General features: G+C 41.2%; 32 protein-coding genes (2 of these 32 running past the window's edge). 6 read left to right on the top strand and 26 right to left on the bottom strand.

From position 1 onward, the window contains the following. Positions 1 to 184: the start of an HU family DNA-binding protein gene (locus AB3G73_RS19460; protein ID WP_217723718.1), read on the bottom strand. 452 nt of this gene lie to the left of the window's left edge; 184 of the gene's 636 nt are visible here — the first part of the coding sequence; it begins with the start codon at positions 182 to 184; its stop codon lies beyond the left edge, outside the window. Positions 185 to 517: 333 nt separating this feature from the next. Between AB3G73_RS19460 and AB3G73_RS19455 the strand changes: the two genes are divergently transcribed. Beyond that, entirely contained in the window at positions 518 to 1861 is a 1344-nt protein-coding gene (locus tag AB3G73_RS19455; RefSeq protein WP_259022021.1) for a VapE domain-containing protein, read from the top strand. A 183-nt stretch (positions 1862 to 2044) separates the two neighbouring features. Here AB3G73_RS19455 and AB3G73_RS19450 read toward each other — a convergent pair whose 3' ends face one another. From AB3G73_RS19450 to AB3G73_RS19375, 16 genes are all read right to left on the bottom strand, one after another. Then, entirely contained in the window at positions 2045 to 3133 is a 1089-nt protein-coding gene (locus tag AB3G73_RS19450) for an acyltransferase (RefSeq protein ID WP_148364100.1), read from the bottom strand. 26 nt (positions 3134 to 3159) lie between these two features. Continuing rightward, the gene (locus AB3G73_RS19445) at positions 3160 to 5214 is read right to left on the bottom strand and encodes a glycoside hydrolase family 127 protein (RefSeq protein ID WP_258979254.1); all 2055 of its coding nucleotides are present in this window, start codon (positions 5212 to 5214) and stop codon (positions 3160 to 3162) included. A gap of 141 nt (positions 5215 to 5355) precedes the next feature. Continuing rightward, positions 5356 to 6486 (bottom strand): aldose epimerase family protein, encoded by a 1131-nt coding sequence (locus AB3G73_RS19440; RefSeq protein WP_008998073.1) that lies wholly within the window; start codon positions 6484 to 6486, stop codon positions 5356 to 5358. Between the two features lie 129 nt (positions 6487 to 6615). Continuing rightward, positions 6616 to 8034, bottom strand: a complete 1419-nt coding sequence (locus tag AB3G73_RS19435) for a glycoside hydrolase family 125 protein (protein ID WP_259023438.1) — start codon at positions 8032 to 8034, stop codon at positions 6616 to 6618. 47 nt (positions 8035 to 8081) lie between these two features. Then, a complete protein-coding gene (locus tag AB3G73_RS19430) occupies positions 8082 to 10373 on the bottom strand; it encodes a GH92 family glycosyl hydrolase (RefSeq protein ID WP_259022020.1) in 2292 nt (763 codons plus the stop codon). Positions 10374 to 10385: 12 nt separating this feature from the next. Then, positions 10386 to 12863 (bottom strand): DUF4965 domain-containing protein, encoded by a 2478-nt coding sequence (locus AB3G73_RS19425; protein WP_217723538.1) that lies wholly within the window; start codon positions 12861 to 12863, stop codon positions 10386 to 10388. Positions 12864 to 12894: 31 nt separating this feature from the next. Further along, positions 12895 to 15060 carry a hypothetical protein gene (locus AB3G73_RS19420; RefSeq protein ID WP_367745390.1) on the bottom strand — a complete coding sequence of 722 codons (2166 nt, stop codon included), beginning with the start codon at positions 15058 to 15060 and terminating at the stop codon, positions 12895 to 12897. Positions 15061 to 15088: 28 nt separating this feature from the next. Next, positions 15089 to 16348: a glycoside hydrolase family 76 protein gene (locus AB3G73_RS19415; RefSeq protein ID WP_259022018.1), complete on the bottom strand. Its 1260-nt coding sequence runs from the start codon at positions 16346 to 16348 to the stop codon at positions 15089 to 15091. Between the two features lie 231 nt (positions 16349 to 16579). Next, on the bottom strand, positions 16580 to 18046 hold the full coding sequence (locus tag AB3G73_RS19410) for a DUF4972 domain-containing protein (RefSeq protein WP_234132640.1): 1467 nt from the start codon (positions 18044 to 18046) through the stop codon (positions 16580 to 16582). Positions 18047 to 18068: 22 nt separating this feature from the next. Continuing rightward, complete coding sequence (locus tag AB3G73_RS19405) at positions 18069 to 19211, bottom strand: DUF4972 domain-containing protein (protein WP_148364108.1); 1143 nt, start codon at positions 19209 to 19211, stop codon at positions 18069 to 18071. A 25-nt stretch (positions 19212 to 19236) separates the two neighbouring features. Then, entirely contained in the window at positions 19237 to 20559 is a 1323-nt protein-coding gene (locus tag AB3G73_RS19400) for a glycoside hydrolase family 76 protein (RefSeq protein WP_195648863.1), read from the bottom strand. 23 nt (positions 20560 to 20582) lie between these two features. Continuing rightward, the gene (locus AB3G73_RS19395; RefSeq protein WP_195648864.1) at positions 20583 to 22502 is read right to left on the bottom strand and encodes a RagB/SusD family nutrient uptake outer membrane protein; all 1920 of its coding nucleotides are present in this window, start codon (positions 22500 to 22502) and stop codon (positions 20583 to 20585) included. An 11-nt stretch (positions 22503 to 22513) separates the two neighbouring features. Beyond that, positions 22514 to 25945: a TonB-dependent receptor gene (locus tag AB3G73_RS19390; protein WP_195648865.1), complete on the bottom strand. Its 3432-nt coding sequence runs from the start codon at positions 25943 to 25945 to the stop codon at positions 22514 to 22516. A 158-nt stretch (positions 25946 to 26103) separates the two neighbouring features. Next, a complete protein-coding gene (locus AB3G73_RS19385) occupies positions 26104 to 27306 on the bottom strand; it encodes a FecR family protein (RefSeq protein ID WP_148364112.1) in 1203 nt (400 codons plus the stop codon). A gap of 112 nt (positions 27307 to 27418) precedes the next feature. Next, positions 27419 to 27991: an RNA polymerase sigma factor gene (locus AB3G73_RS19380; RefSeq protein WP_148364113.1), complete on the bottom strand. Its 573-nt coding sequence runs from the start codon at positions 27989 to 27991 to the stop codon at positions 27419 to 27421. Positions 27992 to 28096: 105 nt separating this feature from the next. Beyond that, positions 28097 to 29086, bottom strand: a complete 990-nt coding sequence (locus AB3G73_RS19375; protein ID WP_297284764.1) for a glycoside hydrolase family 43 protein — start codon at positions 29084 to 29086, stop codon at positions 28097 to 28099. Positions 29087 to 29251: 165 nt separating this feature from the next. Here AB3G73_RS19375 and AB3G73_RS19370 point away from each other — a divergent pair, with 165 nt between their 5' ends. Beyond that, positions 29252 to 30355, top strand: a complete 1104-nt coding sequence (locus AB3G73_RS19370; protein ID WP_320980459.1) for a glycoside hydrolase family 43 protein — start codon at positions 29252 to 29254, stop codon at positions 30353 to 30355. A 2-nt stretch (positions 30356 to 30357) separates the two neighbouring features. On the opposite strand, the gene AB3G73_RS19365 is transcribed toward AB3G73_RS19370, so the two are convergent. From AB3G73_RS19365 to AB3G73_RS19325, 9 genes are all read right to left on the bottom strand, one after another. Then, on the bottom strand, positions 30358 to 33306 hold the full coding sequence (locus tag AB3G73_RS19365) for a glycosyl hydrolase 115 family protein (protein ID WP_367745389.1): 2949 nt from the start codon (positions 33304 to 33306) through the stop codon (positions 30358 to 30360). Between the two features lie 267 nt (positions 33307 to 33573). Continuing rightward, positions 33574 to 35625 (bottom strand): alpha-glucuronidase family glycosyl hydrolase, encoded by a 2052-nt coding sequence (locus AB3G73_RS19360; RefSeq protein ID WP_259011318.1) that lies wholly within the window; start codon positions 35623 to 35625, stop codon positions 33574 to 33576. Positions 35626 to 35662: 37 nt separating this feature from the next. Continuing rightward, positions 35663 to 36835, bottom strand: a complete 1173-nt coding sequence (locus AB3G73_RS19355; RefSeq protein ID WP_367745388.1) for a glycoside hydrolase family 76 protein — start codon at positions 36833 to 36835, stop codon at positions 35663 to 35665. A 27-nt stretch (positions 36836 to 36862) separates the two neighbouring features. Next, positions 36863 to 37780 (bottom strand): DUF1735 domain-containing protein, encoded by a 918-nt coding sequence (locus AB3G73_RS19350; protein ID WP_195648872.1) that lies wholly within the window; start codon positions 37778 to 37780, stop codon positions 36863 to 36865. A 22-nt stretch (positions 37781 to 37802) separates the two neighbouring features. Next, positions 37803 to 39596: a RagB/SusD family nutrient uptake outer membrane protein gene (locus tag AB3G73_RS19345; RefSeq protein ID WP_195648873.1), complete on the bottom strand. Its 1794-nt coding sequence runs from the start codon at positions 39594 to 39596 to the stop codon at positions 37803 to 37805. 13 nt (positions 39597 to 39609) lie between these two features. Then, on the bottom strand, positions 39610 to 42687 hold the full coding sequence (locus AB3G73_RS19340; protein ID WP_229128558.1) for a SusC/RagA family TonB-linked outer membrane protein: 3078 nt from the start codon (positions 42685 to 42687) through the stop codon (positions 39610 to 39612). 25 nt (positions 42688 to 42712) lie between these two features. Then, positions 42713 to 44590 carry a RagB/SusD family nutrient uptake outer membrane protein gene (locus tag AB3G73_RS19335; protein ID WP_195648874.1) on the bottom strand — a complete coding sequence of 626 codons (1878 nt, stop codon included), beginning with the start codon at positions 44588 to 44590 and terminating at the stop codon, positions 42713 to 42715. Positions 44591 to 44610: 20 nt separating this feature from the next. Then, the gene (locus tag AB3G73_RS19330) at positions 44611 to 47772 is read right to left on the bottom strand and encodes a TonB-dependent receptor (RefSeq protein ID WP_195648875.1); all 3162 of its coding nucleotides are present in this window, start codon (positions 47770 to 47772) and stop codon (positions 44611 to 44613) included. Positions 47773 to 47809: 37 nt separating this feature from the next. Continuing rightward, complete coding sequence (locus AB3G73_RS19325; protein WP_234132648.1) at positions 47810 to 49879, bottom strand: glycosyl hydrolase 115 family protein; 2070 nt, start codon at positions 49877 to 49879, stop codon at positions 47810 to 47812. Positions 49880 to 50203: 324 nt separating this feature from the next. Here AB3G73_RS19325 and AB3G73_RS19320 point away from each other — a divergent pair, with 324 nt between their 5' ends. The 4 genes from AB3G73_RS19320 to AB3G73_RS19305 all read left to right on the top strand — a co-directional run. After that, positions 50204 to 51832 (top strand): DUF6377 domain-containing protein, encoded by a 1629-nt coding sequence (locus AB3G73_RS19320; RefSeq protein WP_195648877.1) that lies wholly within the window; start codon positions 50204 to 50206, stop codon positions 51830 to 51832. Positions 51833 to 52051: 219 nt separating this feature from the next. Next, the gene (locus tag AB3G73_RS19315; RefSeq protein WP_367745385.1) at positions 52052 to 54766 is read left to right on the top strand and encodes a sugar-binding domain-containing protein; all 2715 of its coding nucleotides are present in this window, start codon (positions 52052 to 52054) and stop codon (positions 54764 to 54766) included. 11 nt (positions 54767 to 54777) lie between these two features. Next, positions 54778 to 56640, top strand: coding sequence for an FAD-dependent oxidoreductase (locus AB3G73_RS19310; protein WP_195648879.1), 1863 nt, complete (start codon positions 54778 to 54780; stop codon positions 56638 to 56640). A 71-nt stretch (positions 56641 to 56711) separates the two neighbouring features. Continuing rightward, on the top strand, positions 56712 to 57671 hold the 5' portion of the coding sequence (locus AB3G73_RS19305) for a glycoside hydrolase family 105 protein (protein WP_195648880.1). 141 nt of this gene lie beyond the right edge of the window; the window shows 960 of its 1101 coding nt (coding positions 1-960); the start codon lies at positions 56712 to 56714; its stop codon lies beyond the right edge, outside the window.

Genomic DNA, 57671 nt, shown 5'->3' with positions numbered 1-57671 from the left:
TTTGGGCAAGCATCTCGAACGCATTTTTTACATCACCTACGGAAAGCGAACTGCGCCCGTGAATCATCCGGCACAGTTTATCCGTTCCCACCTTACCATTCAAAAAAATGCGGGGATGCAAACCTTTCTCTTCCGAATCGTCGGACTCACCGGGATTCTCATACCAATCGTAAAGTATAGCCATTAGTCGTCAACGTTTTGATAGTGAATATATTTCATGTAAAAACTTTAAGTTTATCATCAAACCACTACCGTGGTTCATTTAAATCACAGCTGTTATCCAATTAGATCACTTTTGTCATTTGATTGAACCACGAAAGTGAATCATCAATAACTCTTCGTCAAAGATACGATAAAAAATAGAGAAAAGGACGATAAGAAGCCGACTTCTTCAGGTATGTAGAAATTAATATTTTTTCCGGAGAAATACTTGCAAACCGGTATCATCCTATAGTACATTCGCAGTATCAGCGCTGAACAACAAACCGATTTTAATCACTTAAAAATAGAAAAAATAATGAATACAATAACATTGATATGGAGACAGGTATTGAAGGAACTAAAATTGTTTCAAATGAAGGAAAACAAAGAAGATGCAGTTGAGAAAACAGACAAAGAGCTACAGAAAACGCTAAAATGTCATGAAGATAAATATACCGTTCCCCTGCCGGACACTGCACTGCCTACTGGAAGAGAGAAGGAGACAGAACGAAAACAACCGGTCCGATTAACCCAAGAGGTACGTACATTCCTGCAAAAACAGTATGATTTTCGTTACAACCTATTGACGGAAGAAACAGAATATCGTCCTGCCAACAAGCGTGCCGTTCCTTTCGAACCTGTAGGTAAGCGGGAACTGAACACTTTCTGCATGGAAGCACACGACCAAGGTATATCCTGCTGGGATAAAGACTTGAGCCGTTACATTTATTCCACTTGTATTCCTGAATACCATCCTTTCCGGCTTTACATGGAAGAACTGCCCGGCTGGGATGGGACAGACAGACTGGAGGCTTTGGCGCAGCGTGTCTCTGACAATCAGCTCTGGATAAAAAGCTTCCATACCTGGATGCTGGGACTCACCGCTCAATGGTTAGGCATGACGGGAATACATGCCAACAGTGTAGCCCCCATACTTGTCAGCAGCGAACAGGGGCGACAAAAATCCACATTTTGCAAGGCACTAATGCCGCCAGCATTGTCACGTTATTACATGGACAACCTGAAACTGTCTGCACAAGGAAAACCGGAAAGGTTACTTGCCGAAATGGGACTTCTGAACATGGATGAATTTGACAAGTACGGAACGCAGCAAATGCCATTATTGAAGAATCTGATGCAAATGGCAAACCTGAATATCTGCAAAGCATATCAAAAGAATTTCCGCAACCTACCGCGCATTGCTTCTTTCATCGGTACAAGCAACCGCTTTGACTTACTCACCGATCCCACCGGTAGCCGGCGATTCATCTGCATTGAAGCAGAACATCTGATTGATTGCGCAGACATAAAGCACGATCAAATCTATGCCCAATTGAAAGCTGAACTGCTCTCCGGCATCCGCTATTGGTTCACAAAAGAAGAGGAACGGGAGCTGCAACGCCACAACGCTGCTTTTTATCATCCGTGTCCGGCAGAAGAAGTCTTTCATGCCTGCTTCCGGATAGCTAAAGACGATGAAGAGGGAAGCGAACGTCTCTCGGCTTCGGACATATTTAGAAGACTGAAAAAGTATAACCCCGCCGCCATGCGAGGAAGTAATCCGGCTACGTTCGCGCAAGTTTTGCTTGCGGCAGGTGTCACCCGCAAACATACCAAATATGGAAATGTGTATTTGGTGAAACCGCTGAAAGCGGCATAAAGCTCCAAACAGAGAGAGGGTTCACCCGTAAGAAGTTGGATAGTAATGGTTTATAATAGAAGTGAAAGAGATGAAAAGAGAAAGAGGGCATTAAGAGAGAAATAAGCTGTAAATAGTAAGAATCTGAATAGAAAATCAGGAAAGACATGATTATCTATTCAGATTCTTACTATTTCCGGATATTTATCCTACTATCCATTTACTGCCTGGTATAAACGAAATAATCTTTGTCGTTACAAAGCAACAGATAAATGTAACCACTGCAATACATGGGATAGCGGAAACGGTGGGTAATCCCAATGTGTCCTTGAATACAGATACCCACAGTCCGAGCCAGAATATGTGCATAAGATACATACCATAGCTAAGTTTCGAAGTTTCTGTCACCAACTTGGGAGCTTGCGGACGTTTGATACATGTAAACATGAGGAATGTGCCCGTTGTGAGAAGCACACAGTTAATAGTACAGAAAGCCCATCCTATTTCTATTACAGGGGTGGAATGGAGTTCGCCGGGTATAGCCTGAACATAGAATGAATAAATAGTCCATACAGCACCGATCACCATTAAAATAGTTCCTATAATAAAACGTTTGGAACGGTTCCATGTAAGGTGTACACGAATGTAGTGTGCCAGAACGAGATAGCCCAGATAACCGGAGAAGTACCACAACATATGGTATTCATTCCAGAAACATTGTCCCCACACTTCACCGCACCAACGATTGAGATACGGCATACACGTTGACAATACGAATAGCCCAATGAAGAAACGTTCTTCTTTTGCCGTGGCTTTACGCAGCCATGGAGATATAATAGGGATAAACAGGTAAAGACTTATCAGGGGGTACATGAACCACAAGTGTCCGGCCAGTGTCGGAAAGTTCAGCAATATTCGCGACAAGTCTTTCACGGATGTTTCTCCGTCTATCTGTCCCCACAACATTGGCAGGGTGCTGTATAATATCATGAATATGAAAAACGGTGGCAGGATGCGAAGACAGCGCTGGCGATAGAATTGCCACATCGTCTGTTCCTCTTTCATCGGTGCAAGCAGGAAGGCAGAGACTATCATGAACAGGGGTACCGCCATACGTGAAAAACCGTCGTATACTGATACCCATAGCCGGTCTGCTTCATTCGCTAGAAAAGACTGCGGTCCTGCCATATCGGTGGATCCGGGAGCACCGTAGAAATTTTCACTAGCATGAACTAGGATGACGAGAAAACATGCAAACACACGGATGTAATCTAAAAAAACTATACGTTTCATTTATTCTAAGTTTTCTAGTTATTAATTTATTCTCTTGTATTCGGGAACGCAGATATTCTCAACCGTGCCGCACCCATGGGGATCAATGTTATTTCTTCTTTATCACCTTTCACTGCATCTTCTTCCGGCAATACGCCACACAATCCGGTTTCGTCTATCTTCCATTCAGTAACCAGGCGGCCGGTAGCTTTTACCTCTAAAGGTACACTGGCTACTGTGAAAGGATAATTATCGGCAGGCCAAGATTTACGGATTACCTTAAAGTTTTTCAAAGGCTCTGTCTTGTCCAGTACCAATGAATAGTTCCAGGGACTATCCGGATAGATTTCAGTAGTAGGCCATTTCTGGGGATCAGCGCCTTTCTGCCATTTAGAATCACCGATAGCAGTCTCGCGGCTGTCTTTCTCTACATATTTCTCTGCAATCTTGAGAGACAAAGTGAGGGGACCATAATCTACGCTTACGCTATTTTTATTAACCTGCCAGGTACGCATAGACAAAGACATCGGTAACATCAGTTCCACGCGATCTCCATTCGACCATTCCCGATGGATGCAAAGGTATTTTCCCGCTACGGGAGCTACATTTACCTTCTTACCATTCACGCGCACTTCTGCTCCTTTTGTCCATGAAGGAATGCGGAGATAGAACGGAAAAGTGACCTTTTCACCGGTAGAAACAGAGAAGGCAATGCTTTCCTCAAAAGGATAATTCGTCTCTTCGTGAAGAGTGATTTCCTTTCCGTCGCCCACCTTTACAGTAGCTTTGCAAGCTGCATAAATAGCAGTTGCCACTCCGTTGTCGGGAGTTGCCAATACCAGATGTTCGGTAAAGTAAGGCCAGCCCTGTGCATGATTGTGTTGGCAACAACGGCTGCTGAAAGGATTCATCGAAAGGAATGGGCCACGATTGTCAATGCCCGGATGATGATTCTTGGAATCACTGATGGCATGGTTCGGACAGGTGATATAGCGCAATGCTTTAAAGTCCGGCATCACGGCAGCAGGATAAGAGTTGAATGCTACTTCTTCACAGTGTTCAGCCCACATAGGGTCTCCCGTCATGCAAAGCATGATTTCATCGGAGGCCATCTGTTCAACCAGTCCGCAGGTTTCCACTCCCTGACGGGGATCGATGTATCCCAAACGGGCATTCTCATCCGCACCGAACATACCACCGGGCACTTGTCCGAAAGTACGGCGAATCAGATGATGAACATTATAAGAGGCTTTCAGCATCGCTGAATCTCCGGTCTGCATATAATAAGTGGCAGGTTCACGGAAACATTGGGCGATATTGACATTGTGCCAGTTGGGTAAAGAGGTAGATTTAGTCCAGTCGGCAGTGTTGCGATGAATCTTTTCAGCCAATTCTAACAAGAAAGCATCTCCGGTATGGTTGTAAAGCCAATAGATGCTGATGATATTATCACCACCGCGGCTTTTCTCCCAGTAATCTTCCAGAAGCTGGTCATCGGGAACAGTCATCTGCCATTTAAAGTAGTTCGTCATCAGGTCAATGACACGCTGATCTTGAGAATACTCGTAATAGGATTGCAGACACCAGAGCATAATCATTTGTGCCCAAAGTTCACGTTTTCCGTTACGTTCGTTGACAGGACCGAAGTAACCATCCGGCTGGCGACTGGCAAATACGCCTTCAATCCAGTACTTGGTTTCCTCAATCATCTTCGGGTCGTTCAGGATATATGCCAGATTGCCGTAGCCTTTGAGCCAATAGGGAACTTCTTCCCAACCATGGTCACCACCGGTTGTCAACCAAGCATTATTATCTTTCTCCAGCCAGGCACTGATCTCTCCCAAGTGTCCGGTCAGACCGTCACGCTGCAATTCGAGATACTTCTTCACCCAACCTTCAGGCTGAATACTGCCTACCGGCAACTTGATAAAATTCAATGGACGAAGCGGAGCGCGATACCCTGTGTAATTGGTATTGACAGACTGCATATCCGGCCGATCCACTACGGTCACTGTGCCACTGGTGGGAGCAGGTGCGCAAGCTGTAACCGCTATCCCAAACACTATCGATGCAAAAAAAACTTTAGTCTTGATTATCTTCATATCGTCTATTCTACTGATTCCAGAAACTCCTCATCATCCAACGAACCTTAATGGGATGCCAGTACATGACATTCGAAACACAGAACGGATAATCCCTAATCAGACAATCCGTTCTTCAAAAGCAGGAGCCTGTTTTATTGCCTACTTATCTACAGAGAATTTAAAAATACATTGACTTGTATATTTCTCACCCGGACGAAGTACAGCCGACGGCCATTCGGGTTTGTTCGGTGTATCCGGATATTTCTGTGTTTCAAGACATACGGAAGCACGTTGGTTGTAAGTGATACCTTTCTTTCCTGTCAGTGAGCCATCGAGGAAGTTTCCGGCATATACCTGAATACCCGGTTCGTTGGTATAAACATCGAGTACGATACCTGTCTTCGGTGATTTCAGAGAAGCGCATTTACGAGTTACGTCACCTTTTGTATTCAATACCCAGTTGTGGTCGTAGCCGTTGCCGTTTTTCAGTTGTACGAAATCATAGTCATTGATACGCTCGCCTACCGGAGTCGGAGTACGGAAGTCCATTGGAGTACCTTCTACTGTAACAATTTCACCCGTAGTCATAAAGGTGCTGTCCACCGGAGTGTAATAATCCGCATCAACTGTCAACAGATGACCGGCGTTATTGCCTGCGTCTCCCTCCAGGTTGAAATAAGAGTGATTGGTCATATTCACAATAGTCGGCTTGTCTGTTTCTGCCTCGTATTGAATGTCGATAGCGTTATCATCTGTGAGTTTCATTACCACTTTACAAGTGATATTTCCAGGAAAACCTTCTTCACCGTCTTCTGCCAAATAGGTCAGTTGCAGTTCCTGCGGATTGGGTTGAACAGCATCAAACACACGATACTGGAAGCCTTGCGGACCACCGTGCAGGCAATGGCCATAATTGTTACGAGGAAGCTGATATTCCACACCGTCCAATGTAAATTTACCCTGATTGATACGGTTGGCATAACGTCCGATAGTTGCACCGAAATCCGACGGTTTACTGATATAATCCTGAATAGAATCGAAACCGAGCACGACATCGCGCATCTGTCCGTCTTTATCGGGGACCATCACTGAAACAATACGTCCACCAAAGTTCGTGATACAAACTTCCATGTTGTTCTTGTTGCGCAAAGTAAACAAATCGGTTTTCTTTCCATCCACTTCCGTCTGGAAATTACTCTGCAATAAACCGGAATCCGTAGTCTTTTCGGCTTTCGGCGTACAAGATGCCATTAAAAGGGCGGCAACGGCCCATACACATAAATTTTTCATGATACAACTTGTTTTTAGATATTCATTTTCAGATGCAGACGACGCGGATAACGCGTTTTTTCTCATTTTACATCAGAGAAAGAGCCGCATCATCCGCGTTATCCACGTCTAATTTAGTATGTCAGCATATTATTGTATACTATTCAATAAATCTACCTTTCCTTCATTAATCAACTTCAAAATCAGCTCACCGAAAAGAGTATTCTGCCAAGCGAACCATGCACGGGTAAATTTCTTCGGATTATCCTTATGGAAAGATTCGTGCATAAAGCCTGTGCCGGCATCCGTATCCATCAGCATCTTGATACAGGTCTTGATTTCGGCATCATTCTGACTGGTAAAGGCTTTCATCATAATACTCATCGGCCATACCATGTCATAACCGATGTGCGGTCCGCCGATTCCTTCACCTGCCTTGCCTTTAAAGAAGTAAGGATTGTCTTCGCTCCATACAAAGCGACGGGTGTTCTGATAAATCGGATCGTTCACATTCACATCGCCCAGATAAGGCATTGCAAGCAGGCTCGGCACGTTAGCATCGTCCATCAGGTAATGATTTCCAAAGCCATCTACCTCGAAGGCATAGATTTTACCATATTTAGGATGATTATATACCGCGTATTTCTTCAAAGCTGTTTCTACTTCCTGCGCCAGGTCTTTACATTCTTTAGACAAGGCTGTTTTCTTATTTACTTTCTCCAGAATCTCGGCAGCCTTACGCAAAGAAGACACTGCAAAGAAATTGGAAGGAACCAGGAATTGAAGAGTGGTGGCATCGTCCGAAGGACGGAAGCTGGAAACAATCAAACCGACAGGTTTCACCGGTGCTCCAAGGCCGTCATTGCTCACAGTATCCAGTGCACGTTCTGTTTTACGCTGGAATTTATAAGGGCCTACTCCTTCTTTACGTTGCTGTTCCTTGAAGGTTTTTAGTACGTTAGCGATTGCCTGAATCCATTCTTCGTTGAATATGCTTGCATCTCCGGTAGTCTTCCAGTAGTGATAAGCCAGACGCAACGGATAACACAGGGAGTCGATTTCCCATTTACGTTCGTGCAATTCCGGTTTCATATCCGTAAGGTCGCTCATCCAGTGACCGTTAGGAATGGCACCGTCATTAAACGCATTTGCATACGGGTCGATATTGATACATTTAAACTGGCGGAGGATCACTCCTGCCAGCATTTCTTTCAGTTCGGGGTCCGAATTAGCCAGTTGCACATAAGGCCATACCTGTGCACCGGAGTCGCGCAGCCACATGGCATGAATATCCCCCGTATATACGAATGTATCCGGTTTGCCATCACTTCCCTTACGGAAATGTACGGTAGTATCCAGGGTATTCGGGAAACAGTTGGCAAACATCCATGCCAGCTTCTCATTCTTCAGAAGCTTCTGTACACGGAGAATCTCCTTTTCCACTGCATTCGAACGGAACAGGCGGTTGGATATCTCAGGACGGTTATCTTTCTGAATGGCATCTGCCAGACATACATGCATTTCCATCATACGGTTGGAGGCTTGTAGCTGGCCACCGCAGAGAAGCATACCCGCCAGCATACCTGCACTGATATATTTGATTTGTTTTTTCATGATTACTTCTTCTTTTTGAATTCATTAGAGAAAGAGTAAGGGAAATCGCTTTCTTTCGTACCACGTTGCTGATTGGGTTTGGCATCCATCTTGAAAGAAATGGTGGCACCATTCATCAGGTCCTGATGGGTCAGGTAGTTTTTGGTGTGTTCCTTGCCGTTCAGCGTCATTGATGAAATGTAGCGCTTGTCATCTCCGTTATTCGGGGCGGAAATGGTTACTGTCTTTCCGTTTTCCAGATGCAGTTTCATCTCTTTGAAGTAAGGAGTACCCAAGACATACTCATCTGTACCGGGGCATACCGGATAGAATCCCATTGCCGAGAATACATACCAGGCAGAAGTCTGGCCGTTGTCCTCATCACCGCAATAACCGTCGGGAGCAGGAGTATAGAGTTTATCCATTACTTCACGAATCCAGTGCTGCGCTTTCCAGGGTTGACCGGAATAGTTGTACATATAAAGCATGTGCTGGATCGGTTGGTTGCCATGTGCATAGTTGCCCATATTCATAATCTGCATTTCACGGATTTCATGGATAACGGCTCTGTAATAGCTCTCATCGAATATCGGAGGCAGAATAAATACAGAGTCCATCATCTGGTTGAAGCCATCTTTACCACCCATCAGGTCGATCAGACCTTGAGGATCGTGGAATACAGACCAGGTGTAATGCCAGCTATTACCTTCCGTGAAAGCATCTCCCCATTTCAACGGGTTGAACGGAGACTGGAAGGTGCCGTCTTCATTCTTGCCACGCATCAGTTTGTGTTCGGGGTCATACAGATTCTTATAGTTCATCGCTCTCTTTGCGAAGATTTCAATCTCTTTTTTCGGTTTCTTCAAGGCTTTGCCGAGTTGGTAGATACACCAGTCATCATAAGCATACTCCAGTGTGCGGGCTGCATTCTCGTTAATACCTACATTATAAGGTACGTAGCCCAACTTGTTATAATATTCATATCCCAGGCGTCCGGTAGAACCCACTTTCGGATGCACAGCATTCGCTCCGTGTTTCACGGCTTCCCACAACGTCTCAATATCGTATCCTTTCAATCCTTTCAGGTAAGCGTCGGCAACTATGGAAGCAGAGTTGTTTCCAACCATACAACCTCTATGACCGGGGCTCGCCCATTCCGGCAGGAATCCGCTTTCCTTGTAGGTGTTCACCAATCCTTCCTGCATCTTCGTATTCATGGATGGATACATCAGGTTGAGGAATGGGAAAAGACAACGGAATGTATCCCAGAAACCGGTGTCGGTAAACATATAGCCCGGAAGTACTTCACCGTTATAAGGGCTGTAGTGCATAACGTCTCCTTTGGCATCTATTTCATAGAAGCTTCTGGGGAACAATACCGAACGATACAAGCAGGAGTAGAATGTACGCAAATGGTCGATATCATCGTCTTTCACTTCGATACGTCCCAGAACGTCGTTCCATACCTTGCGGCCTTTCGCTGCAATCTGTTCAATGTTGTCCGTACCCAGCTCTTTCAGGTTCAGTTCAGCCTGTTCGGGGCTGATGAAAGAAGAAGCTACACGCACATTTACCTGTTCGCCCTTGCGGGTTTTGAAACCGATCAGTGCACCGGCATGATTGTCTGTCACTTCCAGTTTGTTGGTGTCAATCACACCACTGGCTACGGCAGCTGTATAAGTAAACGGTTTATCGAATACCAATACAAAGTAGTTTTTAAAGTTGGCAGGAACACCACCGCTGTTTTTAGTAGTATAGCCGATAATCTTGTTCTCCGAAGGGATCACTTTTACAAACGAGCCTTTATCGAAGGCGTCTACCACTACATAAGAGTGGTCGTTTTCGGGGAAAGTGAAACGGAAAGCGGCGGCTCTCTCTGTCGGAGCAATCTCCGTCACTACATCATGGTCGGCAAGATATACCTTATAGTAATAAGGGGTAGCCGTTTCAGCTTTGTGAGAGAACCAACTGGCACGCTGGTCCTGATTGAATACTGCTTCACCGGTGACCGGCATGATAGCAAATTGACCGTAATCATTGATCCAGGGACTTGGCTGATGGGTTTGTTTGAATCCCCTGATCTTGTCAGCGTCATACGTATAGGCCCATCCATCGCCCATTTTACCAGTCTGCGGAACCCAAAAGTTCATTCCCCAGGGTAACGCAATGGCGGGGTAAGTATTTCCGGTAGATAGTGCGTGCTTCGACTGCGTACCAACCAGCGGACTAACATAGTCCACTGGGCCGGTAATTGTTTTTGCAGTCATACTCCATGCACTAAGTAACGTAAAAGCGAATAGAGCTAGTTTCTTCATGGTATTCTTGTTTTATTTAATCAGTTTTCCTTCAAGCATCTTGATAAAATATCCACCTACAACGGAACGTGCCTGGAAGCCTCTCTGATTCGGTTCATCTGTAAATACCCAGTCGGACATCGGAACACGGTTAGGTGTCACGTTCATAAACAGATATACCGGTTCAATAAATTTCTCAAAGGTAGCTTTGTCGTCAGCCAATGTAGCTGTCCACATGATCCAGTCGGTTTTGGTGTATGTTTCACGGTTATCCAATGGAAGACCATATTTATTTTGCTTCGAAAGATAGTAAGCTATTTCCGTTTCTGCAACATTTTTAGGGAAGATTTGCAGATTCAACAGTTTATCCCACACTAAGTTATACTTCTGGCTCCATGTTCCCGGTTTGTCAAATGTCAGACGGTAGTGGTCGCCATCATCCGCCATTTTCACCCATTCGGCAGCCATATCTTTTGCTTTCTGTGTGTATTTCTCGGCTACTTCTTTCTTGCCCAGCATATCTGCCAGATAGCCATATGAAGCAACACCCATGATCGCTTTGATAGAAAGGTTGGCATTGTGTGCGAAGTGACCTGCAAAGTCATCGGTACAAAGTTGGTTGGCCGGATCAAGTCCGTGCTCTGCCAGATAATCCGTCCAAGTAGTCAGTGTTTCCCAATGTTTCTGTGCATATTCTGCATTGCCTTCCACCTTTGCAATAGCAGCAGCCAACACTACCATATTACCCGATTCTTCTACCGGCATATCACCGCCATAAGTCTGGCCGTTAGCTAATGGATAAGTACCTACATCATGTGCCGCAAACGGTTTCTCCCATTTTCCGCTTTCGCTATAATAGAAAATATGGTTCATGGTAGCTTTCACCAGTTCCGGGTTATAGTACAAAAGCAGCGGAGCTCCCGGATAAGTCAGGTCGACTGTTCCGATAGAACCATTACTGAAGTTTTCTTTAGAAAGGAATACCAGGTCACCGTTCGGAGCTTCTACCAATTTATGAGCAGCCAATGCCTGACGATAAGCCAATGCACAAAGTTCGGCATATTTACGTCCACCGGCTGCAATCGCTTCTTCCATCATTTTCTTGTCGAAAGCGGCACAGTTCTTCATCTGTGTCTTATATTCTTTCTCTGCTTTCCGGAATTGGGATACAATCGTTTCATTGCCCTGACGGTTCCAGTAAGGACGCAGGTTATCGCCAAAGTATTGGATAGAATAAATATCATCGTATCCGATCAATAGATGACCATCCGCTTTTTGTGTTTCGCCTAATGAGCGTACCAAAGCCAATTTATCATAACCATTCGTGGTAGGAGCTTCCAGTTTATTTGCTACAAAGTTTTTACGCAGTTCTCTGCCGTCACCGATTGCAGATGTGCTGTTTTCTTTTTCAGCAGCCAGATAGAAATGTCCCCAATCGATACGTACATCATCACCTTTCTTCTTCAGGATTTCCTGATTACGGCTTCCGGTACGAAGGAATAACAAGTCACCGTCAGTAAAGCTGTCGGCTACAGATTCCTGGTGAGGTTGGTCGATTGCCCATTGCGGAGATACTTCGAAATACAATTCAACCTGATGTTTCTTGCCGTCATTGGAAGCTACTTCATAAGAAATATAATTGACCGGACGTGACAGCAAATCCAGATTATCCATAAACATAGGAGCGGTAAATGTCAGTTTCAAATCTACCGGACCGCAAGTAAAGGTATAATAAGTCTGCATAGGCTGTACGTCTACAGATATTTGTTGTGCTGTTTGATGGAAAGAACGGTAACCGTCCAGTTCTACCAATAATCCGAAATCCAGTAATCCGTTTCCTACACGGTTACGGCAATAGCCAGCAATCAGATTCTCACCCGGTTTCAAAGAAGCTACCACTTCTTCGGGCAGTTTCACTCTCTCGTTCTTTTTACAAGCATTACCAGTATCTACCACTTTGATGCCGTTGATATAGATGATAGCATCATCGTCGTGAGAGAATTCCAGATATACATTCTTTCCTGTCAAGTCTTCCTGAATATCAGCTACCCGGCGTACCCAGATAAATTCTTCACCCCATTGGGTCTTGGCTGTATGTTCATTCTCCATGGTTCCGAAAGCAGCTTCTCCTTCTTTCCATGCTTTATCATTAAATCCGGCATTCTGCCATCCGTCAGCAGGCTGTTGAGTGGTATACTTTCCTATCCAGCTACCTTGTTCGGATGTCTTTACCAAAGGACGTAGTTCCAGTTCTTCCGTTCCCATGAAACGGTAAGTTTGTCCGTCTACTTTCGCCACTCCAAGCAAAGGGAAATCCTTACCTGTCCAATGTTTTACGGAGCCATCATACAGATTGTCAGTAGTAGACCAAGCACTAGTGTAAGGGTCAATCGTCACCAGCGGGTATGCCGGAGCACGTAATTCATTTTTCTCGTGCTGCTCTATCTGGGTCTCACAGCTACAAAGTACAGAAGCTGTTCCCAGCAACAGCATCATCAGTTGTTGTTTCATAATTTAAATCACCTGTTTTATTTAATCTATTTTACCATTCTATGGATACATTCACTCCGGCAGGATCGTTCTCGAAACTCAATAAAAGAGTTTTTGAAGATTCATCCCATTGCGGCTGTTCCGTCTTCCCGTTTACCAGAACTTTCCCGGGCTTGCGCGGCAAGAGGATTCTGGATACATTCGTCGTATGTAACGGACTCTTAGCTACAAATGAGTAGCTCTGCTTCCCGACTTTCTCATCGTAAACGCGAGAAGCTCCGCAAAGCACCTTCGCTTTCACCTTACCGGACACTTTACTCAAGTCATACAAATATCCTTGTTCGCCGGGATTAATCTGTTTCATGGTCAGTATCGGCAGGTCTTTGTCGAATAAATCGATATACAGTCCCGACAGTTTCAAAGGCTCTTTAGAGGAACTTTCATCCATTACTGCCGCGATTGTATAAGGTCCCCGTTCCACCACAAAATTATTTTTGATTTCTATCTTTTTACCTGTTTTGTCCAGATAAGCGGATGCAATCGTTTCAAAGTATTTGCGGTCGTTCCCATTCTTCAATACAAAATGCTTCGGGTCTTCGCGCATGACAATCACGGTACCTTTGCCAGAACGATATGTTCCATCGCCGGGAGTGCGGGACAAGCCCATTGTCTCAAACAAATGTTCCGAAGGGGCTTTGTAGGCGTTTCCTTCTGTATTCCACCATTCCAAAACGGTTTGATAGGGATCGACATCTTCTCCGCAATACACCAGTGTACCTCCCTTTTTAACCCAGTCTGCCAGATAGTTATGGTATTCCGGCTTCATCGGTTTCATGTTCGAGTAGGACATTACGAGTACCTGAAGTCCTTTGAAAGTTTCTTGGAACGGAGTATTCTCCATGTGTACCAGTTCCACCGGGATTCCTCTTTTTAATAATGGCAAAGTTTGGCCATAGAAGCTGGAGAATTGCGGATCGTCATATCCGTTATGATCCGGAAAACGCTGGAACATCAACGAATTTGCCATTAATACCCCAATGCCGTGCGTACCGTTGATCTGCTTGTCAGAGGTGCGAATGTCATTCAATGTATTAATCATCACCTGCATTTGCGTGGAGTATGAGCGTGGAATGCGTTCTTTCTGATCGGTTCCGGCTATCCGGTATAATCCCTGATAAATACGGTCCGGCCATGGCATCACTTCATAAGTATCTACCATCGGGTACATTAGCTGTGCGGCAAAAGTGGCCTGATAATTTATCTTATAATCCAGCCAGTCTTTGGCACGGTCTTCAATCGGATCGGTCAGGAAATACATTTTGCGATTCAAAGGATCGGTCATGGATTTCATGCAGCCATATTCGAGAAAGGCATTCTCAAATACACGCTCTTTCTTTACACCGTTATAGAAGTTCGGTTCACGGGCAGTACCCGTCCATACCTGTGCTATGTAGCCGTCTACACAATCCAATGAAGCCAGACTGGCTTCCGGGCTTACAATTTGCCAGGAAGTGTAGTTAATCAAAGAATGAGTAGGCACATAACATTTCACATCCAGCCCTTTCGATTTACCGTATTCTTTGGCATAAGTAAATATCTTATCCAGTGCATAATAGTAGAGGTGATATTTCAACTTATTGGAAAGATAGGTGTTCTCGGGAGATTCATGTTGAGGTCTCCAGGGGAAATTATAATATTTCTGCCATTCTGACTTGAAGGCTTCGCTATATCCGCCACGCATCCAGAATTCAGGTTCCTCCAGATAGATAGAAGTAATTCCGGCATCAATCACCCGCTTTATCTGCGTTTCCTGCATATAACGGATAAAACTTTCGGTAGGCACAATGTAGGGTATCAAGTGTCCGTGGGCTATCTCGTTTCCGTCACGATCCCGTTGACCTTCTTTCAGGTGACCGTCTATTCCATCCCATTTGCCGAGAAAATAGTCTTTATAGTCTCCCCATGCCACTCCGGTCATAAATTGTGTCTGATATCCCTTGTCTCTCCACGACTGGACACGTTGTTCAAAAGAAACACCCTTTTTATCAAGTGTACCATATACCATCGTGGCATCGGCACGCACATCTGTTTCCGGTTTCCAGGGTTCGGCTGTTTGAAAAGTTGTTTTTGCTTCCTTGCCGTTAGTCGTTTGAGCAAAGGAGGCATTATTACCGCTTAATAAAAGGCTGAATATAATCAGTAGTTGTTTATTATTCATTTTCACGTGGTTCTGTGTCGTTTTCTATTTACTTCTTAGCCGGAAATAAAAGCATCAATGCCGGTATACCGGAAGCTGAATAACTGTCGATTTCCGCACCTGCCGGCAACTTCTTATGATATTCGCCTCCACACACATTCCGCGTCTCATCTCTGTTTGCCCAACCTGTTTTGATGGTACGTTTCAGGAACGGAAGATATTGGGTTTGTCCGCAATCATATACTAACCATGCCATGTATTCTGCAAAGATAGCAGTATAGATACCCTGTTCAATACCACCTTCGAAAGGTAGCACTTTATGTTCCGCAGACATATCTTTCACTGTATAGTCTGCTGCCAAAATTGCATTGTCCAGATAACGTTTCTCTCCGGTCGCCTTATAAAGCAGTATGGATGCACCGATAAAGGTTGCCTGATTGTAGACATGTGACTTCCACGCGGGATTGCCATTTCCATGACGGCTATCAGCTATCTTTCCCGTTTCTTTATCCAGCAGATTTTCCACTCCCCATTCGTAGATTTCTTTGCCTTTGGCAAGATATTGAGCCTTCGTCTGATAAGACGGACGTTTGTCGGTCGATTCTTTTCTATTTTCAGGCACATTATTGTAGAGCGTCAATGCCGCTACCACTGTCGGGAAGTTGATACATGCCATCTTTCCATCACCGAATTTATTCGGTTTCGGATTCCGAATGGGTTGCCATTGCCAGAACATACCTCCGTTTTCTTTGTCATACGAACCGGTATCACCCACCTTTTCCGAGCCATACCACACACGTTTGAAACTGGCTTCCGAGAGTTTCAGGTATTCATCCACTCCAAGAAGCTCGTATGCGCGCGCCAGACTGATAGTCCACCACATGATGTCATCGTAGATGAACCAGCCGGTGTTTTCGTTGTTATCATCAAAATCAAACTGGCAATATTGTGCTTTGTTTCCTGCGAAAATTTTCTCGCAAAGAGTTTTATACTCACGAGTCTTTTTTTTGTCTTTCTGTGCCTTTGCCAGTTTATAGGCATTCATCGCCATGTCCCAATAAATAGGCTGACACCAAATAGCCGCCGCTCCATTACCGCGGTCAACGGCGCTTGGATAGGAGGAATTTGTTTTATAAATATATTTATTAGAGTCTAGTAGGGTATTGTTAAATCCTTCGTAAGCTGCCCATACATCTTCGTTAGTATATGCGTGCTTCTTCTGGTTTGCTTTTCCTAAATTGCCGACTGCCCATATAGTAGTTGATGCTCCCATTAGCAGCGTCAGAGCCAAAAGAATTTTGCCTTTCATGATAGTTTATAAGTTTATAGTATTTTTCCTGTTACAAAGATTGCAGAAATAGCTGAAAAAAAACAATAATATTTATTCAATAAAGAACAAATACAGACCAAAACGCTTTTCTGCAATAAAAATATAGGATTAATAAAAGGGTATTGGAGAATAATTTCCCCTCATTCTGCCTTACGACAGAGATAAGGGGAATATTTAATCTACCTATTGAAAACTCATCCTGGTAAACAATTATTTGTTATCTGAAATAGTTGTAGATTCAACCCATTGCCAGTTATCACCAACTAATGTTGCTGTATGACCTTTCACACCTTTTATTGTTTCGGTAGCACTTTGAGTAGGCTGATCGCCTTTCACTTCAAAATCCCAAGCATCTACCAAATCCGCATTATCAGCATTTACACCTTCTTCATTTCCCATATAAGAAGCATATACTTGATTTTCTGTCCGGTTTGTTTTCCAGATGCGTATCTTCTTTATGTAACCGGAGAACCATTCATTACGATTTCCATTATTGTCCATCATACAGAATCCGGTCATGTGAATCTGATTAGCTATGGATTGCTCATTGATATATGTTCTCCAGGGTTCACCCACACGGATGGGATCTCCTTGTCTCGTACCGTCAATCATGGAATAACATTTCACATCTGTCGGAGTGTCAAATCCCGGCAACCCTTTATCTCTGAACAGGAATGCATAATGTGTCCAACGATCTTTAGTCCAGTTGTCCGATTTCTTCCATCCCGGCTCCCACTCTTGAGGATTTGTATGATTATCATCTTCCCAATGGGCAACCATTGTTCTCAACAGCCCTTTTGTGCGATCCTGTGCACGCCATCCGCTCCAATAAGGATCGTTCGTCATCGTAGAAAGGAAAGTACAGTTATCTTCCCCCTGTTTATTACAGTATTCTTTGATATTCACCCAAAGTTCTATCGTGAATGCCTGATTATCATCCTCTCCAAACTTTACATAATCCTCACTATAACCAAAGTCTATATATGAACCGGCATTTCCGTCTACAAACAGATTCCAGGTAATCTGGCTGTTATCCGGCCATGCAGAATCTTCTACTTCTTCCACTTTCTTATCGGCAGCGGCAATAGCCTCATCATAAATTTCCTTCGTCATATCTGTAATGGAACCGGATTTGATTCTTTCAGCCAGACTTTCCAAGTCTTTAGCAGCACTCTCCAAAACTGATTTATTATCAACCGGATATTGTCCTTGATGATTTCCCCACTTCGTTTCATCATTAACGATTGCAAGTATTTCATCCGCTTTAGCCAGCAAATTATTAATATATTGTTGTGCTTCCGGAGACAGATTATAATATTTTGAATTCTTAAACTCATCAATAGCCTTATTTACCTTTGCTACAGCAGCTTCCAGAGTTGTTTCATCCAGTTCTTCGCCACCTTCTACCCGCTTTATCAGGGCATCCAACTCGGCAATGGCAGCATTCAATATATCCTTTCCGGCTTCGGGATAGGTGCCGGGAGCAGTTCCATAGGTTGAATTTTTCAATAAATAGTTCAATGATGTACGGTTCTCTTGCAGGATACTCAATTGTGTATCTGTTATATACTCATCTTCAATATCATCACAAGCGGTAAATATCCCTGCCAGACAAGAAATCAGGAGGAAAGAGAGGAGCATTGCTCCCTCTCTCCATTTATTAGTTAAACATTTCATGTTTTTCATCGTTTTTACATTATTATTCAACAATACGTTGCCACTCGTAAGTACCGATAATCTTAGCAGTATGACGACCTGTCAGGTCTATTACTTCATTACCCGAACCGGAAGGTTTGGTGGTGAAATCCCATGCTGCCGCCAAGTCTTCTTCTTTACCAGTCACTTCAGTCGTCCCATTATAAGAGCTCTGGATATATTCGTTATCCTTTGCACTTTTCCAGATACGGATTTTTTTCATATAGCCGGCAAAACCTTCTTCAAACAGATTATCACTGGTACGCATATACCGTCCGAAAGCGGTCATCGGCGTGTTATAGCTGGCATAGTTACTGGAATTATAGAATCTGCTGCCAACATTTCCCTCGGTCGTTTTCACTTCTCCATTCACATACAACTTCGCACGGAATTCCGGACTACCCGGCAAACCTTTATCACTGTACACAAACAGGAAGTGTTGCCATTCTCCATCTTCCGGAGCCTTTAATGACGGTTCACAAATATTTCCTCCCGTTTCGCCCCAAGTTGCACGATAAATACCACCGTCTGCATTGCGCCAATACATCATCCAGCCATTGCGCCATCCATCACCGCCCATGTAGGTAGAGAGGAACACATTCTGGTCTTTTCCACCACCTTTGGTTACTTTCACCCAGAACTCAACAGTAAAGGCTTGATTTCCTTCAGTTCCGAAATTCACATATTCTTCGCTACGTCCGAAATCGATGTAAGAACCACCGTCTCCACGTCCATCCACAAACAGTTCAGCCGGCGTAGTTTCAGCATCTTCTGTACGGATCGTGCTTTCAAACTGTTCTATAGCCGCCTCGGCTTCTGCCACATAACGTTGTTTCTCACTTTCTGACGGAGAAGGTTTCTGATATTTGATTAGAAGTACTGCACGATTAGCATCATCTATCGCATCTGTCAGAATAGCCCGGCTTTCGGTGGGATACTGTCCCTTCTTATCTCCGTATTCTGAATTTTGCTGTAAATCGGTCATTTCAGCAATCAATGCATCCAGTTGGTCTATATAGGCATCCTCTATTTCAGGAGCCGCAGTATACTCGTCATGTGTTTCTTCAGAACAAGCCGCCAATTGAAGTGTCAGTATCATGCATAACACATAATACCACATTTTCCAATTTGAATATTTCGTATTCATTATTCTTCTTTTTTATGGGTTACAATTATTTATCTGCCGGAAACAATAACATCAATGCCGGTATTCCGGACGCACTATAGCTGTCGAGAGTAGCACCTTCTATCTGTGCCTTATGGTATTCGCCGCCACATAGATTACGTGTCTGATCGCGATTAGCCCAGCCATAATTAATGTTACGCTTCAAAAATGGTAAGTACTGTGTCTGACCACAATCGTTTACCAGCATAGCCATGTATTCCGCAAAGATAGCGGTATAAATACCCTGTTCCACTCCACTCTCAAACGGCAATAAATCGTAGGTTGCAGACATGGTATTCATCGTATAGTCGGCTCCCAGAACCGCATTATCCAAATAAGTTTTCTCTCCGGTAGCTTTATAAAGCAATAACGAAGCTCCGATAAAAGTGGCCTGATTGTACACATGGGCTGACCATGCCGGATTTCCTTCGCCATGCTTACTGTCGGCAACTTCTCCAGTATTGCTGTCCACGAGATTCTTCACAGCCCATTCATAGATTTCCTTTCCTTTTGCCAGATAAGCATCTTTTGTTTCATAATGCGGACGGGTAAAGTTACCGTACTTATTACTCCAGCTTTCCGGATTCGGATCTGCCACACGGTCGGCAGGAACATTGTTGTAGAGAGTCAATGCAGCCACTACAGTCGGAAAGTTGATACAAGCCATCTTGCCGTCGCTGGCTACATTCTCATTCGGATTGCTGATAGGCTGCCATTGCCAAAACATACCTCCACCCAAATTCTTTTCCGGATCTGCATACGAACCCGTATCACCGACCTTTTTCGAGCCATACCACACGCGTGCAAAACTTGCTTCTGCCAGACTGCGATACTCGTCTACTTTAAACAATTCATAAGCACGCGCTAAAGTAATGGTCCACCATTGGATATCATCATAGATAAACCAGCCGGTGTTCTCATTATTATTGTCAAAATCAAAGTTTGCATAATGCGCTTTATTTCCGGCAAACAAATCATCGCACAACTGCTTGTATTTGTTTTCTCTTTCCGTATTCCCTTCCGTTTTTGCACGTTTATAAGCATTCATCGCCATGTCCCAGTAGATAGGTTGGCACCAGATAGCGGCAGCTCCGTTATTGCGGTCTACAGCAGCAGTATAAGCGGTACTTGTTTTATAAATATTCTTATCGGGGTCCAGCAAATAATCATTAAATGCCTCATAGGCAGTCCAGGTATCTGCATTGGTATACTCCGGGACAATCTCATAATCCGGCGTATACGGCTTTGCCTGCTTATCCTCATTGCAAGAGGACATACAAAGGACACCGGACATGAGACAAACTGCAGAGAAAATATATTGTTTCATCATAATTTCTATTTTATAATCAGTATTTAGAATCCTGTATTCTGAACCAAGTTCTTGTCAATATCAATCTCACCCTGTGGTATCGGGAAGAAATACTGACGGTCAAAAATACGTTTTACAATCTCCGTACGTTTAAAGAATTCATTTCCGTCATAATTGACATTCATTCCATGAATTGCCTTGTTGAAATATTCATTTACCAATCCCCAGCGGCGTACGTCAAAATAACGGCAGTTTTCGAAACTCAATTCGATGCGTTTCTCCTTGCGGATCAACTCCATGACTTCATCCGTTGTAGTCGGTTTAGGCAGATTGACTGTCTCACCGTATCCCGGAATACCTGCACGCTTACGGATCATGTTCATATAAGTCCAGATATCTTCATGAGTCGGGCTGACATGTGCCAGCGCTTCGATATAGTCAAAATAAATATTAGTCAGACGTAAGAGCACACAAACCAAATTCTGGTTACGGTCGCCGGAATCCATTCCTTTGCGTACCAAATAACCTGTGCTCGTATAGTCATTGCTACCTTGTTCTTTACCACAACTTCCACTATAAGTAAAATCTACTACATAACCGCCTTCTGTTCCCTCAAACCATTTTGAATTGCTAAAGGTAATGTCGGCATAGAAACGAGGTTCACGATTGACATACATCATTCTGGTTCCTACCGGTGCATATAATGTACCGTCTGTTCCTTTGTATTCTGTTGTAGAGACTCCCTCTTCTACATAATCAGATTTTTCGTTGATAATCGGAGTGACTCCGTCAGCACTATAACCGGAAATAGGAGATTCTCCGTTTGACATGAAATAGGCATCTACCATTTCCTGTGTTGCCCCCAACAAGCTACCACCTCTGTAGTCGGTCGTATTACCGGATCTATTCGGCATACGGTCATACTGCATGGTTCCAGCAGCATTATCCAGACGATAGAAAATCATCTCTTTATTGTTACCCATTTCAGAAAACAGGGTTCTCACTGCACGACGATAAGACTCTGTCGGACTGAATCCTTCCGAGTCCGGGCCGGAAACAGAAACACCATCCTTATTGGTATACATCAGATGATAACGGCTACCATAGTTAGAGAAGAATGTGTTACATTCATCAATCACTCTCTGCCAGTTGGCGCGTTTGGTAGCTTCATCCGGTCTGTCGGGAAATAGTTTTGTTCCATCATTATTAGCCAAATCAGAATAATAGGTACTTTCTCCATTAAACAACCAGCTGGCACGATAAGTCAATGCCTCAATGATAAATGCCTGTGCAATCGCTTTGTCAATACGACCATATCCGGACACCTTGTCGGTAGAAGCATCATCCAGCAAACCGTCATTTTGTGCACCTTTCAGTTCTGATACGATAAAATCGAAACACTCATCTACCGTATTACGCGGGAGTTGCAACTCGTCACTTGGAGTATCCATCGCAAAGTCCTTTTCAAGCAAAGGAACCGGGCCATAAGTACGTACTAAATAAAAATAGTAGATAGCCCGTAAAGCTCTTGCTTCTGCTTTCCATTGATTTCTTTCTGTAACAGTCAACGGTGCCTGACCTACATTTTCTGTAAATACTGCAGCTTCATGGATACCAGAGAACCAGCTCTTCCAGCGATACAATACCATCGTTCCTTCGGTAGCATCGATAGAGTTGTTATTTATCAGTTTTCCCTTATTGTCATTTGTCCACTCTGCCTCGTCACTGGAACCTGTCCAAGGACCGGGAGTACGGTACAGACTGGTTTCATGTACCTGACGTTGGTTAAATTCATCCGGTAAGAATGTGTATACGTTCGAAAGATACCGCAAAGCTCCATCTCTGGTTGTGAAAATCTCTTTGAGTGACAAACGGTCATCAGGCACCTGATCAAAATAGTCATTACAAGATGTCGTCAAGAGACACGCCAGCAAACTAACGATTATATAATTATATTTTTTCATTATCTTTTTGTTTAGAATGTGAAATTAATACCAACTGAGTAAGAGGTCGTATTTGGATAAGAAGCACCATTATCGGTATTCAACTCCGGATCCCACAATTTGAAACGACTCAAGGTGAACAGGTTAGTTCCCATTACATATACAGCCGCATTCTTCAGATGAACTTTATTCACCCAAGGTTTCGGCAGGTTATAAGATACCTGCAATGTCTTCAGACGCAGGAAGTTCATGTTACGCACCCACCATGTGCTCTTCTGGAAGTTATTAATATTACTGGTTGTTTCGCTTCCATAAGACAGACGCGGATAAAAGGCATTCTGATCCGGATTTTCCTCTGTCCAACGGTCGCCAATGTTAGAGTAGAGGTTACCGCTACCACCACCGCCGTTAAACGGATTAATACTGCTACCATTCAAAACACGTTCGGCTCCTGCTACACCTTGGAACATCATACCTACCGACAAATCTTTCCAACCTACGGTAAATCCGAAACCATAAACAGTTGTCGGCACATCCCCACGGGAAATGTAAGTCTGGTCGTACGCATCAATCTGACCATCATTGTTCAAATCCTTGTATTTGATATCTCCCGCCTTTACAGTGCCAAACTGTGAAGCAAATGGTTTGGGAGTGATTGCTTTATTGGCATCCGACAACGATTCCCAACGTGCCATATCATCTATTTCAGCTTGAGTGAACAGTCCTTCGGCCACATATCCTTTAACTCCATTGATGTTACGTCCATACTGGTTCATCCATTCGTATTTTTGTTCCGGCAATTCTCCCTGAATCCATTTATCCTTATTAAAGGTGATATTACCACGAAGCGCAAGTACCCAGTCTTTATTTATACGCTTGTTATACTCTATCGTTCCATCGAATCCTTTATTTTCTATGATACCAATATTTCCATAAGGAGCAGATGTATTGTAGCCCAGGAATGAAGGTATAGAATGCTCACGCTTCAACAGGATGTTCTCACGACGTTCCTTAAACAAGTCGAATACAATAGACAGATCGTCATTAAACAGTTTTATATCAATACCCAAGTCTTGTTTACGAGATTCTTCCCAAATCAAGTCAACAGCCATATTTACTGTTTCATAACCAGACCATTTTGTTCCGTTCGGTCCGAATTTATAACCATAATCACCGTTCTCTTTCATCTGGTCCAGATACATAAAACGACGGTCGGAAACTTCACTATTACCTACTTTACCATCCGTATAGCGTATCTTCAGGAAAGAAACAGTTTTTGACAGCGGTTGCCAGAATTTCTCGTTCGAGATAACCCAGCCTACACCAAATGCAGGGAAAGTTCCGAAACGATGTTTGGGTGAGAAGTTCTCGGCGCCGTTATAACCGATGTTGAATTCTGCAAAATAACGGTCTTTCCATGAATAAGTGGCACGACCGGCAATACCCATCATACGATAAGGAATCGCATCTTCCAGTGTACCTTTCGGATACAACAGTTTGGATTGCTGGTTGAACAGGAACAGTGCACTGACACGATGATCGTCATTGAATGTCCGGTCATAGTTCAGGGAAGCTTCCAGATAAGTTTTCTTATTACCACTTGTTTCCTGTTTATAACTCAACACGTTACTTCCTTCATAAATACGTTGCAGAATGGGTTGTCCGTCCATATCGTAAGGAACACTTGTATCCAGGAAGTTATAAGTAGACTCTGCACGGTCTTGATGTACATGTATCTCATTGTATACATCGAACGCATACATGGCAGTCAATTTCAGCCCTTTAGTAAGCATATCCAAATCCTGTGTGATACGCAGATTGGAATAGATCTGATTTTTCGTCAGGTTATCATATCCACGACGGGTAGCTTGTGAATAAGGGTTATTAAAGTTATTGTTAGTTGAAGTTCCGGGCACATAGGCTTGTCCGTTGACAAAGAACATCTTCGGATATTCAACCGGTGAAATTGACATTGCCGCATTATACAAATCAGCAGAAGAGATGGCCGGATAGTTTCCTTCTCCCAAATAACCTTGTGCACCGATCTCCACTTTAGTAGTAGGAGTCACATCGATATTCAGATTAGTGGTAAAGTTATAACGGCTATATTTCATTTTGGAATCATAGGTGTTGATATTCTTATCAGTCACCGTCATACCAGTTTCATTGAAGTAGCTGACTGACGCATAATAAGCGACCTTTTCACTACCACCCCGCACGTTTACATTCACACGACGATTGTGTCCCCAATCATTAAAGATTTCCTTCAACCAATCCACGTTCGGGTACAAATAAGAATCTTTTCCCGCAATCGTGTTACGTATCTGGTCCTCCGTATATTTTGTAGCAATACCGTCATTACGCATTGCCTCGTTGGCTGCATTCATATAAGTGATACCGTCTGCCAGATCAACCATCTTCGTGAAACGGGTAAACGATTCATAATAATCCGCGCTCACTGTCGGTTTTCCCACCTTTCCCGGCTTGGTTTTAATCAGGATCACACCATTAGCACCTCGCACACCATACACAGCCGTTGCCGATGCATCTTTCAGTGTTGTCAACGATTCAATGTCTTCCGGATCGATGTCATTGAACGAACGTTCCACTCCATCCACCAATACCAGCGGAGAAGAAGTGTTGGGAGTAGAAATACCACGAATCCAGATATCAGCGGCATCTTTACCCGGTTCTCCCGTACGTTGCACGGCTACAACACCGGCCAAACGACCTGCCAGCGTTGTAGTTAAACTGGCAGAAGGTGTTTTAATATCCTCCATCTTCATAGAAGATTGTGCGCCGATATTACTTATTTTACGCTGGGTACCATAACCAACAATCACAGTCTCTTCCAACTCGTTCACCTGTTCTTCCAAGGCCACGTCGTAAATATTAGTAGATGCATTCGTCCGTATTTCTGAAGTTTTAAAACCTATATAAGTAAATTTAAGCACTACGCTTTTTTTGGTTACGAATATCTCATACAAACCATCCATATTGGTAATCGAACCGTTTGCATCTCCATCCACGGTAACGTTCACTCCAATAAGCGGTTCCCCTTTTACATCAGTAACACGTCCGGTTATTTTCCGTTTATTCTGTTGCTGTTCATTAGGAGCCGATGCTTTTCCGGAAATAAAAATTTGTCTGTCAGAGATCCGATAAGTACATGAAGTACCCTCGAAAAGTTCAGAAAGAATTTCTTCTATCTTCTTATTCTTACTGTCGATAGATACCTTACGTTCTAAGTTCACAGCATCATCTAAGTAGAAGAAAACAAATTGACTACTTTTCTCTATCGTTTTAAGCACTTCTCTCAACGTCGAGTTATTAACGCTGACCGAGAGGGTCTTAAATTGAGAATAATTGTTGTAACTTGCGAAAGAGTAGTCTATTCCGAGAAGTAAAAAGCAAAGGAATAGCCCGAGAACCTTACTCTTTCGTTCTCTAATTGCATTTTTCATATTAAACATGTTAAAATTTTCTCATAATATTATTTCTGTATCTAAACATTATTGGGTACACACGTCCCAGTTGGATGATAGCGTGTATCATCCACTTTCTACAAAAATTACCATAAAATTCAGGAATTAGATTTATTCTTTATCTTATTTTTTCATATCTATTTCTTTACGACTCGATACGTCTTATATTGTTCATCATAGGCATAAGAGATTGGTGCAACAAAGGTTAATCCATTAATTACTGTTTCAAAGTTGTCTTTCAAATCGATTTTTCCGGAACATTTTATTTTACTTAGCGCTGGGTCAAATTCTACGTTAATGCCATAATAGGTAGACAGACGTTTCAAAACGATTCCCAAATCAGCACTTTGGAAATAATAGAGTCCATTCACCCATGATATAGCTTCTTCTACATCTACCTGTGTTATATTTTCCTTTCCATCGGCAGAACTGAACATCTGATTAGGAGCCAGAATGGCTTTAGGAGTCCGGTCTGTCTCCACCTGAACACATCCTTGTGCCAGCACTACACTTCTAATTGCTTCCGATTCATACGCAGTTACATTAAATTTAGTACCAAGCACTCTGACATTCATATCTTTGGTCCGCACATAGAAAGGACGATTTTCATCTCTGGCCACTTCTATGTAGATTTCACCATCCACATAGATTTCACGTTTGTCTTGTTCAAACTCCACCGGATAAACCACCCTTGTACCGGCATTCACCCAGACTTTAGATCCATCGGCAAACGTCAATACCGAACGTTTTCCACGTGGAATAACCAATTGGTTATAAGTTGCCGATTTCTCCTTTTGTATACTTTCCTGATTCGTTTTGATTTCTACGGAATCATACGTGATCTCTGTTTCTTTTTCCTTCAAACTCACGACATTATCTTCTGCCAAAATCAACAGTGTTTCTTCCGTCAAAGGCAAATCGGCTTTCGTATTCACAGCAAATGTGGCAATGTCCGGATCCAGAGCCGAAGAATAGTTCTTCAAAAAGAAGAAACATCCCACAAGAATAGCCACACTGGCAGCCGCACTCAATCCTATTAAGAAATAGTTCTTGCGTCTCGCTTTCTCCTTATTTATATTAGTCGCTTGAATACGAATCCATAAATCATCCGTTTCCTGGTTTGAAAGTACCTCACCCTTCTCTTTCGAAAAAACTTCCAAATATCTTTTTGCAGCGATATATTCATCTATATTAGAAGGATTCATCTGTTCAAATTCATCCCAGAACTTCTGTGTTTCTTCCGTAGGATAGTTCATAGAAGAAACAAAGAAATCATTCTGAAGAAATTCTTCAAAAGTATATAGGGAAAAATCTGTATGTTCTTGTTCAGAGTTCATCATTTTCATTGTCTTTACGTATGAATAACAGTTGTACTTTCATTTTATACTCACCTTTTTCGAAGTTTTTTCCACTTTTTTTGATAGGCAGGAAAAATGGGCTGGTTATTCTCTCTTATTTTCTCTTAAATAAGTCGCGGATACGTCCCAAAGCCCGTTGAATAGAATTAGAAACAGACTGATTATTCATATCTGTCACCTTACTGATTTCATCGATACTCATCTCTTTGATATACCGATAATAAATAATTTCGCGCTGTCTGTCCGTCAATACAGACATCATAGAATGTACGGTTGTCTGAACTTGTTTTTCCTGTTCATTATTAATATATATAGTTTCCGGAGTGGAAGGAGAGTCGTCAACCGTATCTTCTCTCTCACCTATTTCATCAAACGGGAGAGAATCTGTTGTTTTTTTCAGCGCATTAAAAAGAGTGTTTTTCAACGCCACTGTCAAATAGGCGGCAATATTATCTGTTGGAGCCAACTTTGCACGATTCATGTGAATTTTCACAAACACATCATGTATGCAGTCTTTAATTAATTCTTTATCCGAAGTATATAATAATCCGAATCGAAACAGATCTTGTACTGTTTGATTATATATTTGGGTATACGCACTCGAGTCTCCTTCGAGAAACCTTCTCCACAAAAGGGAATCAGAGAGAGAGTGTATATCCGATTTCATTATAATAAGTATATTGAATTTATAAGGACAAAAATAAAACAATAAATCAAAAAAAGCCCATCTTTATTAAAATATTAATTACCGATGGGCTGAACTTTTCAGATTTTACTTCAATGGGCTGGCTTCTACTCCCTCGAAAGTCATCTTTATGGGTTTTATTTTTCCGTCTTTATCAAAAATCATGCGATCAATACAGGTCACACGAGCGTTTCCATCCGTTTCACCTAATGGATGGCGATGATAAATGATGTACCATTCGTCCGCTCCCGGACCTTTCACTACAGAATGATGGCCGGCACCCGTTCCAATATTGGGATCTCGCTGTAAGATTTTTGCTTCTCTTTTAAAAGGTCCGAATGGTGAGTCGGCAATCGCATAGGCTACGCAATAATCCGGTCCGGTCCAACCGCCTTCCGACCACATAAAATAGTATTTACCGTTACGTTTTAACATGAAAGGTCCCTCTACATATTTTTCGGGAGTTACTTCCTTATAGATGGTACCATCCTCAAACGGTACGATACTCAACAAGTCCGGAGCTAGCTTCACCATATTGCAATGTCCCCAGCCACCATAATACATATAATACTGTCCGTCATCATCTTTGTAAACAAACTGATCGATCGGCTGTGCACCATTTACAAACTTATCAATCAGAGGTTTGCCCAGTGCATCCTTAAATGGTCCGGCAGGATTGTCGGCTACAGCCACACCGATACCTCCCAGCTCGTTATTACTTTGAATATCATTCGCACCGAAGAATATATAATATTTGTCATTCGCATGAATCACAGCAGGTGCCCATAAAGCACGTCTAAACCAACTTATATTCTCTTTCGACAACACTTTCGGGTGTTTTGTCCAGTTCACCAAGTCTTTAGACGAGAAAGCATCCATGAAGGTTTGTTCGTCATAAGGCGCCGAATACGTAGGGTAAATCCAGTATTCATCTCCAAACACAATTCCTTCCGGATCGGCATACCAGCCCGGAAATACAGGATTGCCACTTGTCTTTGGTTGCTGACCGGCCTTTTGCCCAAATACAGACAGGGAACAACAAATAATACAGAAAAGAATAAGATGTTTTAGTTTCATATAATATCAATTTTAAAGTTCGTGCTACAAAGATGAGAAAAAACGAATAGAAAATTCAATAATTATGAACCAATTAAGGATAAATACTAACCAATCTGCAAAAAAAAGATGATTTATCAAGATTTTGTGCTTTCTTTGCAGTGTCATTATAAAATGAAAAATACCATGAAAAGCGGAATCTCATTACTAACTGTACTTTTAGTCATTATTTGTGCATCTTGCCAACCCAAGAAGAAAACAGAGCCGGAAAAGGAAACGATAACAGGAGATACCTATACGAATCCGTTGCGCGAAAAAGGAGCAGAACCATGGGGTGTTTTTCACGAAGGGAAATATTACTACACACAAGGTTCCGAAAGCAGGATCATACTTTGGGAAACGAGTGATATAACAAACTTGGATGACAGTCTTAAAAAACCGGTATGGATACCGACAGACCCTAGTAATTCGCACCATTTATGGGCCCCCGAGCTACATCGGATCAATAATAAATGGTATATCTATTTTGCGGCAGATGACGGTAACATGGACAATCACCAGATTTATGTAATTGAGAACGAGGCTGCCACTCCTACAGAGGGAAAGTTTGTCATGAAAGGCCGAATACCGACTGACAAAGATAACAACTGGGCGATTCATGCAAGCACTTTTGAACATAACGGACAACGTTACATGATCTGGTGCGGATGGCAAAAACAAAGAATCGACAGTGAGACACAGTGCATTTACATCGCTTCCATGGAAAATCCATGGACTCTTTCTTCCGATAGAGTCCTGATTTCCAAACCTGAATATGAATGGGAATGTCAATGGGTCAATCCTGATGGCAGTAAAACGGCCTATCCGATTCATGTGAACGAGGCACCTCATTTTTTCCAACCAAAGAATAAAGACAAAGTTTGCATTTTTTATTCTGCCAGTGGTAGCTGGACGCCTTATTATTGTGTAGGATTACTAACAGCAGACGCCAATGCTGACCTGCTGGATCCCGCCTCCTGGAAGAAACATCCGACACCCGTATTTCAGCAGGAGCCGAAAAACGAAGTTTTTGGTCCCGGCGGCAGTTCTTTCATTCCTTCACCGGATGGAAAAGAATGTTATATGCTTTATCATGCCCGCCAGATTCCCAACGACGCTCCGGGCGCAATGGACTCACGTACTCCCCGCTTACAAAAAATGGAGTGGGACAAAGACGGAATGCCTGTACTGGGAATACCGCAAAAAGAAGGAGAACCCATGGCAAAACCATCCGGTTCCCCAACCAATTGAGACTAGTTACATTTTGTACTTTCAGGTCCAAGATATGAACGTTTTAATCCTCCCATATCAATGACTATTTTTTGAATAACGATTCCGGGATCACCACAACGTATCTGTAGAGTATGTTTACCAGGTTTCTTCACATACAAAGTAGATTTATTCACTCTGCAGTTCTTTAGTACGCTATCATACCAAATTTGAGAATACTCAATAGCGGAAGTCGAAGGAGTAGAAATAGATCCATCATCTATACGGACACTATACTTTGTATCTGAATTAGTATGTTCCGGCAATTTATAGTCTCGTTCCGCGTGTAACGGGAATGTGGGTAGAACATACGTATACACATCATAAATTCCAGCATTAAACGTATAAAAATCATATTCTACTCTAGGTACATCACCCGCACGATACATCTGTAAAGGCGCCATAGGAGTTCCCATTTGTAGAGAACTTTCTTCAAAACCGAGTCCAGGGAGAACAGTCATTTTGATATCCCTATTCTCAAACTTGCGATGAAAATCAACAGCCGGGATAGAAATATATCCATTCTCTTCGACATATAATCCTTGCACCTCATCACGTATAGGAGAAACCGGATTAAAAACAGAAACCAGCACACATTCTTTCTGATCTCCAGATACAATTTCAATATCTCCTCTTATCCTCTCTCCCACAGGAACTTTAGTCCAATCGATAGAAACAACTATTCGATTTTCCAACGAAGTTTTTCCAGCTTCTTGCGAGAGTATTATCCAATCAGCTGAAGATTGTGCATTCCATACGACTTCTCCTGTCCCCTGATTATAAATATCAATCCAATGTTCCTTGCGAGAGTAAGTGCTGAAAGCAGGCAAACTATGAAAATTTAATCCACCTTTGTCCAATGCCTCACCTTCCGCTTGGACTGCAAGTTTAGGACTTCCCATAGGAACATAGTTCTCCTCCATCAACGGAACCATGAAATAAGAACTTGTACCATCATAGTTCTGTTTCAGAGACATCATATATTTCCATTTCCCATTCAACAACGAATTATAGCTATCGGTAATAAGTTTCAAGCTATCATGATAATTTTTCACCTGTGCTTTCAGTTGACTGGCAGCTGCACGTTGCTGACGGACATACTGGCGATAAAATTGCCCTTTTATAGTCATGTGATTCATCAGTTCGGCACCCTTTACCGGATAATACAATAGCTGATACAATGCCGGTTTAGCTTCTTCCGTCAATGAAAGAAAAACATTTTCCGCTTCTTTCCCAATACGACGATATTCACTCAGACGTCTTTCCGCCTCATTATAATTAGCGAAAGAGAATTCAGTATCCGTACGTTTTTCTCCTCCACCCCAATAATTATTCCAATACCCCCACCCCATATATTCCGGTTTTCTGGAAAAAGCAAGATTAATATGTGAAGTTGTAATATCCTCAAAAACATTATAATATTGTTCTCCAAACATCTCAGCCAACCAATGTGCCGGATAAGTGACCACATTATTGGCATTAAACTGTTCAATATTATAAGCCATATCAAGGAATAGAGAAACCTGCATTTCCGCTCCTTTCAAATCTCCACAATTAGCCAGCCAAATACGATCCGCAGTAGTATCATAAGCTTTACGAAGTTCTTCATACATTAAAGCTGGAGGAGTAGTACTGTACCACAAATAACTATGAGGAACTCCCAAATAAGATAAGTGATAATAAACTCCTGATCGTCCGGAACGCTTTTGCTCCTGCGGACCACTCAATCGCTTCATATACCCAAAATTATCATCCGGCCAAATAATTGTAACATCATCCGGTAGTTCCAAACCATTTGAATAAATTTCCAATACCTCTTTATAAGGAGTAAATGCTTGCGGAATTGTTTCAATTGGTTTATCAGTATGCCTGGCTATAATATCACGTTGGTCTTTCAATGCACTCTCCAGCAATTTCACCTTCTCTTTCATCGATACATCTCCGCCTCCCATAGCTGCATCGTGAAGTCCCCGCAATGCCAGTGTATATACATTCTCATAAGCACAAATCTCTTCCACACGGCTTCCTAAAACCTCATTAATTTTATCTTTATTTTTTCCATAGTCCCAAGGACCCATAGTTTTAGAATTCCATTCACTAGCAGTATTCAACAATAATGGTTCGCAATGACTAGAGCCCATCACAATGGCAAAAGTATCTGCCACTAACTTATTTTCAGGTATCTTATAAAATGCGGTTGACACCGGATGCATAGCAGGGGCCAAATGATTTGCTTTCAGGCGTAACAACAATTCGCATATTTTGGCATAAGTACGGGGACCGATATTCCCGCGTTCCTTTTCAAAAGTCTTAGCAGCCCATGGTTTTAATCCCCAGTCCTCATCATTCAAGAAAATCCCCCTATATTTCACAGAAGGAGTCTTAGATAAAGTAGCAGGAGCATCTACATAAAGTGTTTTATGTTTCTTCACAGGGACATCCGCCCACCAGTACCATGGAGATACACCTGCCATTTCCGAAAGAGAGAATAAACCGTAAGCGGCTCCTCGTCTATCACTTCCTGCTACCACCAAAGCCTTACTCACACCCGGAAAAGGACGATCAACCATTTGAATCAAATACCGTTCCCAAGCTCTTTCCAAAGGAGCTATATTTATTTTCCCTTTGGAAGCTAACTGACGAATTGCCCGATTCTTCTCAATAGTGCCAACAATGACCACTGCTCTTCCCTTCTTACATTCATTTGTCAATTTCAGTCTTTGACCCGTAACATTCTCAATGTCTGATACAAACAATTCAGTGGCCTTCTTTACAACCAGATAATCATTAGCATCATAACACACAGTCGCCTCCACATTAGAAGTAACTAACGGAAAAACATTTTTACTATGTTTTATATTCTCATTCACAACGACTTGCGATTGCAGAACAGATGCCATCATCAGTAATATTAATAGCGAAAAGACTTTCATTGATACAATATTTCTAGTTATTTAATTCTATTTCTTTTTATTATAAAAATTATTAATCACACTTACCTGCACTCCCAAAGGTATATCCGCACCAATAGCCGTACAAATAGCAGAAGTATCATCTATAAGTGAGTAATTTCAGCCAATTAGCTATTAAAAGATCACATCCAAAGTTCGACAGTTTATTTGGCAAATTATGAAAATAGCTGTTCAATAAAGAATAAAAAACAGCCATTTTCATATAAAAAAGTTAGAAAAGCTCTTCTCTTATTTATAAAGATTGAAAAAATGGATAGCAGAATCATAAAAGGCTTGTGTATCCTTTTTTTCTGTAGCGAGGCTTTCCATCACTTCACCAAAGCGTCGCTCATCAATTTTACCACGAAGTGATTTCCAAAGTTCAATATTTCTGTCAACTTGTTCTATTCCCTGTTTCAAATTGGCAATAAGTTCCTCACGAAGCGTCAGGCCGGATTTCATTTTATGATTCCAAGGAGTTCTGTGAAAACAAAGTAAATACAATTCAGGGCATTGATTGATATCATTAAAAAGTGAACGATTCGGTTCAAAATACTGTGATACATAATCAGAGCCAGTAATCGTCCGATCATTACCAATACTTTCATTATCTATCTTCCATTCTTTATTGGCTCGTATCTCAAAACCAGCCAGATAATGCCCTTTAACCTGTACCGTAAATCCAATACTATAAGGAGCATGACTACAAACAAAACTTTTCCATGTTGGCATCATCATTTGTTCCACAACTTTCAAAGTTTGTTTGTCGCAGTTCCATGTCGATTTTATCCACTCGGATGTAATCTTATGGGTCTCCAGTTTCGGATTCCAAGCCAAACGTCCGAAAGCAAACCAATTAGCTTGCGCAAAATGGTGTCCTGTCCAATTGTGAGAATCACCGGTATTGGCCACTCCTGCTATAGCACGATATGACTGAGGGATTACCTCACCTGTCAGAATTTTGGCAATGGTACTTCCAGCACCTTTACAATGTGTGTCAAAATCTAAAAACTCTCTCCACATTGGCAGCAAATACACCAGATAAGTAGAATGACCGAGATACTCCTGAGTAATCTGAAGCTCTGCCATTAAAGGGGTTCGTGTCATACTTCCAAAAAGAGGTTGTGCAGGCTCACTCGGTTGAAAATCCAATGCTCCGTTTTTAGTTTGCAAAATTACGTTATCATCAAACATTCCATCCAGCGGTAGAAATTCCTTATAAGAACGCTTTATCCGATCTTTATCTATTTCCGGATTATATACAAATGTCCGCCACATTACAATCCCCCCATGAGGTTTCAAAGCACGTGCCAGCATATTAGCCCCATCTGCATGCGTACATCCATAATCCTGCGGTCCCGGCATTCCTTCTGAATTTGCTTTTACTACAAATCCACCGAAGTCAGGAATCAATGAATAAATTTCATCAGCTTTTGTTTTCCACCACTTCTGTACCTCAGGATTTCGAGGATCAGCCGTATTCAAATTTCCTACTCCTCCCCATTGCCTCATGACATCCGGTGTTGCAGATGGTTTCATGGGAGCTCCGAAATTGGCTGCAAGATACACACGTATATTATATTTACGGAAAATTTGAGCCAGAACTGCAATTTTTTCTAAATAATCACGGCGTAAAAAGCGAGGATCGGCATTGACATTATTCAAAATCACTCCATTTATTCCAATAGATGCGTTAGCACGGGCGTAGTCGGTGTACCTCGGATCTATTTTCCCGGGTAAGTCATTCCATTTCCATAATGATCTTCCAGCATATCCCCGTTCTATAGTTCCCAGATCATCCCAGTGATTCAGTTGACGGGAGTCCAATGCGGGAGTTTCTCTGATATTCAAGTGTTCAAGTGAATATTCACATTGTATCAAACGAATCAAATGGAACGTACCATAAAGAAATCCCGCATCGGAATAAGCCTGGAGTGTTATTCCCTTTTTACCACTGCGAATAATGTATCCCTCCTGCCCCAAGCTTTTATCTGCACAAAAACTCATTTGAATGCCTTTTTTCTCATTATGAACGAATTCTGGCGTGATTGTCAACATGGCCTTCAAACTGCGTTTCAGTTCGTCAGCTATCACTTCATCATATCGACTGCCGGACAAACGAATTTGGCTGTAATGCTGAACATAAGTTCTTTTCAGCCTAGTATCCAGAACCGGTTTATAATTCAACCAAAGTTGATATCCCGTATCAGTAGTAGCTGAAGTCTGTGCATATCCACAAACACTTCCTATAAGACATAAGAAGAATAGGACAATACTAACGTGAGTAAAATGGTTATTCATGCCTTTTCAAATTTACAAATATGTTACAAATATACTATTATTCTGCTAAATTCGCCAACATCCGGGCAACTCCCTCCATCAAAGATGCACCGCTTGTCTGAGCTCCCATAGAAGCAATATCACCGGATGGAAACACCTTTCCCCAATAATAATTGCAATACATTTCCGGATATAAGCTTCTATCCAAATTATTCCATAATACAGTTGCATTATCCTGCAAAAAGAGAATAATACGTTTTTTAACATAGTCGGAAGCCTTCTCATCTAAAGCCAGATTTACAGCATAAGGAATAAAGACGGCCTTAAAAATGCTACCATCCATAGAGGTACCTTCATCACGCAATATCCAATTCTGGAGACATCGATCACTGGTCATCGTATAGTTTATCACCTCCTCTGCTTTCCTCATGTACTGCCGTTCCTGCGTTATATGGTACAACTGTCGACACGCTTCACCAAAAGTTCCCTGCGTATAAGTTAAGGGTGGTTCCTCTACCCTACCATCACCTTTTAGCAAATTTTTCACAATATAATCATATAACATTTTCGCATCATTCAGATAATTTTCTGTACCATATTTTTTATACAATTTAGCTGCAATCAAACAACCCGGAGAATTGGTACATGCATTCCTGCTTTCATCATTGCTTTTCCATGGCAATCCGGTTCCTTTAGCATCCGTTCTTGCCCGAGTAATAATATGCGTATCGTAAACTGTTTTAGCCATATTAATGTATACATCATCGCCAGTAGCCTCCGACATATGAATTAATGTCAGACAAATCCAACACATATCATCTGTAAAAGAATTCAAAAATCCAGTCTCATCATTTTTATCATGATTATAATTATTAGCCTTATTTTTAAGCCAAAGCCTGAAATAATTCTCATAAGTATCGGCCAATTCGGGATTCTTATTCTTAATCCGTTCATAAGCATATACAATAACATCCATAGCATGAGCTTGTTGCCAATAAATATTATAAGACCCTCCACTTACATTCTTCGGTGACTTCCAAAACGTTCCTTTTTCTTTGTTCATAAATTGCTCTACCAGAACAAACGTACAGCTATCAGCAACAGCCGTCCAATCAATCACAGGATCTATTTTTACAGTTTCTATCACCTCCAGATTCTGCCATCCAGCTTCTGAATCACAGGCAGAAAAGATAGACAAGATAGATAAAATAATAGGAATATATATCTTCATTTCTTTATTTTTTTATAATACTATTAATTACCAAGTTTCAACACGTAGATCATATAATGGATCCTGACGTAACACTAACTTTTCAGCAACATGATAATATTTTCCGTCCTTTACATAAGTATATTCCAGATCAAACTGAGGAGCACGCGTACCAACATTAGCCACATAATCATAATCACCTTCAGTTTTATAGCTTCCTGACGCATCACTTATAGCGGCCTTACCTTCCACACCTGTCACTACAACGTTCTTATCAACATCCATTATCAAAGTCACACTACCGACATTTTCTTTTTCATTACCGACTCCCGGACACACAACAGTACGTGGAGCAGTACTTTTAAAACCAACAGTACTACAATTGATAATGTCATGTGTATTTCCATAATTTACCGGACTGCCCAAAGCGGTTCCTGACGCATCAACCTCCGTAACGGTCCCCATACGATAATACGTTCCAGCATAAGTACTGATATATTTAATGATGGCAACAGTTGTTTCAGCACCTTCACGCAAAGCTCCCAAAGAGTTTTCAGTCATACGAAACGGTAAGACATAGTGATCTTTCAGACTAAGCGGATCATTATAGAATGCTTCCGTAAAATCAATGCGAACATCAGCCACTGGAAGATTAGACTTGCGTACCCGGAAATATTCCGGGTCTGAGAGAGTATAATAATCACTTGGAAGCAGTTCCTTACCAGTGCCTTCTACCAATGTCGGATCAATTACAAATCGAGCCCAATCCGACATATCCACTTCTCTTTTACCCCCAATTGATACCCCTATGTATATCGGCATATCACGCTCCGAAATAACTGTACGCATTGGTTTACTAACAGCAAATCCCATATTAGGATTTTCATAATCGCTCACATAATCATCATAACACGAAGTAAATCCTAATAACGCAATAATAAATAATAATGTATTTATAGCTTTCATAATATCCTGTTTTTATAAATTACTACTTTCCCCACCCTCTATTATTCATAAGATTTGAGTTCTTCAGTATCTCGTCGTAAGGCAACGGGAGATAATAATAACGCATATTATCAAGCGGGCGTTCTTCTATTGGCACAACCTCAAAGACTTCAGTACCATCTACTTTCCGAGTAACTTTCATACCTAAAATGGTCTCATCGAGTGGCAAAAGTCTACGACGTAAATCCCAAAAGCGTTGATTTTCAAAAGCAAACTCTATACGACGTTCATTCTGAATCAATTTTGCAAAACTTTCTTGAGAAACCGCCATCTCATCCAGATAGGTAACATCAGTTATTCCTCCTGATTTTTCACGGATCGTACGAATAACATCATATGCAGACATCGTACAATCCGGACCTACAACTTTTGGCCCCCATGCTTCATTTGCAGCTTCTGCAAAGTTATACCAAACTTCAGCTTTACGCAACATCGGGTTATAGTGACGAGACTCCTGTTGATCAAGAGGCTTAATGAAATTTGCAAGATCTGTATTAATGAACTTTGCAAGATAATACCCAGAGCGACTTGCCTTTTCATTCAAATAATCAGAATCTTTTCCTCCATATGCGACATCTATGTTAGAGTCGTTTGCTCCAAACTTCCGCCCTTGATAGTAGAGATTCACATCAAAACGATTGTCACGTATACAGGAGTAAGGATTCTCTTTATCATATCCGGCACGAGGATCATCAATCGGAAACCCATTTTTTGCAGGAAATGCCGCAGCAAGATTATGAGAAGGAACTGTCTGCGCATTTCCATAATAGAAAGGAGGATAGTGACGACCTTCAATAGCATGTCCCTTGCCTACAAATGTACGAAAAAGGAACTCTGTAGATTGTGCGTCTCCACCATCATACAGTTCTTTCGGTTTTAGAGCAGCATAAGTTGTCATTCCGGACATTTGGAGTACTTCATATGCATAGGTTGCCGCCCGTTCCCATTTTGCCTGATAAGCAGTTTGATCTACAATAGTATAATCCCCCATACCATTTAACCTAACAATATTGTCAGGCTGATATGCCGGACTTGCAGCATATAGTAAAACACGAACTTTTAGTGCAGCGGCTGCTAGACCAGATGCTCTACCAAAAAGATTCTCACCCAAAATTGCATCACTCCCCGAATAAGTCAATGGCAGCAAGGACATAGCTGTTTCACAATCTTCCGCTATTTGTTTTACACATTCTTCATAAGTATTACGTACAAAGTTCTCCGGATGTGAAGACTCTTCCGGAGTAACAAAATGAGTTACAATGGGATAACCAAGTACTGAACCATCATCTGTTTTTCCCCCATACATCTGTAATAACTGAAAACCAGTCCAAGCACGCAAGAAAATAGCTTCTCCTTTAAGGCGCTGTTTGATTTTCCTGTCATTGTCCTCGCTTGTCATACTATAACAAACATCATTTGTCAATCCCTTATCCAGGAAAATATGAATTTGCTGGAACTGATTATAACATTTACTCCAAATACCCAATGGATTTGTAGAAAAACTAAAAGCACCTTGTCCAGCGCGATAAACACTTGAACCTGTATTACGAGTCAAAGCATTATCTGTAGCCGCATCAAGAAAATTACCATCCCACGCATCAGGAGAAATCATGACATCCTGATAGACTGAGAGTAAAACACCTTGAGCTTTTTCCGCATTTGTCCAAGTATCATCTTCCGACCACTCGTTTGTCAGTTTAGTATCAAGCATATCGCTACATGAACATACAGTGCCTGCCAACAAAACCGTGATAAATGTATATTTTATTAATTTCATAATCATAATAAGTTTAGAAAGAGATTGATAATCCACCCGTAACAGTACGGTAGGTAGGATAATTAGTCACACCAGAGAGTATCCTTTCCGGATCAAGATCTTTAATGCCTGAAAGAACAAAAAGATTAGTTCCACGAACAAAAAACTTATAGTTCTTGCCGATACCTTTTCCTGATTTATTCACCAAAGTATAACTCAACTCAATATTCTTAAGACGGAAAAACGAACCATTCTCCGCCCAGAATGTAGAGTTACGTTGATTGTTATCGGCTGCCATTGTTGTCAAGCGGGGTTGAGTCCCCTCTGGATTGTTCACTGGGTGATAACGGTCAAATGCAAGTACAGAATATCCGTTAAGACCAGAGTTCCAGTAATAAGAACTCGTGCATAACTTAGTAATACCTGTGGTGACAGTACCTAAAATATAAAGACCAAATCCTTTATAATTTAAAGTAACATCAATCCCCATTGTTGTAGTAGGAAAACTCTGCCCAATACTTTTTTGGTCATTATTATCGACAGTTCCATCACCATTCAAATCCGCATAAGCAATGTCACCGACCTGATAATTGCCAAAAGTCTGATTAGCATGACCTGCAAGAGGAACATCTTTACCAAAAAGTCCTTGTGCCTGCCATCCAAAGATCGTGCTGGTCGGACGTCCTATTGCCTTACGATACTCTTCCATATTACTTAGTTCATTACTTTTACGCAATTTATTTTTCGTATAAGTAATATTGAATCCCACATTATAAGTAAAATCCTTTCCTATTTTATCATTCCAACTTACATAAGCATCAAATCCCTGATTCATGACTTCCCCAATGTTCTCGTACGGAATAAAATCACCTCCTGTTGCTGCATACTTAGCATTATTTACACCTATAATATTCTTACGCAACTCACGGAAATAGTTAATTTCAGTAGAAAGGCGGTTATGCAAGAAAAGCCCTTCTGCACCCACGTTCAGCTCATTAGAATACTCCCACTCCAAATCGGGATTACCCCAACGAGAAAGATCGGTAGTATTCCCCCCAATAGTCGGTCTGAACTCTTCCTTATCTCCTTTTTTCCAATTTGTTCTATAAAGGAAGAAACCGGTATTACCAGCATAACCAAGATGACCGTAACTAGCCTTTAACTTCAAAAAGTCTACTTTTTTCATATTTTTCAAGAACGATTCATTAGAAAGTACCCACGCTGCGCCAATTGCCCGGGCAAAGAAGTATTGGCTACCTTTCTCAAACTTATTACTTCCCATTGCAGAAAGTGTACCTTCAAGCATATACCGTTTGTCATAATTATAATTAGCCCGGAATGTAAAATTAGCATCTTTCGAGTCCTGTGAACTGCCTGTGGCTTCTTCTTGAGTATAACGAAAAGCAGCATTGGCAGAGACTCTATGAAGTCCGAATCTATTTTCATACCCCACATTCGCCCGCCATCCGAAATAGCGATATGTATTATTTGCTACAATCGATTGCTTCTTAGGCAAATTCAGTCTTTTTCGCTCCGTAAAACGAAGAACTTCATCACCATTAGCATCCAAATAACGATCAATAGAATAAGTTGGGTATGCATTACGTAATTCCTGACGTAAATAACTGTAATTATCAAAAGTCATATAAGCATCGGCAGTCAATCCTTCTACAAACTCATTCAAATCAAATTTTAATCCCAGATTCGTCTGACTGTTTACATATCTTTCTGATGTATTCCCCCCATATGCCATATCTGAATAAAGATTGCTTGATTTACGAGAGCTTGCTCCAAAAATCAAAGAACTTCCATCTACAGCAATACCATCATGCCCGTTGATCGCCTCCGGAGAGATTATAAATGGATATTCATTGGAACGAAGGGTAGATATCTCTCCAAATAGTCCTTCACCATCCTTTGCTCCCCAGTCCTTCTTTTCAATACGTGCCGCAACATCTGCTGCAACCGAAAGAAAATCTGTAATACGAATATCCAGATTACCACGAGCGTTTATTCTATTCAAGTCAGAACGGTCTCCCACTTTTTCCAAACCAGAACTTCCTGTATAGCCTACAGTCACAGCATAAGTAGCATTTTTATTTCCACCATTCAGTTCAAGAGTGGCTTTCCGGAAAGTATTCTGATCACGAAGAAACTCTTTATAATAATCTACATTAGGATAAAGCAGGTCATTTACTCCTGATGAATGACGGTAACCTTCTAAATCTTTATCCGTATAAAATGGAGACATACCGTCATTTTCACGTGCCTCATTAAACAATGTGGCATAATTATAAGAATCGAGATACTTAGGTAAACGTGTTGTAGGTTGCACACCATATTCTAATCCAAGCCGAATAATACGCTTATGTGCTTCTCCACGTTTAGTGCGCACCAGCACCACTCCATTAGTGGCCTGCGCTCCATACAGAATTTTAGCCGGAGCATCTTTCAAAATCTCAATTGATTCTATTTCCTCCGGAAGAATATCATCAATCGGACGTTCAATCCCATCAACAATTACAATAGCATTATTCGTACCATTGTTGTGATGCCCGCGAATATAAAGTGTCGAATTATCATAGCCAATTCCGCCCGTCCCTGCAATAGCAATCAGACCAGCCGCCTGTCCTTGCAAAGTATTGGATAGTTGTAATTCAGGCATTGTTTTCAAATGTTCAATATTCACATGACCAATAGCAGCCGTTAAATCAGACTGATATGTTTTAGCACCATCACCACGTTCATAAATATCACGTTCTGTTGAGTACAATCCTTCAAGCTCAAGTTTGATTTCACTGGGACATCCCCCCTCCTGTAAATTAATCACTGCATCCTTATACCCAGGAGTCTCAATCAGAATGGTGCCATTTGCCTTTGTTTTAAGGGAGAAACAACCATTCACATCTGTATAATTAGTTATTGCTCCACCCCCACTTAATACCATAACATCACGCAACGGCTGACCGTTTACATCGGTTACTCGAGCTTTTACCTCAATTACCGGAATTTTCTTCTTATTCTTGTTCTGGGCTTCCACGTCCATTGTACCTCCTATCAAAAAAGCCGACGCAAACAATCCCATGAAAAATATACGATATCTGTTTCTCATAAACATCTAAAATTAAGTATTTTCATTACCAACCCGGATTCTGTTGCAAATTGCGAAGCGCATCCACATCATGCTGTGGCAACGGATACCAGTAATTACGCATATTCGAGAATCCCCGAACTTCTTTAGTCATGTCAAATTTCTCATAAGTGAAACTTTCCGGTCTTGTTTTATCACCATACGAACCAACAGGATGAAACTTAACTCCTTGAAGAGGATATGCTGTTTTAAATAAATCATGCATAATCATCCAACGACGCACATCCCACCAACGGTGATGCTCGAACATAAGCTCTACCCCACGTTCACGACGATACGCTTCACGGAACTTCTCCGGATCATTCACTATATCCGAAGGCAAATCCGTCACATCTACACGATTACGAACTAAATTTATAGCTTCTTCTGCCGTCATTCCACAATTCTCTACTGTAGCTGTCGCACTTCCAGTCGCTTCAAACGATGCTTCTGCAAAATCCAGATAAAGCTGAGCAACCCGAATAAATACAGTTTGCGCACAGTATCTTAACCATTTATCATTACCACTAGGAAAGTGCTGCCCATGAGCATCTTCCCAAAGAAATTTACGGCACATAAAACCCGATATTTCACGTCCATTCGAATGTTTGGATGTCAAAAAGTCATTATATGGTTTTGAACCAACCCATAAACGAATATAATAGGTTGCACCATTCTGGTAAGTTCCCCATTTATCACCAGGAATTAATATATTATTATAAAAACGAGGGTCACGTTTGGTGAAAGCATGTTCTGGATCAAACTCATAACCGGAACGAGGATCATCAATCGGATAATATATTCCATCATCCCCCTGACGTTCGTACATATTAACAGCATTCAACGTCGGACAAGACATGGCAAACGCTTCCGCCCCCGTGCCTGTAGCCAACTCCGGATAAAGCCAGAACGCACGTAACGTTTTACTCCGATCCGTTGTATTTTTCATGCTACGGCGCGTCCATATATGTTCTGGCTGCTTTATCTGCGTATCCGGAAACCAAAAAATATTCGTATATTCTTCCTTAGTCTCCATCCTCACTCCGGTCACCCCCTCATTATCTTTCATATACTTAATAGCCTGCCAAGCAGCCTGTGCCGCTTTCTTCGCCCGTTCCCGATCATAAGTTTTCACTTCAATTGAATTCAGATCATTTTGCATTAAAGGACTTGCATCATACAATAACGCCATCTCTTTGAAAGCCATGGCTGCCAATTTCGTCGGACGACCGTACTGCATATTTTCCCAAGTATCAGGAAGCATAGCTATCGCTTTATCGATATCCCCAATCATCCAATCCGAACTTTCATGATAAGTGACACGGGGAAGATCATCATCTCCACCCTCAAAAACGCGATCTATGATAGGCATACCTCCATAACGTTTTATAACCGAGAAATAAAACCAGGCACGATAAAAATAAGCCTGTCCCAGAATCTCTTTTTTTTGTTCTTCCGTCAACGGGACTTTATCAATATTGGCAATCACACGATTCACAATACGTAAAGATGGATATGCCTTTCCTATCGGTGTTTTATCCCCATTACCAATCTCAGTAACATTTTCACTCTTACCCGTCAATAACCAAGAGCCTGAAAAGAATTTAGCAAAAACCGTACTATTATATGTTGCTGCCATTTCATCGGCCATTACACCCACATAAGTACGGCCATAACTACCTCCATCAGCACTTTCAAACCAATTGTAATTATCTAATTTGGAATATACACCATCCAAAAAGCCACGAATCGATTCATAATTTGCATAAACAGAAGTTTCGTCAAGCCCGCCAGCATCTTCACGTTTATCCAGGAAATCTTCGCATCCTACATTTAAAAGCAAGAAAAATCCCGCCAACAATATATATATACATTTATTCTTCATACTACCAATTATTAAATGAATCAGAACGAGAGTCTTATACCGGAGGTTATCGAACGCAGAATAGGATAGCCTTTCTGGTTACCTTCCGGGTCAATACGGTTATCTCCTCCCCAAAATGTCAACAAATTATTGCCATTCACATAAAGCTGTAAATTGGAAATACGCGCAGCTTGCAACCAACGTTTGGGTAATTTATAGCTAACTTCAAGATTTTTCAAACGCAGATAAGAGAAATTTCGATAACGATATGTACTCTCTGTTCCATTAAATCTGCCATTATTAATCAAATGTAAAGCCGGAGTTGTAATGCCACCCTGATTGGCAGTTTCCGGTGTCCATGCAGCCATGACATCAGGCTGTGCATTAATCTTTCCATCGATAAATGAAGCCATATATACATGATCTACTAATTTATAGACACCTGTTGGAGCATAAAACATGGCACTAAACCCTAATCCTTTCCAGTCAAATCCTAATTGAAAACTATAAGTGTGCAAGGGGTAATTAAGTTGTGAAACTGCAACTTTATCAGAACCATTCAAAACACCATTGGCATCGAAATCAACATAAACCAAATCACCTGGAATTACCTGACTCGGAGCAACAGAATTAATAGAACCTGTTTGGGCATAATTAAATACATCATCAATAGTTCCATAATTACCAATAGCCAAATAGCGAATCTGATGTCCAATAGGCTTTCCTGCACCTTTCAGGTGCTCTGGAGAACGATATGGGTCATCACGGAACACAACCCGGTTTTCACTTGATGCCATAGTGAAACCAACATTATAACGAAAATCCTTACCTATTTTATCTTGCCAGCGCAACTCTACTTCAAATCCATGATTCTTAGTACGCCCCATATTCACAGCATTGAAAGTCGCGCCTGCTATTGATGAAGTAGTGTTAGGTGTCATTAAAATATCCTTTCGTTTCTCATCAAACAAGTCCAGTGTCATGGATAGTTTGTTCCAGAATCCCACTTCAATTCCCAAATTTTGTTTGGTTGACTTCTCCCAAGTCGAGCCCACGTTTGCAATAGAGCCTTCTTTATAAATAGGTCCCCATTCATGCGTTTGCGTATCACCCAATGTTATCACTCCCCCAGAAGTAAATGACTGTATATAATTCCAGCGACTTGCTCCTGCATCAGAACCGACCTTTCCCCATGAATAACGAAACTTAAGATTAGTCAGTATCTTACTTACACTACTTTTCTTTATAAACGGTTCTTCCGAAAGACGCCATCCCAAAGAAAATGAAGGAAACAATCCAAAACGATGTCCGCGAGCAAACTTTTCCGAACCCGTATACGAAACATTCATCTCTCCTAAATACCGCTCTTTCCAGTTATATGTCACACGTCCTACCCAGTCCTCATTATAGCTAGGGAAACGAACATTGTCACCATCTTTTGAATCATAAATCTGCCGATTAAACAAAGCAAGTGCCCCGACATTATGACCATTGAATGTACGGTTATAAGCTACTGAAAACTCATAATAGAAACGACGTGTATATCCATCTAACCTATCATAATATTCAACAGTAGGAGACAAGGGTACGGACTCTGCATCAGGAAGACGTGTATTCTCAATCATTGGATACGAAACCGAACCATCCTGATTAATAATCGGATTAGCGTAGTCGTAAACACGATGATAACGGATTATAGACTTTAACGCCTGATTCGCACTTCCTCCACGAGTTACATTAGTCGAGGTAGTAGAGGAAGAAGAATAAGACAGCTTAGCACCAATTTTTAATCCGGGAGTAATAAAATCCAGTTTCTGCTCAAGAGACGCATCATACCAGCCTTGAAAAGTCTTACGTAAGTTTGCACCGGCCAGATTCATATTAGCAACCGGATTCTTTTCTTCATCATCTCCCCAATATCCATCAGAATATTTCACAGGGTGATCGCTCGTAGACTCTGTCATTATACGGTTAAATGGATTATCGCTATCTAGAGATTTGTTACGATATGCCATTTTACCGGCAACATTCACAGAAAGTTTTGTGGTGGAAGTAATATTAAAATCAAAATTAGAGCGCCAATTATAACGTTTGTACGTATGTCGCGGATCAAAAGCATCGTTTTCTTTCAAATTGTAGATATCACCGTCTCCCTGATAACCTACAGAAGCAAAATACTTCATATAACCAGTTCCTCCACGTATGTTTACATTATAATTTTGGGTATAGCCACTACTTACCAATTCATCCCACCAATTCACATAAGGAAATACATCGTTGTAAGCACCATAGTTACCTTCCTCATAAGCACGCTGCCAAGCTTCAATCGTAGAAAGAGGAATCAATTTATCCCAACTTCCATCATTAGCAAGCCCTCGATTATACGCTTGCATAGCCGTCACATGATCAGCTAAATGCATACTTGTCGTCGGACTCTTAAACGTCACATTTGCCGAAAAATTAATTTCCGGCGAATTGTCCGTACCACGTTTGGTTGTAATAAGAATCACACCATTACCACCACGCACACCATAAACAGCCGTTGCAGAAGCATCTTTCAGAACAGAAATTGTTTCAATTTCATTCATGTCAATATCATCCATGTCGCGCTCGATGCCATCCACTAATACTAAAGGATTCGTATTCCCCCATGTACTCTTACCACGAATATACATCGTCACATCATTATCACCCGGCTTTCCCGAAGAATTGATTGCTATGACACCATTCAACTTTCCTTGAAGAGCTTCCGAAACAGAGTTCACACTACCAGACTTCATCAATTCCAGTCCGTCCGCTTGAGTGATAGAACCAACATTCGTCACTTTTTTCTGAACACCATAACCCACCACTACAACTTCTTCGAGTACACTCGCATCTTCCTGCATCTTAAAAACGGTTCTTTTGACTGCCTCTTCAGCTTTCATTTCAATGGACTTATAGCCTACATACGAAAATTGAAGAACAGAATTAGCTTTAACAGTCAGCTGAAACCCTCCATCAAAATCAGAAATCGTACCTGTAGTAGTTCCCTTAATCTGGATATTCACCCCGATAAGAGTCTCACCACTTTTCGCATCCACAATTCGTCCCTTGACTGTTTTTGGCCATCCTCCATCGGCATGACTGATCTGTACCGAAAAGAGCAATAGAACCAACATCAGCAGACGAAATACTTTCGTGCTAAAATCTACATTTCTCATAAATTAGATCCAATTAGGTAATTAATATAAATTGTTATTAAATCTCTTTACGTAGTTTATACAATAACTTTAGTTTAGCGGGAATATTGAATTTACCGTTGAACGAATCCCCAGTATACCAAGTAGCAAATACGCCTTCTTGAGTAGCATAGAGCGTATCACGAGCTTCCTCTAACTGCCTAATTGCAGCATCCAGATTTTCAACCCGTTCATCAGTATTTTTATATGCAAGAACAAAATGATATAATGAACGGCTTAAGGCTTCCATATAATGACACGGAGCTGCCAGATTATCCCTGAAGAAACGTTGATCTTGACAAGGAAGTTGTTTCAGAAGATCCTCACAACGACGGGAAACTTCACCAAAACGAAATACAGCTCTCTCCATTCCTGCAATTAAAGAGTCAACTTGATTATTTCCGTCAATACGAAACGTCCGTCCCGGTATCCGTTCAAATCCTATATCATACAAAGGATTGGGAGAAAAATCCTGAAAACGTTTTCCTATTTGATCGAATACACGTGAATATCTTAAATCCTGAAAAATAAACTGCCGTTCCATATTTGGAAATGCAGAAGGCTTCTGCTGCCAATAAGCATAATAATAATCATGATAAAGCTTAGCAACTTTAGCGGCATGTTTCTTTCCAAAGTACTGCGTACAAAAATCCAGTAAAAACGAATCAGTATCATAAAGCTGCATATCCCACATCATACGAGCATTGGCAGCCATTTCCATTACAAATTCCCGCAAATTACCTGCGTTGACAACAGAGAAAGTCAGCGGTCCACGAGTATTGACATATCGATAATTAAACTCCATTTTCCACGGACCTTCGGCCGGAGCCAGATGAGCACCGGTAGAAGTAAACTGAAGATTCATATAATAGCCCAGCTTCACTTGCTTTTTTGTATCAAAGGCAACCAAATCATCATAAGGATAATGGTCTCTCCGCCCGGCCACAAATGTCCAAAGCATATTCTCACCCGTTGGTGGCTGAAGATAGTCTTTGGCTAATAAATCAGACAGTTCATCATAAAAAGTCATACGAACAAAAGGATCTTTTTCACCTGTTGCTTCCTTTATCATATCCAGTTGAATACGGATCATACGGTTAATAACCTCCGCACGCTCCTTATCCGTTTCCGGAGCATCAGAGAAAGCTGCCCAAAAAGGCTGGTCATTAATTCCACGGAAAGAAATCTGCCAAAGATTTTCCTGTTTATCACGGCACACAGTTTCAATGCTATACTGCCAGAACTCACGCAACGATTCCTCATCAGACAATAATAACTTAGGCGGTTCCATTTTACGCACTGTCCGCCAATAGCCCTCCCAATTCATCAGATTGTTGTTACAAGCAACGTGATGATGAGAAGTTAATATCAGACCATATTTACGCAATAATGCAGCTCGACTATTCAATTTATAATCAGGGTATGTTACTGTCGCTTCTAATTCTACAGTATTAAGTTTCAGCCTCAACATAGTCTCAAGCCACAATTCATCATTTTCTTTCGACAGCTTCCTCCATGGCTCAAATAAATCTGTATCATTAGGAAACCATGCACGATATCGAACTTGTGGAGACTTTTGATAATAGTCAAAATCTGAAGAAATCATTACTTGTTTCTTATACTGTGGTTCCCAAGACGAGAAATACCATAATGCCGGCACTTCAAGAAACTGTTCACTAAATGTATAAAGGGCATAAATAGTGCCCCGCATATCTTTTCCATGGATGTATATCCGTCTCTTCAACACATCACAATAAATTCTATGGGATTCAAAACCATCTAAAGAGCGAAGCAGTAATTTATCAATTAACAGATCATCCGTAGATTCATTAACAACTACAATATCTATCCCTTTTGCATTATCAGCCCTTTGAGAAATCTCCGGTTTATAATGCATCACTTTCTCAAAGTCTTTAGATAAAGTTGCCACCGCCAATTTCACAGGTTCAACTTCGTGACCGGATACCACAATCTGAAAGTTACCATCTTTTAAATTTAGAGATGAGTTAGCATTTATTGCTAACGATGAAATGGAAATAAAAGACAGCATAATCAGAAGCGATACAAACAGTCTACTATAATTCTTCATAGTCTCACGATTTTTAAATTCAAGTCATTAACATCCTATTTATTGAAGTGGAGGCAAATTTAAAAATTATGAACTGGATAAAAATGAAGTATGTTTATCGTATAATAAAAATATAGGTTTCTCAAAAAGAATAATTACTAATAATCAACTACTTAACAAACAAGATTAAGGCAAAAATATAGGGTTTTATACATATCTGTACAGAATATATACTACTCTTTTTTATATATAATATAGACACAAACAACCTTTATATGTTTTTTTTATATACTTTTGCGGAAGTACTCATATTAGATAACCTCCAGTATACTTACATCAGAATCTATGCAAAAAGTTAAACAGAAATACGGTTTCATTTTTTTAATGATATCTTTTATCCTTACTTCTCTATTTTACATGGGATGTTCTCAAAGAAAACAAGTAAGAAATAAAAAAGAAATCGAAAAAAGAATATCGCCCGTATTGCAGCAAAAAAGAACGTACCGTCAAGAAAAAATAGAACGTGTAGATTCCATTAAGCATTTTCTTCATACCAATGAAAATGCTATGCATGAAGAAGATATATTTAAAGAATATATGAATTTATACAATGAGTTCAAATTATATTCTTTTGATTCTGCTTATCACTATGCCACACAGTTGTGTAAAATAGCCAATGAACTAAACTCATCAGGTTATAAAATTAGTGCCAAAACTCAATTAGGCTATATCCTAGCACGTGGAGGGTTCTTTAAAGAAGCTATCGACACTCTATCTTCAATACAAATTGAAAAAGATGCATTACCTGACGTCGTGCTATCGAATTATTATATCAGCTTCGGCCGTGTTTATCATGATCTGGCAGACTATACAAAGGATGATGTATTTTCTGCGAAATATAATAAACTAGGAAATGAACTATTATACAAGAGTTTATCACATTTGACAGATTCATCTACTATATATTATGTAAAAGGGAAAATTGCTCTCAAAGAGAATAAAGTAGAAAAAGCCAAACAATTCTATCAACAAGCATTGCATCTATGCGATACGACAGATTCGGAAACACTTTCTATACTTCTGTCGACGATGGCATTCATTGACTATAAGTTGGAACTGAACGACGAAGCCATTGAATATTATGTACAAGCAGCCATCAATGATATTCGCAGTGCGATCAATGAATCTGTATCTTTAAGAGGATTGGCAACTATACTTTATTATTATAAAGATGATGTGGACCTTGCTTCCGATTATATAAATGAAGCTTTTGAAGATGCCACTTTCTACGGAACACGTCATAGAATGAATGTAATCGGAACATTATTACCTGTTTTTGTCGGAGAAAAACTTGATATTGAAAAGGTAAAAAGACAAACCTTCCAAGACAGTTTCATACTAAGTTCTGTTTTTGCAATTATACTAATTGTCTCTATAATCTACATTCTGATACAAATGAAACGTCTTCGCCGTTCACGGGAACTGCAGGAAAAACTAAATGCAAAATTAGCAGAAGCAAACAGAATCAAAAATTCATATATAGGACATTATCTGGATGCAACTTTCAAACTTGTCAACCAACTGGATAAGTTTGTACTGGTAGGCCAACAAAAATTGGATAATAAACAATACGATTCTCTTTATTCAATGATTCATAATCTGAATCAGGAATATAACAGAAAAAATACATTTGCAGATTTTGATCAGACTTTTCTGTCCTTATTTCCTACATTCGTAGAAAGTTTTAATGCATTGCTTCATTCTGAAGATCAATTCGTAATAGATAACAAGTCTTCATTGAATTCTACTTTACGAATTTTTGCCTTAATACGCCTGGGAATTACAGAAAATGAGCAAATCTCTACTATTTTAGGGTATTCAGTAAACACGGTATACAATTACAGAGTGCGCACCCGTAATAAAGCAACAGAACCCAAGGATTTTGAAGAGAATGTCAAAAAAATAGGTTTATAAACTTCCATATATTTATATGCAAGAGCCTATATTTTTGCATATCATCATATCGTTATTTCTTTGATTATCAAAACAATGCCATTCAACCAAACCTATATTTTCATTATACGATAGACATACCCCATTCTTATCCGGTCCACAATCTTTAAATTTGCCTACATTCTAATGAATACAGAAAATGAATAACTTAGATTTAAAACCGTGAAAAATATAATGAATATGCACAGCTCTATTAAAGTTCTATTCTCTATTTATCTATTATGTATCTATACAACAATAGCAACCGGACAAAATAGAATAAACAATGCCAGAGATACTCAACATCTTTGGCTCGATTCAGAGATTGGTCATCAGGGTGACTATCAGTGGAAAATGATCAAAGCAGGAGATGCAGCAGACCCCGGCGAGAAGATCTCGTTATCCAATTATGCAACTGCAAATTGGATGCCGGCTATCGTACCCGGAACAGTGTTGAATTCTTTGGTGTATAATAAAAAATATCCGGAGCCTTATTATGGAATCAATAATAAGATTGAATCAAAATTGATACCGGATATTTCTAAAACCGGACGTGATTTTTATACCTACTGGTTCCGTACAGATTTTACAGTTCCGCAGTCATTTAAGGGAAAGACTGTCTGGTTACAGTTGGATGGTATTAACTATCGGGCGGAAATTTGGGTGAATGGTAACTTGTTGAGTACAATGAACGGCATGTTCATTCAGGACTATATCGATGTCACAGACTTCGTGAAAGTCGGAGAGAGCAACGGACTGGCCATAAAAGTCTACCCGGTAGATGTTCCCGGAAGTACAAAGCCAAAGTCTTGGGGAGCAGCCGGTGAATTTCATAACGGTGGAAACGGTAACATTGGTTTGAATACTACGATGCTGATGACTGTGGGCTGGGATTTCACGTTTATGGATGGTATTCGTGACCGTAATACAGGTATATGGAAGAATATTTCCCTTTATGCTACAGGCAGAGTAGCATTGCGCCATCCTTTTGTTAAGTCTGAATTAAGAAAGCCCGGTTATGATCAGGCTTGTGAGACTGTATCAGTTGAAATTATCAATCCATCAACCAATAATCGGGTAATCAGTTGCAAGGTAAAGGGTGAAATTGTGGGCGAGAATATCACTTTCGAAAAGACTCTCCGGCTGATACGCGGAGAAGAAAAAATAGCTACCTTCACTCCTGAAGAGTTTCCGCAACTTATCATCAACTCTCCAAAACTTTGGTGGCCTGTCAATAAAGGACCACAAAACTTATATGACCTGAAGCTGACAGTGTCAGTTGATGGTAAAGAATGTGATTCAGTGAAAACAAGATTTGGTATTCGAGAAATTGTTTCGGATAGAAAGACTCCGGACAAATCACGTGTCTTTTATGTGAATGGTAAACGATTGTTTATCCGTGGCACTAACTGGATACCGGAAGCCATGTTGAGAACTTCGGATGAGCGTACTTATGCTGAATTACGTTATTCTCGTCAGTCGGGCGTCAACCTTTTGAGAATGTGGGGAGGTGGTATCGCAGAATCCGATTACTTCTTCCAGTTGTGTGATGAATTAGGACTGTTGGTATGGCAGGAATTCTGGATGACAGGTGACACTCGTCATCCGCATGATAAAGCTCTCTATATGAGCAATGTGGAATCTACCGTAAAACGTATTCGCAATCATCCTTCTTTGGCTTATTACGTTGCTTCCAATGAAAGTACAGAAGTTACAGGTACTCCTGAATTACTGAATAAACTGGATGGCACACGTGGATTCCAGATGCAGTCCGAATGTGAAGGAGTGCATGATGGCAGCCCTTACAAACAGGTAAATCCGATGCAGCATTATGAAAATACAGCCTCTCCTAGAGGAAGTCGAGTAGACGGGTTTAATCCGGAATACGGTGCGCCTACTCTCCCGACTGTGGAAATCCTTCGGGAAATGATGGATGAAAAAGACCTTTGGCCGATCAATAAGGAAGTATGGGATTATCTGGATGGAAATGGTTTCCATCTGATGAGCACTATGTATACAGACTTGGTGAATAATTACGGAAAATCCTCTTCCATCGATGAGTTTGCACAGAAAGGACAATTGTTGGGTGCTATTAATTCGAAGAGTATCTGGGAAGTATGGAACTACAATAAACTGGATTACGGTGACCGGTTCTGTTCCGGACTACTGTTCTGGTATCATAACTGCTCCATGCCTCAAGTGGCTTCCCGCATGTGGGACTGGTCTTTGGAACCGACAGCGTCGCTTTATCATACAGCTAACTCATTAGAGCCATTGCATGCGCAGTTTGACTATCTGAAAAATACGGTATCTGTAGTGAATGATTATTACCGTGAATTTAAGAACTACAAGGTGACAGCACAGGTGTATGACATTAACAGTCGGAAAGTATTCGAAGAATCAGCTACTGTGAATCTGCCTTCGGATGGAGTGGTGAACGATGCATTGACCATTCGTTTTCCGGAAAGTATATCTCAAGTCCATTTTATCAAGCTGATTTTGAAAGATGAGAAAGGAAAAGATGTTTCTTCTAACTTCTATTGGCGTTCTAATGACAAATATGAAGGAAGTAAGACTTTGACCGGTCCGGCAGCTTCAGGTTTCGAGGATTTGAGTAAACTGAAGCAGGCAAAAGTGAAACTTACCTATAAAGTAAGAGAAGATAATACTAACTACTTTGTAGATATTACTTTGAGAAATGCATCCGGTCAGATTGCTTTCTTTAACCAGTTGCAATTCCTGAACTCAAATATGAGTCCGATACGTCCGTCGTTCTATACAGACAATTTCTTCTCTCTGATGCCGGGTGAAAAGAAAACGGTAACCATTGAGACTGCAAAAGAGAAGTTGAAAGATGGAGCAGTATTGACGCTGAAAGGCTGGAATACAAATGCACAAAAGTATAAACTGAAATAAAGATAAGCAACGTGAAACGAATCTACATTCTTGGCTTTTTATTAATAATAAGCTGGAACCTATTCGCACAGAATAGTTTTGACTTAGTTATTGTCGGAGGCAATCCTGGTGGTATAATGACAGCAATTGCTGCTGCAAGACAGGGCAAGACCTCTGTTATTCTGGAACGCACCAACCATCTTGGCGGTCTTCCTGCCAACGGATTGGGAGCAACAGACATTGCCACCCGGAAAGCTACTACCGGTTTGTTTGCCGAATTCACGAAGAAAGTGAAACAATACTACATCAAACATTACGGAGAGAACTCCCGGCAAGTAGAAGATTGTAGTGACGGATTCCACTTCGAACCCTCCGTTGCGGCATTCATTTATCAGGAAATGTTGAACGAACATAAAGATAAGATAACCGTTCTTCTTATGCGTCAGTTTGATACAGCGTATCAAAATATCAACGTCAAAAACGGACATATCGAAAACATTAGTGTACTAAATCGTGAAAATGGACGAAAAGAACTGTACCAAGGCAAGATCTTTGTAGATGCTACCTATGAAGGAGACTTGGGAGCTGCAGCCGGTGTACCTTTCCGTGTCGGCAGAGAAAGTAAGGAAGAGTATGGAGAACCCGGTGCAGGGAGAACTTACGAATATTGGAAAAGCCAACCGTCAGAAGACAGTACAGGAGAATCCGATAATGCAATACAAGCATACAATTATCGTCTTTGCCTGACAAACAACCCGGAAAACCAGATTCCTTTCCCCAAACCGGAGTCTTACAATCGTGATGAATATATTTCACTCATTGAAGACGTATGGACCGGAAAAAACACGCAAAAAATTATGTCGAAAGTGACAAACGAAATGATGGAAGAAAACCGCCGGCATATTGCACAAGGAAACCGCACCAAACTACCGGGAGATAATTGGGGTATTAAAAAGTTAAGTAGCCTGGTGAAATTGCCCAATCAAAAAGTGGATGGTAATAATCAGCATGCCGCTTTCCTCTCCACCGATTTGCCTGAAGAAAACTGGCCTTGGCCCACTTCTTCCTGGGAATGGCGGGACAAATTCGCCAAACGCTTGAAAGACTACACACTAGGCTTGTTCTGGTTTGCCCAACACGATCCGGCACTTCCCGAACATTTTCGTAAAGATATAGCAAAGTGGGGATTAGCTAAAGACGAATATCAAGATAATGAAAACTTTCCACGTCAGGTTTATGTGCGCGAAGGAAGGCGCTTTGAAGGTGTCTATTTTTTCACCGCCAAAGACGCTTTACCGGTTGAACAAGGAAAACGTCCTCCTCTGCATCCCCATAGTGTTACTGCAAGTCATTATGCACTTGACTCACATGCCGCCCGAAAACGAGAAACAGGTAGAGTGCACTTGGATGGCTTTATCAGTTACCCCACAGCCGTATACACTGTACCATTGGGCGTAATCCTTCCCCGGAACATAGACAATCTATTACTTCCTGTACCCGTATCCGGTTCACACATAGGATTTTCTACTCTACGAATGGAACCTTGCTGGATGGCATTAGGACAGGCAGCAGGAATAACAGCCTCGCTTGCAATAGATTGCAGAGTATCTGTACGTGATATAGATACAACCATGCTGCAAGATTTACTAATCCGCCAAAAAGCAACTCTGGTTTACTACCGTGATATAAAACCGGAAGATGCAAATTTCCCTCTAGTACAATATATGGGATTACGAGGGTATCTACCTGAATGGGAGGCGAATTTACAGGACGCAATAGACAATGAGACATTACGGAAGTGGAGTAAGTTGTGCGGACACAGCCTCCAGGCTACTCCGGGAATAACGCCCAGAATAGAGGTGCTGCAACAGATTTACGATCAGATTTTCCTATAACAATGTTACCGTTCTAATTAAGGGATTCAATCTCCAAAAGCAAAATATTTAATAGAATAAAATCAATTATTATGTACAAAAAAGCATTATTTCTTTTATGTCTTCTACCTATCCAAATCTTAGTTGCCCAAACCGGTGCATTAAAAAACTTTCCTGATGGTAGCACTCCCGACGAGATAGGCAAGCGTCTGGCATCTCGTTTTGTAAAATCCAAGCATCTCCTTCATGCAAACAAATGGATTGGCTATCCGGAAACATGTAGTTGGAACGGTGCTCTTAAGTTTGCAACAATCACCAAGGATAAGAGACTCACGCAAATGCTGAAAGAAAAGTTTGAGCCTCTATTCACTACCGATAATAGAATATTGCCTGCCATGACTCATGTTGACCAAAATATGTTCGGAAGTTTGCCTTTAGAGTTTTATCGGATCACCAAGGAAAAACGATATAAGGAATTAGGAATGCCTTATGCCGACACTCAATGGGAAATCCCGGAAAATGCAACAATAAAGCAAAAGGGATGGGCTGATAAAGGTTATACATGGCAAACTCGCCTATGGATTGATGATATGTACATGATAACCATTGTACAGACACAAGCATATAAAGTGACTAAAGATAAAAAATACCTTGATCGCACAGCTAAAGAAATGGTGATGTATTTGGATGAACTACAACGCCCGAATGGTCTTTTCTATCATGCTCCGGATGTGCCGTACTATTGGGGACGTGGGAACGGATGGGTAGCCGCAGGTATGGCAGAGCTACTTCAATGTCTGCCCAAAAAGCACAAAGACCGTCCTCGTATTCTACAAGGGTTCCGGACAATGATGGAAAGTCTGAAAAGATATCGTAACCCGGAAGGTTTGTGGAATCAGCTGATCGATCAGCCAGACTGCTGGACCGAAACATCCGGATCGGCCATGTTCACTTTCGCGTTCATCAAAGGAGTAAAGAATGGATGGTTGGATGCAAAAGAATATGCGCCAGTCGCCCGCAAAGCCTGGATAGCTTTAGTTCGATATATCAAT

Origin of the sequence: Bacteroides sp. L008 (genome assembly GCF_040812255.1) — a bacterium.
Taxonomy (GTDB): Bacteria; Bacteroidota; Bacteroidia; order Bacteroidales; family Bacteroidaceae; genus Bacteroides; species Bacteroides vicugnae.
This window is presented reverse-complemented; position numbering and strand designations above follow the sequence as displayed.

Coding starts and splice junctions, on each gene's coding strand:
- AB3G73_RS19455 (WP_259022021.1), top strand. CDS start 518: ATGAATACAATAACATTGATATGGAGACAGGTATTGAAGGAACTAAAA.
- AB3G73_RS19450 (WP_148364100.1), bottom strand. CDS start 3,133: ATGAAACGTATAGTTTTTTTAGATTACATCCGTGTGTTTGCATGTTTT.
- AB3G73_RS19445 (WP_258979254.1), bottom strand. CDS start 5,214: ATGAAGATAATCAAGACTAAAGTTTTTTTTGCATCGATAGTGTTTGGG.
- AB3G73_RS19440 (WP_008998073.1), bottom strand. CDS start 6,486: ATGAAAAATTTATGTGTATGGGCCGTTGCCGCCCTTTTAATGGCATCT.
- AB3G73_RS19435 (WP_259023438.1), bottom strand. CDS start 8,034: ATGCTTCTCTGCGGTGGCCAGCTACAAGCCTCCAACCGTATGATGGAA.
- AB3G73_RS19430 (WP_259022020.1), bottom strand. CDS start 10,373: ATGAAGAAACTAGCTCTATTCGCTTTTACGTTACTTAGTGCATGGAGT.
- AB3G73_RS19425 (WP_217723538.1), bottom strand. CDS start 12,863: ATGAAACAACAACTGATGATGCTGTTGCTGGGAACAGCTTCTGTACTT.
- AB3G73_RS19420 (WP_367745390.1), bottom strand. CDS start 15,060: ATGAATAATAAACAACTACTGATTATATTCAGCCTTTTATTAAGCGGT.
- AB3G73_RS19415 (WP_259022018.1), bottom strand. CDS start 16,348: ATGAAAGGCAAAATTCTTTTGGCTCTGACGCTGCTAATGGGAGCATCA.
- AB3G73_RS19410 (WP_234132640.1), bottom strand. CDS start 18,046: ATGAAATGTTTAACTAATAAATGGAGAGAGGGAGCAATGCTCCTCTCT.
- AB3G73_RS19405 (WP_148364108.1), bottom strand. CDS start 19,211: ATGAATACGAAATATTCAAATTGGAAAATGTGGTATTATGTGTTATGC.
- AB3G73_RS19400 (WP_195648863.1), bottom strand. CDS start 20,559: ATGATGAAACAATATATTTTCTCTGCAGTTTGTCTCATGTCCGGTGTC.
- AB3G73_RS19395 (WP_195648864.1), bottom strand. CDS start 22,502: ATGAAAAAATATAATTATATAATCGTTAGTTTGCTGGCGTGTCTCTTG.
- AB3G73_RS19390 (WP_195648865.1), bottom strand. CDS start 25,945: ATGAAAAATGCAATTAGAGAACGAAAGAGTAAGGTTCTCGGGCTATTC.
- AB3G73_RS19385 (WP_148364112.1), bottom strand. CDS start 27,306: ATGATGAACTCTGAACAAGAACATACAGATTTTTCCCTATATACTTTT.
- AB3G73_RS19380 (WP_148364113.1), bottom strand. CDS start 27,991: ATGAAATCGGATATACACTCTCTCTCTGATTCCCTTTTGTGGAGAAGG.
- AB3G73_RS19375 (WP_297284764.1), bottom strand. CDS start 29,086: ATGAAACTAAAACATCTTATTCTTTTCTGTATTATTTGTTGTTCCCTG.
- AB3G73_RS19370 (WP_320980459.1), top strand. CDS start 29,252: ATGAAAAGCGGAATCTCATTACTAACTGTACTTTTAGTCATTATTTGT.
- AB3G73_RS19365 (WP_367745389.1), bottom strand. CDS start 33,306: ATGAAAGTCTTTTCGCTATTAATATTACTGATGATGGCATCTGTTCTG.
- AB3G73_RS19360 (WP_259011318.1), bottom strand. CDS start 35,625: ATGAATAACCATTTTACTCACGTTAGTATTGTCCTATTCTTCTTATGT.
- AB3G73_RS19355 (WP_367745388.1), bottom strand. CDS start 36,835: ATGAAGATATATATTCCTATTATTTTATCTATCTTGTCTATCTTTTCT.
- AB3G73_RS19350 (WP_195648872.1), bottom strand. CDS start 37,780: ATGAAAGCTATAAATACATTATTATTTATTATTGCGTTATTAGGATTT.
- AB3G73_RS19345 (WP_195648873.1), bottom strand. CDS start 39,596: ATGAAATTAATAAAATATACATTTATCACGGTTTTGTTGGCAGGCACT.
- AB3G73_RS19340 (WP_229128558.1), bottom strand. CDS start 42,687: ATGAGAAACAGATATCGTATATTTTTCATGGGATTGTTTGCGTCGGCT.
- AB3G73_RS19335 (WP_195648874.1), bottom strand. CDS start 44,590: ATGAAGAATAAATGTATATATATATTGTTGGCGGGATTTTTCTTGCTT.
- AB3G73_RS19330 (WP_195648875.1), bottom strand. CDS start 47,772: ATGAGAAATGTAGATTTTAGCACGAAAGTATTTCGTCTGCTGATGTTG.
- AB3G73_RS19325 (WP_234132648.1), bottom strand. CDS start 49,879: ATGAAGAATTATAGTAGACTGTTTGTATCGCTTCTGATTATGCTGTCT.
- AB3G73_RS19320 (WP_195648877.1), top strand. CDS start 50,204: ATGCAAAAAGTTAAACAGAAATACGGTTTCATTTTTTTAATGATATCT.
- AB3G73_RS19315 (WP_367745385.1), top strand. CDS start 52,052: ATGCACAGCTCTATTAAAGTTCTATTCTCTATTTATCTATTATGTATC.